The organism is Pseudomonas sp. SMV7 (assembly GCF_052041995.1).
Taxonomy (GTDB): domain Bacteria; phylum Pseudomonadota; class Gammaproteobacteria; order Pseudomonadales; family Pseudomonadaceae; genus Aquipseudomonas.
This window is the reverse complement of the sequence record NZ_JBKGGT010000011.1, coordinates 111,634-164,763: the sequence shown is the minus strand read 5'-3', so window position 1 is coordinate 164,763 and position 53,130 is coordinate 111,634. Positions and strand designations below refer to the sequence as shown.

The following is a 53,130-nucleotide window of genomic DNA, read 5'->3' as shown; positions in this document are numbered from 1 at the left end:
CCTCGGGTGGCACCTGGCCTTCCGGCCAGTCGGGGGCTTCCTGTTCAGGTTCAGGCTTGGGAACAGGCTCGCCGGGATTGTGCGGCACCTCGTCGACATACGGGTCGGGGTGGTTGGGGTCGATCATGGCGTGTCTCCTTGCAGGTTGGTTACCTGGCTTAGGTCGCCCTGGTTCGCCAGCTGTTCAACTGGATGTCGCCAATGGAACGTCGCGCCTCAGGGGTGTTCCATTGAGCAAGCCCGCACCGGGAAACGATCAGGGAGTGATAGGTAATGATTCATCTGGGTTGCGCAGGTTGGAGCCTTCCTCGCCAGTACGCCGATGCGTTTCCAGCGCCCGGCAGCCATCTGCAGCGCTACGCCACGGGGTTGAACGCGGTCGAGATCAACAGTTCGTTCTACCGGCCGCATCGGCCCGAAACCTATGCCCGCTGGGCAGCGTCGGTTACGGCGGATTTCCGCTTTGCCGTGAAGCTGCCGAAGCACATCACCCACGAGCTGCGCCTGCGCGGCGCCATGCCAGCGTTGGAAACGTTCCTTGCCCAGTGCGGCCAGTTGGGCGAGCACCTGGGCTGCCTGCTGGTGCAATTGCCCCCTTCGCTGGATTACGACCGAGAGACCGCCTGGCCATTCTTTGCCGACTTGCGTGCCCGCTATACCGGGCCGGTAGCGTTGGAGCCCAGGCATGTCAGCTGGCAGGCCGCACAGTCGATGCTGAACGACCTGCAGATCGCCCAGGTGGCAGCCAGCCCGTCGCGCTTCGACACCGATGCCCAGCCAGGCGGCTGGCCCGGCCTGGTCTACTGGCGCCTGCATGGCGAACCGCGTATCTATCACAGCGCCTACGCCGATGCCTGTCTTCGACGCCTGGCCGAGCAGTTGCAGCGCAGCCGCGCCGCTGGCGTGCCGAGCTGGTGCGTCTTCGACAACACGGCTTCCGGTGCTGCAGTGGGGGACGCCTTGCGGATGCAGCGCTACCTGCGCTGAATCGGGCAAAGCGGGCGTTCAGCCCGCTTCCATGGCGGTGTTCTTTTTCCAGCCACGCAGGTTCATCGCGCACAGGCAAACCTGCAGCATGATCAGGGCCCAGGCCTGGACTTGCCAGCCCCAGATCGCCCACAGCAGGTTGCTGGCAATGAAACAGCAGAAACCCAGCTTGCGCCGGCCCGGGCGGCGCGAGCCTATGCACCAGGCGGCCAGCACGGTCAGGGCCATGGCGGGCCATTGCAACAAGTCGATCCAGTATTCCATCCACACCCTTCCACGGCGCGCCTGCGCGCCCGGCGGGGCGCGCAGGCCGTTATCAGGCGGCGTTCTGCTCGCCCTTGAGCAGTTTCTTCTGGGCTTGCATGGCCTGGCCCATCTCTTCCAGCGCCTGGTTGCCCAACAGCTTGCGCGCGGTCGGGAACAGCTCGCTTTCCTCTTCTTCGATATGGTGCTCCAGCAGCTCTTTCATGACCTTGACCCGGCCGGCGAACTCGAGGGTGCCGGTGTCGGTCTGCAGCAGGTCCGGCAGCACCAGGGAGTCGACCGCACGGTGCTCTTCCTTGGCTTCGTAGTACATCTTCGCCTCTTCCTTGCCACCGGCCTGCTTGATCGCCGGGTAGAGGATTTCCTCTTCGAGGGCAGTATGGATGGTCACCTCCTGCTTGATGCGTTCGAGCAGCTCGCTGCGTTTTTTCACCGCACGCTCGGTGGTGGAGGACAGCTCCTCCAGCAGCTTCTTCACCAGCTCATGGTCCTGGACCAGCAGATCGATTGCGTTCATGAATCACCTCTTCGGGCTCGGAAAAAATCACGGTTGCCTTCGATGGAGTGAAACGCTGGGCGCAAGGTTCAAAGCGGTTGATCAACGCACCGTGGCGCAGCGGCACGGGGGGCGATGACCAGCGAGTCAGAATAAATGAATCTTTTTGTCATTCGCGGGCTCAATTAGCCTGAATCAACGGAGGAGAGCCCAATGGCAGGACAGCAGTTGTTTGTGATCGAGTACGAGCTTCATGGGGAATTTCGGACGTTCATCATCCGTCAGGAACGCATGGACAATGCCGAAGCCTGGCACTGGGCAAGTTGCGATGCCGGCGTGGGGATCATCCCCAGGTTTGGCCAGCACAAGATCAAGAAGGTCAGCCGGCCGATGGCCGAACGTTACGGGTTGGCCAATGTGCGTTGGCGGGCGTCGGGCCAGGGGCCTGAGTTCGTTGCACCGCCCATCGATGTGAAGAAGTTCTCGAACGGGTCTTCCGGCGGGGCGTGAAGGGCTTTGCTGGCCATTGCGTGGTAAATCAGGGCCGCAGCTGCGGCCCTTGATCGGAGAGGAAGGTTTGTGGAGATTCTGCCGTTACTCAATAGCTTGTTGCTGGCGCGTGGCCCGGGCGGCCAGGAAGATGAGGTCCGGGTCGTAGCCCGGCAAGCGCTGGCCGCCTGTTGCGAGGAGGTGCATGACGACGGCGCCGGCAACGTTATCGGTGTCATCCGCTCGGCGGTCCCCGCCGGCCCCGCAGCGGCGATACGGGTCATGGCCCACCTCGATGAAATCGCCATGATCGTCAAGAAAGTCAGGCCGGACGGCAACCTCGAGGTGCTGGCGCTTGGTGGCGCGCAGCCCATCAGCTTCGGCGTGTGCCCGGTCGACATCATGGCCGATCAGCAGGTGCTTCCCGGTGTCCTGTCCTACGGTTCGATGCACAACAGCGGGCAGTCGGGGAGCGGGCGCGACGTGTTGTCCGGCGCCGTGCAATGGAAGGATGTCTACGTGGTCACCCGCATGACCCCACAGGCTCTCGAGCAGGCCGGTGTGCGTCCGGGCACGCGGGTGGTGCTGAGCCAGCATTGGCGGCAGCCGTTCCAGGTCGAGGACTGTATTGCCGCGCATTTTCTCGATGACCGCGCACCGCTGGCGGCGGTGATTCATTGCGCGCACCTGCTGCAACAGCGGCGCAGCGAACTGCGCCAGGATGTCTGGTTCGTGCTGACCACCCATGAAGAAGAGTCCAATGCCGGCGCCATGTATGCCGCCTCCAGGCTGCCGGGCGACACGACGATTGCGGTGGAGGTCGGGCCGGTGCTGGAGGAATATGGCACCCGCCTGTCAGCCGACCCGATCATCAATACCGGCGACCAGAAAGGCTATTACAGCCGCAGCGTGGTGCAGGCCCTGATGGCCGCCACGCGCAGGGCAGGGTACACGCCGCAGCCGGCCCTGCTGGTGGATTTCGCCTCGGATGCGAGCGCAGTGCTCAGCACCGGGACCGATGCCCGCGCCGGGTGCATTGCCATCCCGACCGATAACACCCACGGTTTCGAGATGGTACTGCGCGAGGGCATCAGCGCCTGTGCTGCCAGCCTGCTGGAATATGTGCTGCAACCGGACGGCCCGGCCACTCCTGCGCAATGATCGAGATCTTGCCGTTGCGTTCGACGATGGCGAACTTGATCTGCTCGACGCGTTCGAGGCCCTGGCTGTCGCGGGCCGACTCGAGGATGTCGTCTTCGGTCAGCCGCGCCCGCCGCATGCGCTGATGGAGGAAACGCCCCTGTTCCACCACCAGGGTGGCATGGCCGTCGAGCAGGCGTGCCAGGCGCCGGGAATTGAGCTTGGCCAGTGACAGGCCGACATCCAGCACGATCAGCGTGGCGATCACCAGGATGGCGTTGAGAAAGGAGAAATCCTCGCCGAGCAAGGCCTGCTGGGTTGCCTCGCCGATGATCAGCAGGAGGACGAAGTCGAAGGTGGTCAGGTCGGCCAGCGAGCGCCTGCCGGCCACGCGAAACAGCAACATCAGGGCGATGTACATGGCGGCGGCGCGCAGGATCGAATCCATGTCGTCGAGCTCCTAGGGGTAGAGGAAGGTGGCGAAATGCACGGCGCTGCTCGGCCCGGCCCTGACCACACCTTCGAGCCTGCCGACATGTTCGCTGCGCAAGGTCAGGTACAGGGTGGCGACGCCGTCTGCGCTGGTGCCAAGCTGCAACTGCAGCGACTGGCCATGGGAGCGTGACACTTGCGGCTCGGGCTGCATGGTTTCGATGCTGGCTTCGCGCAGCAGGCTGCCACCGAGCACCACCACCACCGGCTCGCCTGGCTTGCCGCGTACCGTGATGCGCAGGTTGTCGGTGGTGCCGCTGCGGCTGAGCCGCTGATATTCAACCTGCACGCGACCATCGTCACTGGCCACCTGGGCGTCACTCAGCGGGCCGTTGCCGAACAGCCCGGCCAGGGCCAGCAGCACGATCACTACCAGCACGTACCAGCCCACCCGTTCGAAGCGCCACACGCGCTGCTGCATGCGCATGTCTTCCTCGACCGGGTGATGCCTTGAAACCAGCTCGTCGTCGCTCATTGACGTAGCCCTCAGGCGCGCTCGCCGCGCAACCAGCGCTGGTGGTAATGGGCCAGGTGCGACAAGCCATACAGTGCACCCTGGCGCATGACATCTGCCCGCTCGCCAAAAAAGCGCTGGGTACGCGTGAACACGGCCAGCGGTTCACCGGTGAATGCCCAGGCGAAACACAGGGTGCCAGGGGCGATGGCGTCCTGTGGCTCTGGCCCGGCGACACCGGTGCAGGCGATGGCCACCGTGGCATCGCTGTCTTTGAGGGCGCCCAGTGCCATCTCCCAGGCCACTGCTTCGCTGGTCAGGCCGTAGCGTTCGATGGTCTGTGGGTTGACGCCGAGCAGGCGCTTCTTGGCGCTGGGCGCGTAGACCACGTAGCCGCTTTCCAGCACCTCACCGGTGCCGGGCACCGCCGCCAGCAGCGCAACCATGGCGCCGGCGGTGCAGGATTCTGCAGTGGTCAGCACCAGCTTGTGGGTTTTCAGGTAATCGATGGCCTCGAGTACGGGGTCGGTCGCCATTGCAGGTCACTCATGCGTTGTTTTGTGGTGGACGTGTTTCCTGCACGGTTGGTTCAGTGCAGGTGAGCCGTCCATCAACGCGGGGTAAAGCCTGCTGAACTTTGCCCGGCCTGGTGGCTTCCTCTTAATAGGAGGGTGCCCAGCATGGCACCGCTGCCAGTCTAACCAGAGGAGAGGCGATCATGACCGAGCCTGTAACGTATTTCTGGATCGCCGTGGCGGCGATCATTCTGTTGGTCGACCTGTGGGCCATCGTCAGCGTGTTCCGTAGCGACAAGCGCGACGTAACCAAGGCCATGTGGGCACTGCTGTTACTGGCCCTGCCGGTTGTCGGCCTGGCCATCTGGGGTGTGCTCGGGCCACGCGGCATCAAGCGCGGCAGCGGGCCCTCTTCACCTGAACACAGCAAGGGCTAGCACGGCGGGGCGGTAGTACGGTCGCAGTGGGGAGGTGCTGCATGGCACCGGCTGTGCCGGTGTTCGCGGGTCAACCTGCCCCCACACGGGCCGTACCCGATCAATGATTCCTGTGCAGTCCATGTCACTCTCACCTACCAGGAGCCACTGTGCCACGCATCATCACTCCCGCTACCCCCGAGCACGAAATCGACGAACACAACGCCCGCATGTTCGGCTCGCCAAAGGAGCGGCTGGATTTCTACCGCCATGAGATCCAGTACGAAACCAGCATACTTGCCAATCGCACCGACGCCTACCTCGCAGCACAGTCCTTTCTGGTCATTGCCTTCGTATCGTCGATGGGCAACCTGAACCAGAGCTGGGGCGAGATGTTCACCCTGATCGTGCCGCCGTTTCTCGCCTTGCTCGGGGTGCTCAGTTCTCTCAACGCCTGGCCGGGCATCCGGGCCGCCTACAAGATCATCGAGCACTGGCAACTGAAACAGAGCCACCTGCTGCGCAGCGAGCCGTTGATGGGCCTGGCCTATGATGAGTCGCCACTGTTCAGCGAGGCCGAAACCTCGCAGGCGGGGCACCGCAAGTCATTGCTGTTTTCGCTGCGCACACCGTGGATATTCCTGGTGTTCTGGATCGTGCTGGGTGGGTACGCGGTGTTCATTCAGCTGGCTTGAGGCTGGGCGCAGGGGCCTTGGGCGAGAAGGCCCCGTACGGGCTTAGCGTCGGCTACGGCGCAGTGCGGCGAGTGCGCAGCCAGCCAACAGCAGCATGGCCGTAACAGCCAGCACGCCAGGTTTGTCGGGCCGCTTGGGGCGCCCGCCCGGCGGACTGCGCCGATCGTCCTCGGTTGCCCAGGCATCGCTTGGGGTCAACTGCAGACGCGTGCCGTCGACCAGGGTCAAGGTCAGGTCCTTGATATCGCCAGCCGCACGCCCCGGGAACACCGGTTCGCCGGTGGCATCGAGTGCGTCGTAGATGAACCGCTGCCCTTCGAGCCAGCCGACCGCGGTCAGCAGTTCGGGCCCCAGGTAGTACTTGCCGTCAACGAAGAACCCGGGAAACTGATGCGCCCGCTCCAGGCTTTCCACACTGTACCGCTCGCCCGGCCGCATGCCGGTTACCGGATCGATCATGGCTGGCTCCCGGCGAATGCGTGGTCAGGCCCCAAGGTGCCGGCAGCAGCGCCTGGCACGAGGATGACCTTGCGGCAGTCGTCCTGCTTCTGGTCGAACATCCGATAGCCCAGGGCCGCTTCTTCCAGGGCCAGGCGGTGGGTGACGATCAGCTCAGGCGACAGGCGCCCGGCCTCGATATGTTCGAGCAGTTCGGGTAGAAATTTCTGCACATGGGTCTGGCCCATCTTGAAGGTCAGGCCCTTGTCGAAGGCATCGCCAAACATGAAGGCGTGGATGAAACCGGCGTACACCCCTGGCACGCTGACCACACCGCCACGGCGTACGGCGGCGATGCTCTGGCGCAGCGCCTTGCCACTGCTGCCTTCGAGCTTCAGTGTGGTCAGCACCGTTTCGGTGGTGCTGCCCTTGGCTTCGAAGCCGACCGCATCGATCACTGCATCCACGCCGCGCATGCCTGGGGTCAGGCGGATGATGCTGTCGGCCGGGTCGTCATCCTGCTCGAAGTTGATCGGTACCACACCGTAGGCGTCGCGGGCGAATGCCAGGCGGTAGTCGTTGTCATCGACCATGAAGATCGTCTGGGCGCCGAGCATGCGTGCGCAGGCCGCGCTCAGCAGGCCGACCGGCCCGGCGCCATAAATCGCCACGGTCGAACCTTGGCCGACCTGGGCATTGGTCACGGCCTGCCACGCCGTCGGCAGGATGTCCGAGAGGAACAGCACCTTGTCGTCGGGCAGGGCGGTGGGCACCTTGAACGGGCCGACGTTGGCCTTGGGCACCCGCACGAAATCGGCCTGGCCACCGGGTACGCCGCCGTACAGGTGGCTGTAGCCGAACAGCGCCGCACCTGGCGGGATGCTCTTCTTGTTGAGGATTGCGCCACGCCCGGTGTTGGTGGTTTCGCAAGCGGCGAACTGCTCGAGCTGGCAGAAGAAGCAACTGCCACAGGCAATCACGAAGGGGATCACCACACGGTCGCCAACCTGCAGGTTGGTGACGCCGCGGCCGGTCTCCTCGACGATGCCCATGAACTCGTGACCGAAGATATCGCCGGGCTCGGTCTGCGGAATCTTGCCGTGGTACAGGTGCAGGTCGGAGCCGCAGATGGCGGTGGCGGTGACCCGCAGGATGATGTCGTCCTCGTCCTGGATGGCCGGGTCAGGGACATTGTCGACCCGGACGTCCTGGGCCCCGTGGTATGTCAATGCTCTCATGGGTTCAGCTCCTGCAATGGCGGGTGGTGTTGAGGCTGCTCTATGCAGGGGAAGCCAGGGGGGGAGGGAAAGTTCAGGTGGAAGCATTCAGTGGCTAACCCGGCGCCCCGGTGAACGCGTTCGAGTGAACCTTGTTCGGTCGTCAGGGCTCGACTGACAAACAGTGGAGGGCGGCCAACATGAATGCGCTTAGCGGGCAGATCAGCGTGGAGCAGCGCCGGCTCGAGGCGATCAACCGCTGGTTCTGCCTGTTCGACGATGTCGAACGACGGCGGGACTGCCCGAGCAGCCATCACGAGGAGCTGCTGCGTCAGGCCGAAGAGATGGACCGCCTCGGCCTGGTGTCCTGGGAGCAGTGCCGTGACCTGCGGCGGCTGGCGGACCGCGCCTTCCTCAAGGCTATTGCCGGCGCTGATTACCACGGCCAATGAAGCGCTTGCACCAATGCACGGAGCCCGCATTACCGCCGCGCGGTTCATTGGCCCGCTGGGCAAATGTCACAGATCATCACGAGTGAACTCATCGACACATGGCTACGTCCCTCGAAGGGAATGCCTGCAGTAATCCGGCATTTGTCCAACAATCCGCTTCGAGGACGTAATGATGGAAAAGACCGATCAAAGCTCGACCTCTCCGCCCGACCGCAACGCGGACCACGTACATGCCATTGGCGAAGAAGCCGGGGCCTTGCTGGGTGAGGCCAGGCAGAAAGGCAGCGAGCAGCTGGAGCACTACCGCGACAGTGCCGCCGACCAGCTCGACTCCCTGCAGGAAGGCGCACGGTCGGCCGCAGCGGCCCTGGAAGGCAATGACAGCCTTGGCCTGTCGCGGTACCTGACCCAGGCGGCGGAGTGCATGGGCGACATTGCCGAACAGGTGCGTCACGAAAGCGCCGAAAGCCTGTTGCAACGTGGTGCGCAGCTGGCGCGGAGCAACCCGGCCTTGTTCCTCGCCGGCAGCGTGGCCGTCGGCTTTGCCATTTCACGCTTCATGCGTGCCAGCGATACCCATGCGGGTACCTCTTCGGTAGCAGCGCATGGCTTCACCGAGCCGCAGCCGACGCAGCCAGTCATGCCCGACCGGGGCAGTGACGTATCCACCCGTGAACCCTATACCCCGGTCGACCCGATCGGGCCCGGTGCCGGCACGCCGGTCAGTGGCAGCCCGTTCGAACGTGACCCGCTCAAAGGAGGCGAATGATGAACAAGGATCCTTTACACACTACCCCTGGGTTGCATGCAGCGGCTGACGACCCTGTCGGCATCGGTGGCTTGCTGCGTCAGCTGATGCGTGAGGTGCCTGAGCTGTTCACCAAGGAACTGGCCTTGGCCAAGGCCGAGCTGCAGCACAACCTGGCCACCCTGAAGGCTGGCACTGCAGCCGTGGCGGCCGGGGCGATCGTGATCCTGGCGGGGTTCATCATGCTGTTGCTGGCCGCGGTCTACGCGCTGGCTCTGGTGGTCCAGCCATGGCTGGCGGCGCTGATCGTGGGTGCGGTCACGCTGGTGATCGGCTTCATCATGCTGCAGTCGGGCAAGAAGCAGTTCGAGCCTGGCCACCTGGCCCCTGACCGTACCTTGCATGCCATGCAACAGGACAAGGACACGCTGACGAGGAAACTGCCATGACCACTTCCTTCGAACACGAGGCGCACAAGGACCCGGAGCAACTCGAGCAGGAAATCAATGCCAAGCGCGAGCATATCAGCGACCTGGTCGATGCCCTGGAGCAGCGGCTGAGCCCGGGCCAGATGGTCGACCGGGTGCTGGCCTACGCCAAGGGCAGTGGCGGTGAGTTCTTCACCAACCTGGGCACCACCCTGAAGAACAACCCCGTGCCGGCCACCCTGACCGTGCTGGGCCTGGCGTGGCTCGGGCTCAACCAGAACCGGCCGTTCAACCCAGGGCCGGCGCACCAGGGGCCAGGGCTTGGCGAAAAGCTTGGCGAGGCGGTGGACACCGTGAAGGGGGCCTTCGCCTCGGCAGGCGAAACCATGCACGACGCCAGCCACAAAGTCCGCATGAAAGCCCACGACATGCGCGACCGCGCCAGTGAGCTGGGCAGCGGTGCGCGTGAATCGATGGGGGCATCTGCCGATACCCTGCGCGGTTCCGCACACAAGGTTGGCGACCAGGCAACGGCACTGAAAGGCCAGTTTGACCATCTGTTGCAGGAGCAGCCGCTGGTGTTGGCCGCGCTGGGCATTGCCTTGGGGGCTGCGTTGGGCGCGGCGCTACCCGGTACCCACAAGGAGGATCAGCTCATGGGCGCCAGCAGTGATCGGCTGGCGGACACGCTCAAGAGCAAAGGCAGCGAGGTGAAGGCCACGGTCACGCAGACCCTTGCCCAAGGTGCGGACACACCGCCGGTGCAGCCAGGGCGCAGCGCGGACGGCTCCGACCTGTCATCAGGCCTGGGCTTCAATTCCTGAACCTGCTGTGTTTCCAGCACCACCCCTTCGGCCTGCGCTGGAGGGGCAGCTGCCGGGGTCAGGCCGCAGGCCTGACGACCGGCGGTTTGATCTCCCCCAACTGCTCGCCAATGACCGCGAGCAACTGGTCAAGCGCCCAGGGCTTGGGCAGAAACACCGCACCCGTTGGTAACCGGGTGCTGGCCGCGTCGTGGTAACCACTCATGACGATGATCCGGGTCGCCGGTTGGCGGTCATGCATCTCCTGCGCAAGCGCCAGCCCGTTCAACGGGCCGGGTGTCCTGACGTCGGTGAGCAGCAACGAAAATGCCTGCTGCAACGACAGGCGCCGGCCTTCTTCGGCGGTACCCACCGGAAAGACCGAGGCGCCGAGGTCCTGCAGGGCGCAGGTCAGCAGTTCACGCAGGATCGGCTCGTCCTCCACCAGCAGGATGGTTGGGTGCACAGCGGATGACTCGTAGGTGTTCATGGCAATACTCAAACAGCGCGCACGGGTGGAAAGAAGGGACATCCGGGTCAGCTTGCGGCGATCAATGCAGGCGGTGGCAGTGCGCTATCATGCGACAGCGACTGATGGCCGAAGATTCATTTTTTACTGACAGGCTGTGTGCAGCCGACCGGGCAAAGCCACGCGTTGGCATTGCCCGGGGGTTACCCGGCCAGCTCAGGCACCGGGCTCCTGACCCAGGCGCTTGAGCAATGCCCTGGCCGCGGCTTCGGACGACGCAGGGTTCTGGCCGGTGATCAGGTGGCCATCCTCGACTACATGGCTGGCCCAGTCGGCAGCCTTGGAGTACTCCCCACCGTTGGCCTTGAGCATGTCTTCGACCAGGAACGGCACCACCTCGCTCAACCCGACCGCCTGTTCTTCGCTGTTGGCGAAGCCGGTCACCCGCTTGCCCTTGACCACCGGGTGCCCGTCGGGTGCCTTCACGTCCTTCAGCACACCGGGTGCATGGCACACCGCTGCAATCGGTTTGTTCGAGGCATAGAACGCTTCGAGCAAGGTCCGTGAGCTGGCGTCCTCGGCCAGGTCCCACAACGGCCCGTGCCCGCCGGGGTAGAACACCGCATCGAAATGGTAGGGGTCGATTTCCCCGAGCGGTACGCTGTCGGCCAGGGCCATCTGCCCTTCGGTGTCGTGGGCGAAGCGCCGGGTTGCCTCGGTCTGGGCGTCGGCCTCATCGCTTTTCGGGTCCAGAGGCGGCTGGCCACCCTTGGGCGAGGCGAGGGTGACATCGACACCGGCATCGATGAACACGTAGTAGGGCGCGGCGAATTCCTCCAGCCAGAAACCGGTTTTCTTGCCGGTGTTGCCCAACTGGTCATGCGAGGTCAGGACCATCAAAATGTTTTTCATGCAAGCATGTCCTCCGAACGTCAATGGGCAGTGCGCGGCTCGCCCTGCATTACTGTGGGAGGGTTGGCGCAGCAAAGCGTTCCATGACTTTCCCGGAACCGCAGCGCCCACGGCATTGCCGAATGTACCGTGAACGTCTGCCGGGGGTTGCAATGTCACGTCTTCCGATCATTGGGGTCACCGCCTGTTCCTACACGGTAGGCCCGCATGCGGTGCAGCTGAATGACGACAAGAACGCACGAGCAGTGGCCAGTGCGGCCAAAGGGTTGCCCGTGATCGTGCCGATGTTCCCGGAACTGCTCGACAGCGCCGAGATCATCGCTGGCCTGGACGGGTTGTTGTTCACCGGCTCGCCTTCGAACATCGAACCGCACCACTACGATGGGCCGCCAAGCCCACCCGGAACCCAGCACGACGCCGCACGTGACCACCTTGCGCTGCCCCTGTGGCGGGCAGCCGTCGCGGCGGGCTTGCCGGTGCTGGGCATCTGCCGGGGTTTTCAGGAAATGAACGTGGCCTTTGGCGGTAGCCTGGTGCAACAGCTTCATCAACCCGGTGCTGAACACGAGCCGCCCGCCAATGAGCCGGTCGAGGACCAGTACGCACCGGCCCATCGGCTGGCGGTCCGGCCCGGCGGCATGCTGCAACGGCTGGGGTTCCCTGAGCAGATCGAAGTGAATTCGGTGCACGGCCAAGGGATCGAGCGGGTTGGCCAAGGCCTGCGTATCGAAGCCGTGGCCGAGGACGGGCTGGTCGAGGCGCTTTCCGTGGAAGGCAGCCGGGCGTTTGCCCTGGGCGTGCAATGGCACCCGGAATGGCAGGTGCTGTTCTACCCGCAGTACCTGGCGATTTTCCAGGCATTCGGCGCAGCGTGCCGGGCGCGGGCGGCACAGCGGCCGAGGTGAAGCGGGTAAAACTGAACATTGCTGCGCGTGCACCCTCCAATGGCAGGTGACCTGGAGGATTCTCAATGCAGCCAGAAACCGAAGGACTTGAACAGCAGGGGCCGGGCAAGGTCCCGTTCATCAACGACCCACTCAAGCCTACCTCCCCACCGCTGAACGATGCCGATGCCACGGACGCAGCCGAGTCCGAGCAGGACATCGACGACGACGGCGAGGCGCTTTGAACAGGAGCAGCGCGATGGACACTTACCATGTGAGCCCGGCGGGCGACGGCTGGGAGCTCCGGAAGACCGGGGCCGACCGCGCTTCCCGGCGCAGTGCGAGCAAAGCCGAGATGCTCGGCCTGCTGCCGGATTACTTTGCCGGCAAGACCGCCTCGGTAAAGATCCACAAGGCCGACGGCAGCATCGAAGAAGAGCGTACCTATCCGCGCGCCGCCGACCCGAGGCGCACCAAGGGCTGACCTTGCGATGGTCGTGGCGCACGGGTGATCGGCATGCACGAGAAGGTGAGCACACCCCGGCAGACCGCAGCTTTTCTGGCTGTGGCCACGGTGATGGTGCTGGCCTCGGGGCTGGCGCCGCTGGACCGGGCAGACTGGCTGGTGGAAAACGTCCTACCGGTAGCGTTGTTACTGACCCTGGCGTTGACCGGTCGCCGCTGGCGGTTTTCGCTACCGGCCTACCTGGCCATCGTCATGCTGTTGGCGATTCATGAACTGGGGGCGCATTTCACTTACGCCAAGGTGCCTTACGATGCCTGGCTGGGCGCGCTTACCGGCCATTCGCTGAATACCGCGATGGGCTGGCAACGCAATCAGTTCGATCGCCTGGTTCATCTGAGTTATGGCCTGCTGTTCGTCTGGCCGATCAGGGAACTGCTGCAACGCCAGGCACGCCTGAACGGCGCCTGGCTGGCGCTGTGCGCGGTGGCGATGGTGCTGGCGACGTCGGCCCTGTATGAACTGTTCGAATGGGTAGGGGGCCAGTACCTGGGCGATGACCGCGCACAAGCATTCCTGGCCACCCAGAAAGACCCTTGGGACGCGCAAAAGGACATGGCCCTGGCGTTGGCGGGCGCTTGCGCGTGCCTGGTCATCCAGCAACTGGCCGCGCGCAATCGGCCTGGGCCGCCTGCCTAGGTTGGCAAAAGCGCAGCGGGTGTTTATTCGCGATTATTTCTCATTTACACTTGGCGCCTCTCTTCGCAGCCTAGCGCTCATGCAGGATGTATCGTGTCGTTCGAGCCCGCCAAACCGACGCTGCTATCTACCTTGGTACGTCACTATGACGAGCTGGTAGACCACATTCGCCGACGCTTCGGCGACCGAGGCATGGCACGCGACGTGGTGCACGACGTGTGCGTGCAGTTGCTCGAGCGCGGCGAAAAAGACCACGTGCGGGCGCCACTGGCGCTGCTGCGCAAGATCTCCAGCGACACCGCTGTCAGTCGCTACCGCAGCGAGCGGCGCCGCGGCGCCTGGGTGCAGGCGTTCGCCGAGCTGCCAGAGGCGGCTTGCCCGGCGCCGACGCCAGCCAGCCGGTATGATGCCGAGCGCGAATTGCAGCTGCTGGCCACTGCCATCGCAAGCCTTCCGCCTCGCTGCCAGGCCGTTTTCATCATGCACAAGGTTCACCAGATGCCCCAGGCCGAAGTCGCCGAACACCTTGGTATTTCCATCAAGACCGTAGAGAAGCACCTGCGCCTGGGCGTGGCGGCCTGCAGGGAGCGGCTTGGGCGGGACGAGGTGCCTGCATGAGCAACAGGCCCGAACCGGCGCCACTGGACGATGCCCTGGGGCGACATCGTGATCAGCTCAAGCAGCTGTTCCCGGTGCCGCCTTCCAGGCCCGCGCCTTCGAAACCGGCAAGGTCGGCAGGTATCGCGCTAGTGGTGGCGCTTGCCTTCGCGGCCCTGGCCTGGTGGAACCCCGTGTACAAGACCGAGCGGTTCGCCACCGCCATTGGCGAGCGACGCACTGTGCTGCTGGGCGACGGCAGCCAGCTGCTGCTCGACAGCGGCACCCGTGTCGATGTCCGCTGGCGGCTGCGCAGCCGCGAAGCCGGCCTGCACGCCGGGCAGGTCCTGTTCGATGTGTCCCCGGCGCTGTACCGCCCGTTCGTGGTATCGGCGGGGCCGGCGCAAGTCGAGGTGCTTGGCACGCTGTTCAATGTGCGCCGTCTGGATGACGACAAGGTGCGTGTGACCCTGGCGCGCGGGCGCGTGCAGGTCGCCGCTGCGGGGCATGCGCCTATCAGCCTCAGGCCAGGGCAGCAGGTCGATGCGATTGGCGGGCAACTGCAGCCGGTGGCCAAGGTCGACGCCGCCAGGGCGATGGCCTGGAAGGAGGACCGCATCGTGTTCGAGCAGACGCCGCTGGATGAAGCGGTTTCCCTGTTGCGCCACTATCGCAAGGCAGCCATTCGCCTGGACGACCCAAGCCTGGCCGCGCTCAAGCTCAGCGGGGTGTTCGACGCGCAGAATGTCGACCGGCTGCTGGAGCTGTTACCCAGCATCCTGCCCGTTGCCGTGCAACAGCAGGCGGATGGCAGCGTGCAGATCCGGCGCAAACCGCCGCGAAAATAATTCTCAGGCGCAGGTAGGGTTTCTCGATGCCCGTGGCGGCTACTGAAAAAAGCCCAGCCACAAAGGAATTCGAGAAGTGCATTTTCCGCTCCGCAGTCGTCAACTCCGCCTGTCACTGCTGGCCAGCAGCTTGCTTGTCGCCATCTCGGCCGAAGGCCGCGAAAGGGTCAACGTCGATCTGCCTGCTGCCCCGTTGGGTGAGGCCATCAACGCCCTGGCGCAGCAGTCTTCGGTACAGATCCTGTTTGCCAGCGACCTCGGCGCAGGTCGCCAGGCCCCTGCGCTGAAGGGCCGCTTCAGCGCCGAGGAAGCACTTCAGACACTCCTCGAGGGCAGCGGCTTGCAAGCCCAGGCGAGGGATGAACGCACCTTCGTCGTGGTTGCGCAGGGGGCACCCATAGCTGTGCCGGCAGCCCCGAGTGCGCCGGTGGAAATGGCGCAGATGGAGATCACGGCATCGCGTACCAGCAGCAGCCTGGTCTCGGCGACGCGGCAGTCTACCGTTATCGAGCACCAACAACTGCAGGCGCTGCGCCAGGGCTCGGAGAGCCTGGCCACGGTACTGGCCAAGGCGGTGCCGGGCATGTCCGACTCCAGCCGCACCGTCACCGAATACGGGCAAACCCTGCGCGGGCGCAGCCTGTTGGTCATGGTCGACGGAGTGCCGCTCAATACCAACCGCGACTCGTCGCGCAACCTGGCCAACATCGACCCGGCACTGATCGAACGGGTCGAAGTCATCCGTGGCAGCAGCGCCATCTATGGCAGCGGCGCCACTGGCGGGATCATCGCCATCACCACCCGGCCTGCCGGTGGCGACAACCGCGCCGAAACCAGCCTCAGCGCCACCTCGCCGCTGACCCGCCTGGGCAGTGATGGACTGGGCGGGCAATTCCAGCAGTACTTCGCAGGCTCGCAAGGCGCGCTGGACTATGCCTTCGATTTCGGTACCCGGCATATCGGTGCTTCGTACGACGCACACGGCGAGCGCATCGCCCCGGAGCCCAGCCAGGGCGACCTGTTCGATTCGAATATCTACAACGTTGGCGGCAAGCTGGGGCTGCACCTCGACGAGAACCAGCGTATCCAGCTGGCGGCCAGCCACTACGAGGCACGCCAGGATACCGATTACGCCACCGACCCCAGCGTCGCCAGGTACCCGGCCGGTTCGCTGCCGGCCAACGCGATCAAGGGCCTGGACCTGGACGAGCAGAACCATATCCGCAACACCCTGTTGAACCTGGAGTACGAACACCTCGACATGCTCGGCAGCAAGCTGTCTGCCCAGCTCTACTACCGCGACTACTTCACCCGCTTCACGCCCTTCGATGCCCGCGCCGTTGCCACGCGTGGCGGCAACGTCGACCAGATCATGCAGAACAGCGAAGTGTTCGGCAGCCGCCTGACCTTGCGCACACCGCTCGGCGTCAGCGGCAATACCGAACTGGTGTGGGGCGGCGACTACAACCAGGAGCGCAGCGACATGCCGATCGATGTGTTCGACCCGGCAGCCTACGATGCCAGTGGCGGCCTGGTCTTCGACAAGACCGGCCGGCTCACCTACATGCCACCGCTCAAGACCCGCAGCGCCGGTGCGTTCGCCCAGCTGCAGCATCGCTTCGACGAGCACTGGTCGGTGGACGGCGGCTTGCGCTACGAGTACTCCACTGCCGAATTCGATGATTTCGTGCCGTTGTCCGAATCCAGGGCGGCTTCGCCGGTGGCGGTGGAGGGCGGGAAGATCCATTACGATGCGCTGCTGTCGAACCTCGGCATCGTCTATTCACCGGTGCTTGGCCAGGAAATCTATGCCTCCTTCAGCCAGGGCTTCCAGCTGCCTGACGTGGGCATCCAGTTGCGCAATGCACGGCGTGGCTTCGACCTTGGCGCCTCGAACCTGGAGCCGGTCAAGACCAACAACTATGAACTCGGCTGGCGCGGTGAGCTGGGCGCCAACACGCTCGGTACCCTGGCACTGTTCTACACCACCTCCAAGCTGGGCGACGTGCAGAGCTTCAACAATGGCCTGATTCTCACCCGCACCCAGGAGCGCATCTACGGTGTCGAAGCCAGCGCCGACTGGCTGTCGGACGATGCCGTGTGGGGGGCCGGCGGCAGTGCCAGCTGGATGCGCGGGCGCGAGAAGCCGGACGGTAAAGGCTGGCAGGACATGACCGGCTACCGGGTGCCGCCGCTGAAACTGACCGCCTATGTGCAGTACAAGCCGACCCTGGACTGGAGCAACCGCCTGCAAGCCACGTTCTTCGACGGCAAGGACTACAGGCTCGATGGCCAGGACAGCTTTGGCCGACACCAGGTGAGCAGCTATACGACCGTCGACCTGATCAGCCAGTACCAGGTGTCCGCTGACGACGAGGTGAGCGTCGGCATCCAGAACCTGTTCAACCGGGACTACTACCCGCTCTACAGCCAGTTGTTGCGCAACAACAACAATACCAGCCACTTGCCAGCCCCAGGCGCGGTAGTGACCGCCAGCTATACGCACAACTGGTGACGCTACCCGTCGAGCACTGGCGGCGGGGGACCGATGGCAGTCGCGCTGTATAGTTTTTTGACTATAACTGTACAATAAATATATTTTGTATAGTATTTGAGTCGAAGCGATGGCGACGTCCACCACAGCGCGTTGGGCCTGGCTGGCCCTGTTGCTCCTGCTCGCCGGGCCGGCCCCCGCCGACTGGCGTTCGGCAATTCCCGCTGCGCAGTTGTCCGGCAGCGGTGAGTTCACCTGGTTCGGGCTGCGCCTGTACACGGCCCGGCTCTGGTCCGGCGGGCCTGTACAGGGTTGGCAGCAGCCGTTCGCGCTGGAACTGCGCTACCACGTCGAATTGTCCCGTGACACTTTGGTGCAGGCCAGCCTCAAGGAACTGCGCAGGCTTGGCGCCGCCCCGCAGCAACTGGATGCCTGGCGTGGTTGGCTGGAGGCGGCGTTTGTCGATGTTCGCCCAGGCCAGCGTATCACTGGCGTGTACCTGCCAGGCCTGGGCTGTCGCTTCTACGTGGATGACAGGTTGCGCCGCGAAATCGGCGACACCACCTTCGCCAAGGCATTTTTCGCCATCTGGCTGGGCGAGGGTGCCAGGGACCAGCAATTGCGCGCCCGCCTGCTGGGCCGTTGACCATGGGGGTGAACATGTACAAGGTGCTGCTGATGACCGCCTGCCTGCTGCTGGCCAGCTGCGGCAATGTCGACGTGGATCACTACGCCCGGGAATCGCCGGCACTCGACCTGGCGGCCTTCTTCTCGCGGCCGGTACAAGCCTGGGGCATGTTCCAGAAGCGTTCCGGCGAAGTGGTGAAACGTTTTCATGTGCGCATCGACAGCCGACGCGACGGTGAGCGGCTGATCCTCGACGAGCACTTCACCTACAGCGATGGCAGCCGACAACAGCGCACCTGGACCTTGGTGCCGGACGGCCGCGGCCAGTGGAAGGGCACGGCGGGCGATGTGATCGGCGAGGCTCGCGGGCAACTGGCGGGTAACGCGTTGCGCTGGCGCTACCGCCTGGACCTACCGGTTGACGGCAGGCACTGGGAAGTGGAACTGGACGACTGGATGTACCTGATGGATGAAGACACGCTGATCAACCGCTCCAGCATGAGCAAGCTGGGCGTGGAAATTGGCCAGGTTACCTTGTTCTTTCGCCGCATGCCGGAGGTCACACCATGAACCTGCACCGCCTTACCGAGCTGGCCGCCGCTGGCGCCGTCAACGAACTCGAACTGCTGTCGCTGGAGGGCGGTTTCTACGTGCTGCGCGCCCTGACTGGCGCTGGCCCGGTGACCTTGAGCGATGAGCACGGGCAGGCCACGCGCCTGCGCTCGACAACCGAGGTACGCCAGCTGCTGGCTGGCTGGCCGGCAGTGCCCTGCATGCTGGTGCAGCAAGTGGTGCATGACGAAATGTGTGGCCAGCGCGACGGCCCCATCGCGCCGCTGCGGGTGCCCGTGTCGCTGGGTACGCAATGGTAGCGCGCCCGCCACGCCTGGGCCTGGTGCTGGGCGACCAGCTATCGTTCGACCTGGCCAGCCTGGCAGCGCTGGACCCGGCCCGCGACACGCTGCTGATGGCCGAGGTGCGCGACGAGGCTACCTACGTGCCGCACCATCCGCAGAAGATCGTACTGATCTTCAGTGCCATGCGCCACTTTGCCCAGGCCCTGCGCGAGCAGGGCTGGCGGGTGCAGTACGTCGAGCTGGAGGCACCCGGCAATAGCGGCTCTATCGTCGGCGAACTGCGCCGCTGGCAGCAGGCGCTGGGCTGCGCCGAGATCCACCTGACCGAATGTGGCGAGTGGCGGCTGGAACAGGCCTTGCGCGAGGCCGGGCTGCCGCTGGTATGGCACCCGGACACGCGCTTCCTGTGCTCGCGTGCGGCCTTCGCCCGCTGGGCGCAGGGGCGCAGGCAGCTGCGCATGGAGCATTTCTACCGCGGCATGCGCAAACGCTGCGGGCTGTTGCTGGCAGCCGATGGCGGCCCTGCCGGTGGTGCCTGGAACTTCGACAGCGACAACCGCAAGGCGCTACCGCGCGGGCTGCGTGGGCCCTTTGCGCTGCAGTTTGCCGTGGATGACATCACGGCGACTGTGATCAGCCTGGTAAGCCGGCGCTTCACTGACCACTACGGTGTGCTTGAAGGCTTTTCCTACCCCGTCACCCATGCCGAGGCCGAACAGCTGTGGCAACACTTCCTGGACTTTGGCCTGGCAGCGTTCGGTGACTATCAGGACGCCATGGCCGAAGACGAACCGTACCTGTTTCATGCGCGTATCAGCGCCGCCCTGAACATCGGCCTGCTGGACGTGCGCCGCCTGTGCCAGGACGTGGAGCAGGCCTGGCGCGACGGCCGGGTGCCGCTCAATGCCGCCGAGGGGTTCATCCGCCAGCTGATCGGCTGGCGCGAGTACGTCCACGGTATCTACTGGCTGCGCATGCCTGAATATGCCGCGCTCAACTACCTGGGCAACCAGCGCGCGCTGCCCGAGTTCTACTGGACCGGACGCACGCGCATGCGCTGCATGGCGCAAGCCATCGGCCAGACCCTGCGCCTGGGATACGCCCACCATATCCAGCGGCTGATGGTGACCGGCAACTTCGCCTTGCTCGCCGGGGTACTGCCCGCAGCCATCTGCGAATGGTACCTGGCGGTGTACCTGGATGCGTTCGACTGGGTGGAACTGCCCAATACCCTGGGCATGGTCATGCACGCCGACGGGGGTTTTCTCGGCTCCAAACCGTACTGCGCCAGTGGCCGTTATATCCAGCGCATGTCCGATCATTGCAAGGCCTGCGCCTACGACGTCAAGCAGGTGACGGAAGCGCAGGCATGCCCGTTCAACGCGCTGTACTGGCACTTCCTGATCCGCCATCGCCGGCAATTGGCCGGCAACCCGCGGCTGCAGTTGGTGTACCGCAGCCTCGACGGTATGCCGGCGGCGCGCCGGGAAGCGGTGTGGGCGCGTGGCGAGCAGTTGCTGGCGCAGCTCGATGCAGGGGCGACGCTGTGAAGAAGCAGCACCTGCCAAGCAAGCTCTGCGTGGTGTGCAACCGGCCCTTCAGCTGGCGCAAGCGCTGGGCGCGTTGCTGGGAGCAGGTGCGCTACTGTTCGGAGCGCTGCCGGCGTTCAGCGCCACGTGGCAAGGCGCAATAGCAAGGGCAGGGCCAGTGCCCAGACTGCCGCCAGCAGCGTAGCGGTGGCCAGCGTACCCAGCGGTAGTTCGACCTGGGCCAGCCTGGCCCCGGCCACATAAGCCAGCGGGCCACCTGCCGCGCCGAACAGGGCAGCGCGCCAGGCGTGCCGGCCCAGCCATGCCAGGCTGTGGCGCAGGCCACAGCACAGCACGGTCCACAGCAATGCCAGCCACACAGGCAGCGGCCAGCTGTCGAAGCGAAACACCCCCAACATACCCAGCAGGCTGTCGAGCACGCAGCCGGCGAGGGTGCAGCGCAACACCGCGTGCAACTCGCCCTGGCGGTCCGGGCAGCAGCCGAAGTGCCAGGCCAGGCCGATGGGGACCAGCCAAAGCAACCAGGGCTGATGGGCCCCGTACACACATAGCCACCAGCCTGCCTGCAGCCACAGGGCGTTGGCCAGCAGCCCGCGGCGGGTCATGCTCAACGCTCGGGCAGCGGGGCACGCAGGGCTTTCGGCGCGGCCAGCAACAGTTGCGCCACGCCAATCGCACGCTCCTCGAAACCGCCCTGGCAATAACACAGGTAGAACGCCCAGAGGCGCTGGAACGCGTCGTCATAGCCCAGCGCACTCAGGGCGTTGCGGGACTGGCGCAGGTTGTCGTGCCAGTGCCGTAGCGTGCGTGCATAGTCCAGGCCGAAATCCTGCAGGTGCACCAGGTTCAGCGGCGTGTGCCGGGTGGCGTTGTGCAGCAACACGGTCAACGAGGGCAAGGCACCGCCGGGGAAAATGTAGCGCTGGATGAAGTCCACCGAGCGGCGGGCCTGGTGGTAGCGTTGATCGCGGATGGTGATGGCCTGCAGCAGCATCAGGCCGTCCGGCTTGAGCAGCCGGGCACATTGGCTGAAGTAGTCGGGCAGGTAGCGGTGGCCGACGGCCTCGATCATTTCGATCGACACCAGTTTGTCGAACGTGCCGCGCAGGTCGCGGTAGTCTTCGCGCAGCACGGTCACGCGCTGCGCCAGGCCCAGCGCCTCCACGCGCTGGCAGGTATGTGCATACTGGGCTTCCGACAGCGTCGTGGTGGTCACCCGGCAGCCATGCCGGGTGGCGGCATGAATGGCCAGGCTGCCCCAGCCACAACCGATCTCGAGCAGGTGGTCGCCGGGGTGCAGGCGGAGCTTCTGGCAGATGTGCTCCAGCTTGTTCAGCTGGGCCTGTTCGAGGCTTTGCCCGTCGTGCTCGAACATCGCTGCCGAGTACATCATGGTCGGGTCGAGCAGCTGTTCGAACAGAGCGTTGCCCAGGTCGTAATGCGCCAGGATATTGCGCCTGGCCCCGCGTCGGCTGTTGCGGTTCAACCAATGCAGCAGCCGCAGCGCCGGCCGCCCCAAGCGGGCCAGCCCGCTTTCCATGGCGTCGAGGACCTCGAGGTTGGCCACGAACAGGCGCGTCACGGCGGCCAGCTCAGGGCTGCGCCAGTAGCCGTGGATGTAAGCCTCGCCGGCACCGATCGAGCCATTGCAAGCGATCAGGCGCCAGGCTTTGTCGTCGACAATTTCCAGTTCGGCCTGCAGGGGGCTGTCGGCGTTGCCGAAACACCACTGCTGGCCACCGTGGCTCACCCGCAGGTAGCCGTGGCGCAGCTTGCCGAGCTGAGCGAGCACCAGGCCGCCCAGCCACGGGACCTGTCCGGCGGACTTGCTAACGCTCACGCTGGGATTGTGCATGCTCAGTATCCTCACAAGGTTGGCCGACCGCCAGGTTGCCCTGGCTGGCAGCGTGGTCATGGACAGGGGGCCGCTTGAACAGCAGGCGCAATGCCTGCCAGTAGATGGCCGACAAGGTACGCAGGCTCATCCACGGGAATGCCAGGATGTGCCGGTGCAACGCCCGGCGATCGAGTGGCTGCCGTTGCAGCGCCAGGTCGGCCTCGAACACCTTGTGCCCGGCGTGCCAGTTCTCCATGTGCAGGCGTACCCGTTCGGCATCCAGGTGGAAGCGCAGGCGGTAGTCCATGGCCAGCGGCATGAACGGTGACACATGGAAGGCCTTGGCCAGCCGGTAGGGCCGGTCGAGGCCAGCCTGCACCGGCAGTACGTAATGGAAGCGTTCGCGCCAGGGCGTGTTGCGCACTTCCAGCAGGATGGCCACCAGGTGTGCCTCGGCATCGTGGCAGAAGTAGAAACTCACCGGGTTGAACGACAGCCCCCAGCAGCGCAGCTGGGTCAGCAGGCGCACCGGGCCGGTCGGTGCCTGCCCGGTGGCCTGGCCGACCAGGTAGCGGGCGGCATCGGCCAGGCTCAGCCCCTGGCGGGTCAGGCCTGGCAGGTAATCGGTCTCGCGCCAGCACAGCGGGGCCAGGCGCCAGCGCCCGAGCCAGGGCGAGAGGGCCGGCAGCCTGGCGCTGTCGTCGAGGTCGAGGTCGAACATGCCGATGCGGTAGCGAAACGCATGCGCGCGTGGCAGCAGCCGGCGATGGCTGACCCAGCCTTGGCAAAGCCTGCTGTTCACAGTGTTTCTCCGAACCGTTCGGCGACGTTCAAGGCGCTTGCCACGCCATCCTCGTGGAAGCCGTTGCCCCAGTAGGCGCCACAGTAGTAACTGTGCCGATGGCCCTGCAGCTCGGCGTGGCGGGCTTGTGCCGCGGACGCCGCCAGGCTGTATTGCGGGTGGGCATACTGAAAGCGGGCAAGGATCTGCATGGGGTCTATCAGCGCGGTCTGGTTCAGGCTGACGCAGAAGGTTTGCGGCGCCTGCAGGCCTTGCAGGATGTTCATGTTGTAGGTCAGCGCCGCCGGTGCCTGGGCGGGCCCGCCCAGGCGATAGTTCCAGCTGGCCCAGGCGGCCTTGACCGGTGGCAGCAGGCGAGTGTCGGTATGCAGCACCACATCGTTGCTGGCATAGCGGATAGCCGACAGCGCCTTGCGCTCGAGGATGCTCGGCGCTTCCAGCAAGGCCAGCGCCTGGTCGCTGTGGCAGGCGAACACGACACTGTCGAAGCGTTCGGTACCGGCGGCACTGTGCAGGGTGACCCCGCCGTCGTCGCGTACCACCCGGTAGACCTTGCACGCCAGGCGTAGCCGGTCGGCGAAGGGCTTGCACAGCGGTTCCAGGTAACTGCGCGAGCCGCCCTGGATGACCCGCCACTGCGGGCGCTGGTTGACCGACAGCAAACCGTGGTTGCGGCAGAAGCGCACGAAAAACGCCAGCGGAAAAGCGAGCATGTCGGCGCGCGACATCGACCAGATCGCCGAGCCCATGGGGATGATGTAGTGGTCGATGAAGCGTTGGCCGTAGCCCCCGGCACGCAGGTACTCACCGAGGGTGGTGCAGGCCTGCTGGCGCTGGCTGTCGAGGTCGGCCAGTGCTTCGCGGTTGAAGCGCAGGATATCCCTCAGCATGCCCCAGAAGCCCACCGACAGCAGGTTGCGCCGTTGCGCGAACAAGGTGTTCAGGTTGTGCCCGTTGTAGGCCAGGCCGCTCGCCGGGTCGTGCACCGAGAAGCTCATTTCGGTTGGCTGCGAGGCGACCCCGAGCCGGTCGAGCAGGCGGATGAACTGCGGGTAGGTCCAGTCATTGAAGACGATGAAACCGGTGTCGATGGCATAGGTTCTGCCGCCACAGCTGACATCGACCGTGTGGGTATGCCCGCCGATCCAGCTGTCGGCCTCGAACACCGTGACCTGATGCCGGCGCGACAGCAGGTAGGCGCAGGTCAGGCCGGAAATGCCGCTGCCGATGATCGCGATACGCATGGGCTTCACCCTTCCTGCCTGCGTGCCAGGCGCAGCCCGATGGCCAGGCGCAGGCGCGCCGGCAGCCCGCCGAGCAGCCGCAGCACCAGGATGAAACCGCGCGGGAAGCTGATTTCCAGTGGCCGCTGCGGCAGGCGGCTGACGATGTAGCGTGCGGCACGGGCGGCCGTCCACAATTGCGGCATCGGAAAATCGTTGCGCCGGGTCAGCGGCGTATCGACGAACCCCGGGCTGACCAGGGTGACATCGATGCCCTCACTGCGCAGGTCGATACGCAGGGACTCCACCAGGTAGCGCAAGGCCGCCTTGGACGCACCGTAGGCGCCGGCCCGGGGCAGGGCCAGCCAGGTGACCGAGCTGCCCACCACCACCAGGTGGGGGCGACGGCCGGCGCGTAGCAGGGGCAGGGCGGCCGCCAGGCAGTGGCTGGTACCCAGCAGGTTGGTGCGCAGCACCCGCTCGACCAGCGCCGGGTCGAAGTGCCCCGGCTCCAGGTATTCGCAGGTGCCGGCATTGAGGATGGCGATGTCGAGGCCGCCCCAGGCCTGCCTGATGCGGGCGGCGATCTGCTCGACCTGGTGCGGGTCGTCGAGATCGCCGACGGCCAGCAGTACCTGGTCGGGGAAGCGTTGCGCCAAGGGCGACAGGCGCTCGGCCTGGCGTCCGCCCACGGCCACCTGGTGGCCCTGTTCGAGCAGTTGCTCGGCAAGCGCGGCGCCGATGCCGCTGCTTGCGCCGGTCAACCAGCAGCGGCTCACGCCAGCCGCCCCTTGAGCCAGCGAACCGCGCCGCCGAGGACCGGAACGTGTTCATACAACAGCGCGCCGGCGTCGAAGTAATCCTGGTGGCTGAACACCCGTTCGCGCCATTGCAGGAAACTGCAACCTTGCAGGCTGACCGGCTCGCCGCCTTTCAGCCGCGGGTGGCAGAAGCGCAAGTGCCAGCGCAGGTAGCCCTGGCCTGGGCGCACCTCGTCGTAGCCGGCGAAGCTGTAGCTGATATCGCCGACGTTGGCGTACAACTGGCTGAAATAGCTGTGCAACGCTTCGAGCCCCTCGATATGGTGCAGGGGATCGCGAAAAGTGACCGAATCGTCATATAACTCGCCGAGAATGTACAGGTTGTCGCGCTGAAGGCAGGCAAACCGCTCGGCGAACTGCTGAAGGTAGGCGGACATGTGCAGCTCCAGTTAAATCTGTACAAGTCACATAACTTGTACAGGTATGACTGAAGCCTATGGCGAAAATTGTACAAGTGCAACGGTCTTGTACAATTATTTCTTCAGGATTTCTGTACGGCGAGCTGCCGACGCAACTCCGCGACTTCCGCCTCCAGCTCGCGTACCCGCTGTTCGGCATGCACCTGCGCCGTGACATCACGCTGGATGCCGATGTAATACGTGAGTTCGTCGGCGTCGTTGTGCACCGGTGTGATGGACAGCTCGTTCCAGAACAGGCTGCCGTCCTTGCGATAATTGCGCAGCACCTGGCAGCAAGGGCGGCCCTCACGGATCGCTTCGCGGATGCGTTCCAGCGCCACCTGATCGTGGTCATCGCCTTGGAGAAAGCGGCAATCCTGATACAGGATGTCATCGCTGCGATAACCGGTCAGGCGTTCGAACGCGGGGTTGGCATAGATGAGAATGCTGTCGGTGCCTTCCTGTTCGGCGACGACGATGCCGTCGTTGGAGTTGTCGACCATCAGTTGCAGGAGCTTTGCGTTGATCATTCAAGCCCACCCGGGAGTCTGTCTGTCGTATGCGCAGCCTGGCCGACCAGGCCAGGCGACGCGTTTTGCCCATGATGGCCCATACCGGCTCGCCGCAGAAGGGGTGGATGGGGCTAGAATGAGCGCACCTAGCGGACGAATCCCGGTATGACTGAAACGACCCCCACCGATTTGCTGCCCATGCGTGACGTGGTCAGCCTCACCGGCATCAACCCGGTTACCCTGCGTGCCTGGGAGCGCCGCCATGGCCTGATCCAGCCGCATCGCACCGAAGGCGGGCATCGTCTGTACACGGCCAGCGACGTACAGCGTATCCGCGACATCCTGCGTTGGACCGCCAATGGCCTGCCGATCAGCAAGGTCGGCCCGTTGCTGAACCGGCAGCCTGTCGAGCAACGGCAGGGCGACGCACAGTTTGCCGATTGGCGGGCATCGCTGGCCCGGGCGACTGCAACCTACGATGTGCAGGCGCTGGAGGCGTTGCACGGGCAGCTGTTCACCCTGTTGCCGAAAGCGGTGGTGTTCTGGCAAGTGTTGCTGCCGGTGTGGCAGGAACTGCGCGGCAGCGACGCGCTGGGAGCGCGCAGCCAATGGCTGTTTCTCGATTATTTCCTGCGCGCGCGGCTACTGCTGCGCCTGCAGCTGAACCAGGCCGACGCCCCGCGGGTGCTGCTGGTGGCTGGCGATGAACAGCCTGAGCTGGCATTGCTGGGCACTGCGCTGCTGCTCAGTGGCGAGCAGCAACGCATCGAGGTCCTGGGTGGGCCGCTGCCATTGGAGGAGCTGGCGCTGGTGTGTGCGGCGGTGCAACCTGCGGCGCTCGTGATGGCGATGCAAGGGCCGGTGAATGCCGCGCTGGCCAAGCGCCTGCGCTGGCTGCAGATGGAGATCGCCTGCCCGCTGGCCCTGGCCGGCGAGGGGCCGGTGCTGTCGCAGGCGCTACTCGACGGCGCGCCCGTGTGCCTGCTCGATACCCAGGGCGGTGACGTGGCAGCGGTGCTCAACGCCTTGCTCAGAGGCGCTCTGGATGTGTAAGCGCTAGCGCGGCTGCAGCCTGGCTGCCATGACGCCGCCGATCACACCTGCAACGCCAGCAGCGCCGCCACCAGGGCCGGGGGCATCACCAGCAGCCCCAGGCGCAGGAACTGCCAGGCACTGACATGCTCGCCTTCGCGACGGATCGCGACCAGCCACAGCAGCGTCGCCAGCGAGCCGGTAATCGACAGGTTCGGCCCCAGGTCGACACCGATCAGCAGCGCAGCCGTGGTCTGTTGCGGCAGTTGCACCAGCGACCCCATGGAACCCGCCATCAACCCGGTGGGCAGGTTGTTCATCAGGTTGCTGGCAATGGCGACAGCCACGCCCGCCAGCCAGCTGGCCTGGCCCGGCGCAGCCTCTGCCAGCGTGGCCAGCGCCTGGGCCAGGCGCACGACCAGGCCGGTCTGGGCGACCGCTTCGACCAGCACGAACAAGCCCGCCACCAACGGCAGCACGCCCCATGCGACATGGCGTAGCACCGGCAGCGGGCTGCGCCGCTGGCGCAGGTGGATCAACGCCGTGATCGCCACGCCGGCGCCGAACGTCGGCAGGCCCAGCGCCATGTCCAGTGCCGAGGCGCCCAGCAGCAAGGCGGCCGTCAGCGCGATGCCCAGCGCGCACAGACGGGCGCCAGCCGACAGCGGCTGGGTGTGCACGCTCAAGGCCAGCGGCTGATTGATCTTCCGGCGCTGGGCCAGGCGCAGCGTCAGGTAGGTCAGGGCGATGGCTGCCAGCGATGGCAGGGTGAACTGCCGGAGCCAGTCTGGCAGCGGTGGCATGTGGCTGCCGAACACCACCAGGTTGGCCGGGTTGGAAATCGGCAGCACGAAGCTGGCCGCGTTGGCGATGAACGCGCAGATGAACAGGTACGGCAAAGGCTCGGCTTTGGCCGCCTTGCACGCCGCATAGACTGCCGGCGTGAGCACCACCGCCGTGGCATCGTTGGAGAGGAACACGGTGACCAGCGTACCGACCAGGAACACCAGGTCGAACAGCCGTTGCCCGGAGCCCTGGGCGTGCTGCACGGCGTAGCGCGCCAGCCAGTCGAACAGCCCCTCCTGGCGGGCCAGCTCGGCCAGCACCATCATGCCGACCAGGAACAGGTAGACGTCGCTGCCCTCGGCCACTGCGGCCAGGGCGCTGTGCGCTGTGATCAGGCCCAGGCCGACCAGCAGCAAGGCGCCGCCCATGGCCCAGACGTATTCCGGGATGCGCCACGGGCGCAAAATGACGCCAGCGGTGGCCAGGGCGGCTATCGCCCAGATGATCGATGCGTGTTCGCTGACGGGCATGGGCTGTTCAGTTTCCGGCAAGGGTAGTCAGGGAGGGTGATGGCGAAGCGTCGGGCTGGGTCTCGGGCAGCGCGACCAGCACGAGCACGAAGGCGGCGAGGGCAATCGCGGCCAGGGTCAGGAATGCCGCATCATAGCCAGCGGCCTGCAGCACCAGCCCGGCGATGCCCGGGCTGAGCGCGGCACCCAGGCCGAATACCGCCGCCAGCGCACCGAGGCTGACATTGAAGCGCCCGGTGCCGTCGGTCAAGTCCTTGACCACGATCGGGAACAGCGCGCCGAAGATACCCGCGCCGACACCGTCGAGCAGTTGCACGCCGACCAGCCAGAACGGGTTGTCGGACACCACGTACAAGGCCCCGCGCAGCGGCAGGATGAGAAAACCGGCCAGCAGGAACGGCTTGCGCCCCCAGTGCTCGGCCTTGGCCCCCACCAGCAGCGCCATGGGGACCATCACCAGCTGCGCCGCGACGATGCAGGCGGAGGTCAGCGGGGTGGCCAGGCGCAGGTCGACCTGCGACAGCTTCTGGCTCACCAGCGGCAGCATCGCCGCATTGGCCAGGTGGAACAACGCGCAGCACACCGCGAAGACCAGCAGGGTGCGGTTGTGCAGCAGCAGCTTGAACCCGGCAGGGTGGTCATCACCGCCTGGGCCATGGGCCAGGCCGCGCGCCAGCTGGTGGTCGATCGCTGCGGCGGGCACGCGCGCGACGGCGACAATGCTGGCCACGGTCATGACCGCCATCAGGTAGAACACCACCACCGGGCCGAACAGGTAGGCCAGGCCGCCGGCCAGCAGCGCCGAGCAGGCATTGCCGGCGTGGTTGAAGGTTTCGTTGCGCCCGACCCGCCGGGTGAACGCCCGGGGGCCGGTGATACCCAGCGAAATCGCGGCAATCGCCGGGGCGAACACCGAGCCTGCCAGGGCACTGATCGTCTGGGTCAAGGCCACCCAGCCGAACGACGATAGCAGCGGCAGCAACAGGCAACTGCCGGTCACCAGCACGGCAGCAAGCACCAGCACCGCGCGCTTGGCCGGGGTACGGTCGATCAAGGCCCCGGCCGGCGTCTGCGCCAGCAGCGCGACGATACCGGCCAGGCTCATCAGCAGGCCGATGTTGGCCGGCTGCCACTGGTGCACGGCGAGCAGGTAGATGGCCAGGTAGGGGCCGAGGCCATCGCGTACGTCGGCGAGGAAAAAGTTCAGCCAGTCGAGGGCACGGTGATGGGAAGCGAGGGGCCTTGAATTTGCCAAGGAGGTGGTCTCGTGAAAGCCATGGGGGAGCGCTAGCGGTAGCTGCGTGTGCCGGATTCAGCCGAACGGCAGCGGCGCTTCGCGATGGGGTAGCGAAGCGGGTGAGCGATGGATGGCCGAGGGCAGTGGAACAACGAGGAGAATGTCACGTTTCACGATAGAACTTGATGAAAATCCGATTTTCCGCGCTGGCGATCCTGCTGAAGGCCATGGCACATCGCCAATCCTGGCGTGGGCCAATCATACCGTGGGGGGCTTTGAAATGCAGTAGCTGCGCCGAGGTGCAAGATCGGACTCGTCAGCATCTTTGCGCGACGCGGGCTGGCGGCCGATGTGCGCATGCCATTGGTCACAGGGGGCCAGGCATTTCATGTCGAGGCGCCTTTTCTGCCTGCTGTTGCTACTGCGGTGATCGACGAAGCCTTGCGCGGCACGGATGCGCTCAAGGCCACTGTCGACCCTGTCCTCAGGTACAACTCGTCGCCCAGGTGTGGCTTACTTGACGCTGATGGCGCTGGCTGCCTCGGCTTGCTCGCGCTGGCGCTTGCGGCCGATGACCAGCACCGCGATACCGGCCACGGTGCACAGCGCGGCCAACGGCATCAGGGCCAGTGAGTAGCTGCCGGTGGCATCGTGGATGGCGCCGTAGGCATTGACCATCAGGCCTCCGCCGATCAGGTTGGCCATGGCGCCCACGGCTGCCAGCCCCGCCGCAGCGGTCGACGAGGACAACCAGCCCGAGACCAGTGCCCAGAACGGCCCCTTCATCGAGTAGGCGCCCACCAGGACCATGGTCAGCATCACCACGGTCGCCGGCAGGGACGAGGTGAACAGCGTCATCAGCAGGCCCGCCGCGATCAGCAGCATGGTCATCGCGGTATGCCAGCGGCGCTCGCCGGTGCGGTCGGAGCTGCGCCCCCAGATGATCATCAGCACCGAGGCAATGCCATAAGGGATGGCATTGACCAGGCCGATTTCCATGGCGCTGAGGCCGAAGGTTTTCAGCAGCTGCGGGGCCCACACACTCATGGTGCTGCCCGCGGCGGAGGCGCCCGAGTAGATCAGCGCCAGCAGCCAGATGTCTTTGTGGCGCAGCAGCTTCCACAACGAGATATGGCCGATGGCAGTCTTTTTCGCGGCTTCTGCAGCCAGGCGGCCGGTGAGCCAGCCACGCTGCTCGTCATTGAGCCACGAGGCCTGTTCGGGGCGGTCGGTCAGCACGAACAGGCAGGCAATGCCCAGCAGTACGGCGGGGATGCCCTCGAGAATGAACAGCCAGTGCCAGCCACGCATGCCCAGCCAGCCATCCAGGCTCAACAGCAGGCCCGACAGCGGCGAACCGATGAAATTGGCGGCAGGGATCGCCACCATGAACAGCGCTACCATGCGCGCACGGTAGGCCGAGGGCAGCCAGTAGGTGAGGTACAGCAACACGCCCGGGAAGAACCCGGCCTCGGCAGCACCGAGCAGGAAACGCATCACGTACAGCGAGTTGGCGCCCTGGACGAACGCCGTGCCAGCCGAGATCAGGCCCCAGGTGATCATGATGCGGGCGATCCAGATGCGTGCGCCGTAGCGTTGCATGGCCAGGTTGCTGGGCACTTCGACCAGGAAGTAGGCAAAGAAGAACAGGCTGCTGGCGAAGCCGAACACCTTGGCCGTGAGCTGCAGGTCTTCGTTCATCTGCAGGGAAGCCATGCCGATGTTGCCCCGATCGATGATTGCGATCAGGTAGCAGACGATCAGGAAGGGCAGCAGGCGCCAGGCGACACGCCGCATGGTGCTGCGTTCGAGTTCATCCGGGCGGGATGGTGCTGAAGTCATGGTGCTCTCCGATTGTTTTTTTTCTGGAGTGATGCGTGGTGAGCGCGCCCCTTCCTGCGAAGCAGCGCGCGGGGCTCGCGATCAGCTGGCGAACAGGTGACGGTTGACCACGCAGCGCGGATCCAGCGCCTTGCCCGCCCAGACATCGAGAACCTGTTGCAGCGCTACCTGGCCTACGCGGTCACGGGCTTCGGCGGTGTTGGCGCCGACATGCGGCGTGGCGACAAGGGTCGGCAGACCCCACAGCGGGCTGTCGGCGGGCGGCGGCTCGGGGCTGAAGGTGTCCAGGCCGGCACCGGCGATTCGCCTTTCGCTGAGCGCCGCGACCAGTGCCTGGGTGTCGATCAGCTCGCCCCGGGCGGTGTTGATCAGGATCGCGCCTGGGCGCATGCGCGCGAACTGCGCAGCGCCGATCAGGTTGCGGTTGGTCTCGGTCAGTGGGCAATGCAGGCTGATGATATCGCTTTCCGCCAGCAGGCGATCGAAGTCTTCTTCACGTTCGACGTGCGGGCGCGTCGGCAACTGCTTGAGATAGGGGTCGTACACCTTGACCTGCATGCGCAACGGCGCCACCAGGTCCATCAGGATACCGCCGATCGAGCCCAGGCCAACCAGGCCCAGGGTCTTGCCCGCCAGCTCGATGCCGTTGGCCGAAGCCTTGTCCCAATGCCCGTCACGCATGCGCGCATCCAGCAAGGCCGTTTGCCGAGCCACGCTGAACATCAGGGCGAAGGCCAGCTCGGCCACTGACTGGGCATTTGCGCCCACGGCGATCGATACCGGGATGCCGTGGTCCGCGGCGGCCTGGATATCGATGGTGTTGTAGCCCACGCCGTGCTTGGCGATCACTTTCAGCTTGGGCGATGCCTCGATCATGGCGCGCGTCAGGTTGCCCTGGCGCACCACGATGGCGTCGGGCTGTTCCTTGCGGATGATGGCTTCCAGCTCTTCGGCCGGCAGGTAAGGCGTGGTGGGGACGACTCTGACGCCCTGTTCGGCGGCAAGGTGCATGGCCTCGGCGGCAAGCTCGGGGCCGGTCAGCAGGAGGGTTCGGGACATCATGGATACCTTGTTCTTGTCGGATGCGTTTCAGGGCAGTCTGCCGCTCATCTGCGGCACCGGTCTAAACCCTATCATAATGAAACGACGTTGCAACAAAATAAAATAAGTCCCGCTTGGAGCGCATTCTTGGCGTGTAAATAGGGATTGCATCGCCTTAAATGAAATGACATTCTAAAAATAGATTCGGCTACAACCGATGACATCGAATAACACCAAGAGAGGTATGTCACATGAGCATTGGCTTCCAAGTGCTTGAGCGCGCACGTAAAGTCGGGGATGAGTGGGTTGCACGTTACCGTGAGGTTCCGGTGGCCAATGTCAGTGACTCGATGAACCGCATGACTGCGGGTGGTGCCCGTCTGCGCCCCATGCACCGCGAAGGCGGGCTGTGCGGCCCGGCCCTGACGGTCAAGGCGCGCCCAGGTGACAACCTCATGCTGCACTACGCGATCGACATCGCGCAGCCGGGCGATGTGATCGTGGTCGACGCCGGCGGCGACCTGACCAACGCCCTGATTGGCGAAATGATGGTGGCCTACGCGGTCAAGCGCGGCGTGGCCGGTATCGTCATCAACGGCGCGATTCGCGATGCAGCCAACATCGGCTCGGGCGACTTCCCGCTGTTCGCTGCCGGTGTTTCGCACCGTGGCCCATACAAGGACGGCCCGGGCGAGATCAACGTGCCGATCGCCATCGATGGTATGGTGATCGAGCCAGGTGACCTGGTGATGGGTGATGACGATGGCCTGTTGTGCGTGCCTTACGAGCACGTCGCCGAGGTCTATGCGCGCGCGACGGCCAAGCACGCTGCCGAAACCGCGCAGATGGAAAAAATTGCCCAAGGCACCAATGACCGCTCCTGGGTCCTGGAGTCCTTGAAGAACAAAGGCTGCCTGCTGCCAGCCTGATCCAGCACCAGCTGCGCACCTTGCGATGGGGTGCGCAGCGGCTGATGGATCGGTGTCGGCCGTAGGCCTATTGAGAGTTCACAGACTTGTCCGATTCGTCATCACCCCATCGCAGGCGCTGGCCAACCGCCGTGCGCGCACTTGCCCACCGCAATTTCCAGATCTATTTCGCTGGCCAGGGTGTCTCCACGCTAGGCAAATGGGTACAGCAGGTTGCACTGGCCTGGCTGGCCTACCACTTGACCGGCTCCGCCGTGCTGCTGGGGCTGATCACCTTTCTTTCGTTGGCGCCGCAACTGTTCATCGGTCCATTGGCAGGCGCCTGGATCGACCGGCACGACAAGCGCCGCTTGCTGATCCACGTGCAGCTGCTGCTGATCGTGCAGTCGCTGGTGCTGGCGGTGGCGACCTGGCAGGACTGGGTCGATGGCCCGTTCATCGCCGTGATGGCGTTGCTGCTTGGCTTGCTCAATGCCTTGGAGACGCCTCTGCGCCAAGCGCTGATCGGCAGTTTCGTCGATGACCCGGCAGACCTGCCGAATGCGCTGGCGCTCAATGCCATGTTGATCAATGCCGCCAGGTTCGTCGGCCCGCCGTTGGCCGGTGGGCTGATCGCCCTGGCCGGCGAGGCAGCCTGTTTCGCCCTGACTGCAGTGGCCTTCCTGGCTTTGCTCGGTGGCCTGCTCAAGGTGCCTGGCAGCGCTGGGCCAAAGGCCAGTGGCTCAACCGCCCAGGTGTTCCGCGAGGGCCTGGCGTACATGTGGCAGACGCGCAATGTGCGCCAGTTGCTGGTCAACGTGATCATGGTCAACCTGCTGGCATCCTGTTATGCAGCACTGCTGCCGATCCTCGCCAAGTCGGTGTTCGCCGGCGACGCGCGCCTGCTTGGCTGGTTGTGGGGGGCGGCGGGCGCGGGCGCGTTCGTGGCAACCCTGGTGCTGGCAGTGGGCGGTGCATTACCACGGCTGCGCCAGTTCACCGATGCCGGTGCACTGCTGTGCGCGGCTGCCCTGGTCGGCCTGTGGGGGGCGGGGGCACTGCCACTGGCGCTCGTGGCGCTGGGGGTTCTCGGTTTCGGCATCACGCTCAGCAATGTGAGCACCAACATGCAGCTGCAAAGCGCTGCACCCAGCCATTTGCGTGGCCGGGTGATTGCCTTCTATATCGCCATGCGCTTCGGTTTCGAGGCACTGGGCGGTATGGCGGCTGGCCTGATCGCGGCCCGCTGGGGGGCGCCGGCGACCTTGGGGATCGCCGGCGTGATCCTGGTGATCGGGCTGCTGGGTCAACACGGCATGCGCCGCTGCGGCTGATCTGTCAGGCAGTCTGGCCTTGATGGCCAGGCGCCTGCTGTTTGGCTGGGTCGCCAAGCCACAGCATCAGGCAGGTGCCGATTAGCAGGATCGACGCAACGGCAAAGAACGGCATGCTGAAACTCTGCGTAGCATCCTTGATCAGGCCGATCAGGAACGGGCCGGTGAACCCGCCCAGGTTGCCGATCGAGACGATCATCGCCAGGCCACCTGCGGCGGCGCGCCCTGTCAGGAAGGTTGACGGGATCGCCCAGAAGGTGGCCTGGAATGACAGAATGCTCGCCACCGCCACGCACAGGCTGGCGATCTTCAGCATTGGCTGGTCTGTCAGGGCAGCCGCCACCAGCGCCATTGCAGCCAATGCCAGCGCGCTGACCACATAGGGCAGGCGCTGGCGGCTGCGGTTGGCCAGGCGTGCCCACAGCGTCATGGCAAGCGCGCCCAGCAGGTACGGCATGGCTACCACGAACCCGACCACGCCACTGTCGATGCCCAGGCCCTTGATGATCTGCGGCAGCCACATGCCAATGCCGATCGAGCCGACGATGCAGCAGAAGTTGATGGCGGCCAGAGTGAACACCTTGGGGTTGGTCAATGCGGCGCGCAGGGTATTGCCGTGGGAGGCACCAATGGCTTGTTGTTCCGCGGCCAGGCGCTGGGTCAGCCAGGCTTTCTCTCGCGGATCGAGCCATTTTGCCTTCGCCGGGGAGTCGACCAGGATGAACAGGCAGGCGATGCCCAGCAGCACGGCCGGCATCGATTCGGTGACCAGTAACAGCTGCCAGTTCTTCAGGCCCCACACACCATGCTGCTCCATGAGCCAGCCGGACAGGGGCGAGCCGACGATGTTGGCCACCGGAATGCCCAGCAGGAAGGCGGCGGTGGCTTTCGCCCGCCATTTACCGGGGAACCAGTAGGTGAAGTACAGGTACACCCCGGGGGTGAAACCTGCTTCGGCAAGCCCTAGCAGGAAGCGCGCAATGCTGAAGCTGATCGGCCCGGTGGCGAATGCCGTGGCCATGGAAATCAGCCCCCAGGTGATCATGATCCGCGCAATCCACACGCGGGCGCCGAAGCGTTGCATCAGCAGGTTGCTGGGGATCTCGAAGAGGAAATAGCCAAAGAAGAACAGGCCGGCCGCCCAGCCGAACATCGTGGCGGTCAGCCCCAGGTCCTGGTTCATGCTGATGGCTGCAAAGCCGACATTGGTGCGGTCCAGGTAGCTGATCACATAGCAGATGAAGATGAACGGTACCAGGCGCCAGAGAACGCGGCGCATCAGCCGTTCGCCCTCGGCATCGCTGAGCGGCGCCTGGGCGGTGAGGGGGTCATGGGTCATGTCGTCACTCTGTTGTAATTGTTGTGTGCCCTGACAGGGCTGTTTCAGCTGTGGGAATACAGTTGCAGCCCGGGTGTGGTGGTGCGTACCTGCAGGATGCTGGCGGTTTCGGATTCAGTGATGAACAAGGTCTGGCCGTCTTCGCCACCGAACGCCAGGTTGGTGTTGCTGATGCCCGCGCAGGAGACGATACGCTGCAGCGGTTCGGCGACCTTCGACAGTTTCCAGACCGAGCCGAAACCGGTATGGGCGATGTACAGGTTGCTCTGCGCGTCGAGGGCCAGGCCGTCTGGCCCGCCAAGGCCGCCATGCAATTGAGCGAACACGCCGACCTTGCCGACGAGTGCGCCATTGCCCAACGGGATGCGCCAGACCTGTTGCGCGCGGGTCACTGCCACCAGCAGGTGGTTGAGATGCGGGTCGTAGACGATGCCGTTGGGGCTGGGAATGGTGGCCAGCAGGCAGGTGAGGTTGCCGCCGGTGTCGAGCTTGTATACGCGGCCGCTGGGATCCTGCAGTCCGGTCTGGCCCTGGTCGGTGAAGTACAGGTCACCATTGGGCGCGAAGACCAGGTCGTTGACGCCTTTGAAACCTTCCGAGCCGGCCGAATCGAGCAGCGCTTCGATGGCGCCGGTGTGCGGGTCGAGCAGCATCAGCCCGCGCTTGTAGTCAGTGATGAAGATACGCCCGTCCTGGTGAATCTTCAGGCCGTTGGGCCAGCCATCGTACTGGCACACCAGCTCCCATTCGCCTTGAGGCGAGATGCGGAAGATCCGCCCATTGGGGATGTCGGTTACATACAGGCGCCCTTGGCGATCGAACGACGGGCCTTCGAGGAACGAATCGATTGCCCGGCCTTGGCGATTGGCGTTGGCCCAGGCAGTGGGTCGCGGGTCACGGAAGTGATCAGGCAGGCGCGTGAAGACCGTGGTTTCAACGGTCGGCGGGGCAGCGAAATAACTCATGGACGCTCCAGGCGGCAATGGGACGCGTAGGCGTCCGTTATGGTTGTTATTGCAATGCCGTTTCAAAATAAATCATGACGTAAAGAAACGCGACCGATTTTTTGCAGATTGCTCGCCTGGATGCGGCTTGTCTTCGCTTTGATTGTTGTAAAAAGGAAACGGCATTCTATAAGAACCCAAGTGCAACCTGAGCGCCGCTTTTTTGCCAGGCGATGCACATGCGCCGTTGGCGAGGGCCGAAGGTTGGCGGATAATGCGGGTTTTCCGTCCCTGCGCACGCTGGAGGGCATCAATCCTATGAGGTTTTGCAAATGGTGAAAGCGCGGCCGCGTCCAGCGGTGAATGGTGTGGCATCGGCGGATCGTGTCCTGACCGTGCTGACCGCGTTCCAGATAGGCGATACTGCGCTGAGCCTTGTCGAACTGGTTGAACGCACCGGGCTGATCAAGAGCACGATCATGCGCTTGATGGTATCCCTGGAAAATTACGGCTTCATCACCCGCATGGCCGATGGGCGCTATCAGCTGGCCAGCGAAGTCATGCGCTTGAATGCCGTGTATCAAGAGGCGCTCGACCTGGAAAAGCATGTGATGCCACGGCTGCATCATTTGGCCGAACAGTCCGGTGAGACCGCTTCGTTCTACGTGCGCCATGGCGCGTACCGGATGTGTCAGTACCGGGTCAACTCTTCCCATCGGCTGCGCATGAACCTGCAACCCGGCGACATGCGGCCAATGGACGAAGCGGCGAGTGCTCAGGCGCTGCGGGCGCCTTACCAGGTCGGCATCGCGTTGCAGAAACCTTACTATTCCAAAGGCGCCACCGACCCGCACGCTGCTTCGCTGGCATTGCCTATCTACGGGGCACAGCAGGAACTGATGGGCGCCCTGGTCATTTCAGGGCCCGTGAGCCGTCTGACCGAAGAGTATGCGGAAAGCCTGAGGGACATGTTCTTCGAAGCGGCGCGCGACCTGATGCGAAGCCTGGGTTTCAAGGCTTCATCGGCGGATCAGCAAGCGGCTCGGTAACCTGTTGCGTACAATCGCTGGCCCGATATTCAGCAGGCATGGCGAGAGGGCGTTTCAATGCAGCGGGTGATGGTCATTGGTCAGCCAGGGTCCGGGAAAAGTACCCTGGCACGCAGGCTTGGCGAGCGCACGGGCTTGCCGGTCGTGCATATCGACACGATTCATTGGCAGCCCGGCTGGGTCGAACGCAGCCGGGAGGAGAAGACGCGTCTTTGCCATGAGGTCGAGGCCGGTGAGCGCTGGATCTTCGAAGGCGGGCATTCGACCACATGGCACAACCGCCTGGCGCGTGCCGACATGTTGATCTGGATTGATCGCCCGGCGCCGCTTCGATTCTGGCGCGTGCTCCTCAGGACGGTGCTGAACCGTGGTCGAACCCGACCGGACTTGCCGGACAACTGCCCGGAACTGCTGGCCAACCTGCCAGCGTTTTTCAGGTTCATGTGGCGCACGAGAATCTCGTCTCGGAAGGCCATGAAGCGATTGGTGGCGATGGCCCCGTCGGGTTGTCGCGTGGTCTGCCTGCGGAGCAATCGGGATACCGAGATTTTTCTGACAAGTATGGGCACACAGCCTGACCAGGCAGCTTCAAGATCGTAGCGCCGTGCTGCGCCGCTTTCGCGACATCAGGCCGCTCCCTCCATGGCCCGGCTCCATGCGCGACAGCGCAGCTATCAGTCCTTGCGCTGCGCTCGATGAAACGCGACCTCGTGCCTAGTTTGCGGGCAACAGGATCACGAAGTTCTTTTTCATGTCCTCCAGCACCGTCCATTTGCCCTTGGCGCCCGGTTCGATGATGAACGTGTCGCCAGCAGCCAGGGTAATGGGGGCGCTACCCTCGAGTTCGATGACGCAGCGTCCACTCAGGACATGGCAGAACTCCCAGACCTTGTAGTCGATGCGCCACGCTCCGCTGCTGGCTTCCCATTCGCCGGAAATGCGGCCTTGCTGCTCATCGTGATAGTACTTCGACGTCAGTGTGTGCGGGGTGCCTTCCACGACCTCTTCAAAGAAGGGGAGGTCGCGTACCGGTTGGATATCCAGTTCGCGGAACACGGTCAGTTTCTGGGTCATGGTTATTTCTCGAGCACGTTGTGGATGGGGCGATACATCAAATAGGCTTCACCGGTTACGCCCAGCATCGGGTGCGGAACGATCTGGCAGGTTTTCACGATCTGAAAGCCGTGACGTTCGTAGAAGCGGCGGGCACCGTGGTTTTCTGCATAGTCGATCAGGCATAGCCCACCCAGGCCAGAGTCCTCGGCGCGCTGCTGGGCGAGGCGCAGAAACTCGGCGCCCAGCCCCTGGCTGCGCCAGGCCTCATCCAGGGCCAGGCTGGATATGTACAGGGTGTCGGGTATTTCCATGTCGGAATAAGGTGCGAGGACCGGGTCTGTCTCGACAGGCCTGTCAGGGGTCTCGCGCAAGGCATAGCTATGCATCATGCCGATGACGCGCCCTTCGAAAGTCGCCATCAGGCAGTTCTTGTAGGAAAAGTCGCCCTGTTCCCTGGCATAGCGAGACGCACCGACACTCAGCAAAGCTTCTCCAGGTGCGGCAAGCTTGCTCCATATGTAATCGGCCATGCCCTCCGATGTCAGTTGAAAGAAGCGCGCGATATCGTGCGCGTCCGAGGCTTGGGCGGGCCTGAAGTCGATAGGCATGTACAGTGTTTCCATGGGATCGGGTGATGGGTGTTCAAGGATTACGCCTTTGACAGGGTGGCAGGGTAGGCGGCTTGAACGGTCGCCATCATGCTGTAGGCGAACACCGTCAACACGGTGTGCGACGCTGCTCGATGAGCATTCGTGCCGCCAGTGTCAGCAGACTATGCGGCAAGCGGTGTAACGCTGGGCTCAAGCACCGGCCAACTCCTGCAACAAACGCTGTTTGAGATCGTGCAGGCGTGCGCTGTCTCGTCGGCGTGGATGGGGCAGGGCGATGCTGATGTCTTCCTTTATCCTGCCAGGCTGCGCGTCCATCACGATCACCCGGTCGCCCAGGTACAGAGCCTCTTCGATGTCATGGGTCACCATGATCACGGTGCAGCGCTCCTGCACCCAGATGCGTTGCAGCTCCTCTTGCAAACGCACCCGGGTCAAGGCATCCAGTGCACCGAGCGGTTCGTCCAGCAACAACACCTTGGGTTTGTTCACCAGTGCCCGGGCAATCGCCGCGCGCTGGGCCATGCCGCCGGACAGCTGGTGCGGGTAGGCCTGCTCGTAACCGCCCAGGCCCACCCGTTCGATGTGCTCGGCCACCAGCCGATGCTTTTCAGCTGCCGGTAACCTGTGGTTCTTCAAGGCCAGGGCTATGTTCTGCTGCAGGGTCATCCACGGGAACAGGCGGTGGTCCTGGAACACGATGCCGCGCTCCAGGCCCGGCCCGTGAACCGCCTGCTGGTCCAGCAGGATCTGCCCCTGGTAATCCTGATCAAGGCCGACGATCAGTCGTAGCAGGGTCGACTTGCCGCAGCCGCTGGCGCCGAGGATGCTGACGAACTCGCCGGGGCGGATGTCCAGGTCGATGCCTTCGAGTACCGGCACCGTCTTGCCCTTGAGCGGGTAGGCCTTGCTCAGGCCGCGGATGTGGAGGGCGCCAGGGCTGGCGCTGGTGGGTAAGGCATGGGCGATAGCGTTCATGATAGGACCTTTCAACGGGTGGGCTGCCAGCGCAGCAGGCGGCGGGCAAGCAGGGAGCACAGCCAGGACATCAGGTAGCCGCACAGGCCGATACACAGCACGCAGACCACGATGATCTCCATGCGCGCCGCAGCCTCGGCGTTCATCATCAGGCTGCCCAGGCCAGCCCCGGCGGAGAGAAACAACTCGCTGCCTACCGAGGTCACCCAGGCGATGGCCAGCGCTTGCAAGACGCCGGCGGCAATGCCTGGCAAGGCTGCCGGCAGCAGGATCAGCCACAGTTGCTGCCAACGGCCGAGCATCAATACCCGCGCCGCTTCACGGTGCGGGCCGGCGACCTGGCGCAGGCTTTCAAAGGTGTTCAGCACCATCGGGTACAATGCCGCCAGGCTGACGATCAGCAGCTTGGCGCCTTCACCGTTACCCAGCCACAGGGCAATCAACGGGATCCAGCCCAGCATCGGCACCTGGCGCAGGGCATGGAACAGCGGCGCGATCAGGCGGTTGGCCGGCACGCACAGGGCCATCAGTGCCCCCAGGCCGACACCGCCGATGATACCGATGGCGAGGCCGCTGCAGGTGCGCAACAGGCTTGCCCACAGGTTGACCAGCAACTCGCCGCTTACCAGCAGTTCGGCCAGTGCGCTACCGACCTGTGCCAGCGGTACGAAGGCATAGGCGCCAGTCGCACCCTGGCGCGAGGCGTATTCCCAGGCACCGAGCAGCAACAGCGGTAACACCAGGGCACGCACATTCTGCAGTTTCATCGCATTTTCCTCAGCGGCTCTGCCAGGCAGACAGGCGCCGTTCGACACGGCGCAGGGTGAAATCCAGGCAGAAACCGATCAGCCCGGTCAGCACCACGCCAACCATCACGACATCGATGCGCAGCATCTGCCGGCCCATCTCGATCATCTGCCCCAGGCCGCTGTCGGCCGCCAGCAGTTCGCAGGCCACCAGCACCACCCAGGCGCGGGTGAGGGCCACGCGGATCCCGGTGACAATGGCCGGGACTGCGGCGGGTAGGGCCACCCGGCCTACCAGCGTGGGCCAGCGCAGGCGGTACACCGCTGCCACTTCGAAATGGCTGCGCGGGATGGCGCGGATGCCTTCGCAGGTGGCCAGCGCCACCGGGAAGAACGCGGTCTTGGCGACGATGACCACCTTGAAGGTTTCGTCGACGCCGAACAGCAGCACGAACATCGGGATCAGCGCGATGCTCGGCACCTGGCGCAGGGTATGGAACAGCGGGGCGCAGTAAGCCTCCACGGTTTTCGACAGGGCCAGCGCCGCGCCGAAGGCCAGGCCGGCCAGTGCGCCACCGGTAAAGCCCAGGGCCAGCCGCGACAGGCTGCCGGCCAGGTGCTCCTGCAGCTCGCCGCTGGCCAGCAGGTCGGTGAGGCTGCGCCACACTTCCAGCGGCGGGACCAGCAGGTTGGCCGGAAACAGTCCGGCATTGGCCACCACGGCCCACAGCGTGAGCAGGGCCAGGGGTGAGATGAACCAGGTAAGGGACGAGAGCACGCGCATGGCTGGCCTTGGGGAAGCAGAGGGTAACGGCTTGTCGCAAGAGCTGTGCCAGGCAGCGCAGGCCCGTGACTACAGGGCTGCACGGAGGGGGATGGTGCTGGGGAAGCAGCGCGGTGTTGCTGCAGCAGCAGTCGGTCAGCAGCAGCGGTGTTGGCGGCTGCGCGGGTTTGCCCGGGAAGCCGCCCACTCGGTTGCAGATCAGAAATCGTAACTCACGCTGGTGTAGTAGAACGCCCCCTGCGCCCCCTCCGGGCTGGTAATGGAGTATCTCGGCACGCCATACAGCTGCGCGCCCTTGAGCTTGTCCGGGTGGCTGTCGAACAGGTTGATCGCGCCCGCCGACAAGGTCAGGCCCAGGTCGAAGCGGTACGACACGTCCAGGTCGGTTACCCACTGCGGGCTGAAGGTCTGGTCCAGGGTGGGGTTGGCGGCGTTGCGGTTCTGCCATTCGCCATAGCGGCGCTGGGCCACGGTGACGCTCCAGCCGTCATACAGCCAGTTGGCGCTGAGGGTCAGCTTGTCCTTGGGCGTGCCGTCTTCGATCAGGCCCTGGGTGTTGCGGCCGATGATCTGGTTGCCGGGAATCTTGCCCACGTCGTCCAGGCCGGTAATGCGGGTGTTGTTGCGTGCATAGCCGCCATTGAAGTCCACACGGCCCCAGCGGCCCACCTCCAGCTGGTAATGGCCGGCCAGTTCGAAGCCGTCGGTGCGGGTGTCGGCGATGTTGGTGTAGAACGCCGCGCTCTGGATATTGGCGTAGGGCGTGCCGGCGAAGATCGGGCCGACCACCGCCGCGGGCAACTGGTCGGACAGGGTGATGCGGTTGTCGATGTCGATGCGGTAGGCGTCGAGTGTGAGCGAGGCGTTAGGCAGTGGCTGCCAGACCAGGCCCACGGAGAAGTTGGTCGACTCTTCCGGTTTCAGCGCCTTGCCGCCCAGCAAGGCTGCTTCCGGGCTGTCGGCGCGCAGGGTGCGCTGCTGCACCTCGACCCAGTTGCCACTGCCCGGCGGCTGCTCCACCACCTGCACGCTGAACGACGACAACCCGCTCTGCACCAGTGAGGGCGCGCGGTAGCCGGTGCTGGCGCTGGCCCGCGCGGCAATTTGCGGGGTGAAGTCGTAACGCAGCGACAGCTTGCCGTTGGTGGTGTCGCCAAAGTCCGAGTAATGCTCGCTGCGCACCGCCACGCCGGCCTGGAATTTCTCGGTCAGCTGGGCTTCGACATCGAAGTAGGCACCGATCACGCGGCGGTCCAGCGACACCGCATCGACCTGGGTGATCCCCGAGTAGTAACCCGGAATACGTCGGCCGGTAATGGGGTCGATCGTGTTGAACAGCGGCCCGTTGGACCAGCCGGCAGCGTCGCCCTCGCTGAGGTCGTAGTTTTCCTGGCGCCAGGCCAGCCCGGCGGACACGGTCAATGGCTTGAACAGCCAGGCGCTGGCGAAGTCGCGGGTCCAGTCCAGGGTCAGGTTGGTCTGGTCTGCTTCGCGGCGGCCGGTGTAGATGGTCGACGGGCTGCTGGTGCCCCAGCTGGGGTTGATGGCGTTGCGGTCGGTGGAGTCGACGCGGTTGTTACCGTAGTTCAGTGCCAGGTCGAAGTTGCCCAGGGCGTCGTGTTCAAAGCGCAGGCCACCGGTGACGGCGTAGTCTTCCAGGCCATAGCGGGTGACCGGCAGGCGGCCGTCCGGGTAGCGCGCCAGGGCTACGCTGCCATAGTTGCTGCGCAGGGTGGTGGGTGGGTCGAAGAAGTTCTCGGCGTCGGTGTTCTTGTGGGCGTAGGTCGCGAAACCATAGGCGCTCAGGCCCTCGCTCAAGCCCATTTCGGCGTTGGCGGTGAAGTTGTACTGGTCCGAGACATTGCCCGAGCCCCAGCGCCAGTTGCGGTAGCGGTTGTTCTGCTCGCGCGGTGTGTCGATGCTGGTGGAGCCGGGGTAGAAGAGGCGGTTGTCGTCGCGGGTATCGCTGGCGGGGTCCTGGCTGCCGGCATCGAAAGCCAGGGTCAGGAAGCCGTCGTTGGGCAGGGCAAAGCCCTTCCAGCCGCTGAGCTTGCGCTGCAGGCCGTCACCTTTCTTGTAGCCTCCGAAGCGGTAGCCGGCGTTGCCGCCTTCGTCGCGCTCCTTGAGCACGATGTTGATCACCCCGGCGATGGCGTCCGAGCCGTACTGGGCGGCGGCGCCATCGCGCAGGATCTCCACCCGTTCGATGGCCGACAGCGGGATCAGGCTGAGGTCCACTGCGGCCGCGCCCCTGGCGTTGACCAGGCCCTGGCGGGTGACGTTGGCGCTGGTATGGCGGCGTTTGCCGTTGACCAGCACCAGTACCTGGTCCGAAGCCAGGCCGCGCAGCGAGGCGCCCTGGGCGATGGAGCCGGCAAACGCACCTTGCGGCGACTGCGGGAAGCTGAATGAGGGCGACAGCGCGGTGAGCGCGGCAGACAGGTCGCTGGCACCGGTTTGCTGGAGTTCTTCGCTGCTCAGTACATCGACCGGGGCGGCGCTTTGCAAGGCGGTGACGTCGCTGCGATGGGTGCCGACCACGACAACGGTGTCGAGGCGGTCGTCGGGTTCGGCGGCGAATGCGGGCACGGCAAGGCCGGCGATGGCCAGGGCGATGGCACTGGCCAAGGCGGTGGGGTGGGGCATGGCGTAGTCCTTTTGTGCAGCGTGATGCTTTGGGGCTGCTGCACAGCAGCCCCAATGGCTTGAGAATCAGAACCGGCTGGTAACGCTGAGCCCGACGGTGCGCGGGTCGCCGTAGGTGATCACGTACTGCCCGGCGGTGCCGTTGGGCCGGCCGTGCACCTGGTAGCGGCGGTCGGTGAGGTTGTTGACGAAGCCCGTCACGCTCAGCTTGTCGTCATGGCTGAACCAGCTCAGGCGGGCGTTGGCCAAGGTGTAGTGGGGTTGGCTGAGGGTGGCGTCGACGCTGCTCTGACGGTCGGCCAGGAAGTACTCTTTGTCGCGGAAGCTCACGTCGCCGCCAGCCACCAGCCTGCCGCCCACTTCCAGCGGGATGGTGTAGTCCGCACCCAGCGACACCACGTTGCGCGGCGAACGCACGAAGCTGTTGCCGCTGTAGTCGCCGGTCACTGCGCCGGTGGTGGGGTTGGTGTTCTTGAAGTCGGTGTACTCGGTGTCCAGGAACGATACCGCCGCGCGCAGGTGCAGGCGGTCGGTCGGCTGGCCCTCGATCTCCAGTTCCGCGCCCTTGACCTTGCCTTTGGCGCCGTTGGTCAGTGCGGTGGTGAGCACGCCGTTGTTCACCGTCAGCAGGTTCACCTGGATGTCGGAGTAGTCGTAGTAGAAGATGTTGGCGTTGACCGTCAGGCGGCGGTCGAACCATTCCGACTTCAGCCCCAGCTCGTAGGCGTCCAGCTCTTCCGGGTCGACCGTGGTCAACTGCGCGAGGCTGGTCGACAGCCCGGTGTTGAAGCCGCCCGAGCGGAAGCCATGGGCGTAGCGGAAGAACACCCGCAGGTTGTCGTTGATGCGGTATTCAGGTGTCAGGTCGTAAGTCCAGGCTTCCCAGGTCTTGTCTTCCTGGCGGTTGCCGTTGGTGCCTGCTCCGGCCAACGGGATCAGCGGGCCATTGGCCGTGGCACGGGTCAGCTGCACCAGGTCCAGGTCGATGTCCTTTTTCTCCTGGGTCCAGCGCAGGCCGCCGGTGACGCTGAAGTCACCGGTGAAGTCGTAGGTCAGGTTGCCGAACAGGGCGTAGCTGTCGGTGCGGTGATCGTAGCCCAGGTCGCGGAACGCGGTGGTGCCCACCTGGTTCGAGCCGGTACCGTTGGGGGTCGGCCCGGGGGTGACGATACGCTGCGCAGAGCTGTCCAGGTCTTCATGGAAGTAGTGGGTGCCTACCAGCCAGTGCAATGGGCGGTCTTCCGGCGAGGCCAGGCGCAGCTCCTGCGACCACTGGCGGTAGCTGTTGTCGGTGATGGCCGCGCCGTTGACCTCGTAGGGGGTGTAGTCGGCATCGGTGGTCGAGCGGTTGCGGATGTAGTCGTAGGCGCTGATCGAGGTCAAGGTGTAGTCGCCCAGGTACCAGTTGAAGGTCAGCGAGGCTCCGTCGTGGTCCAGGCGATAGTCTTCATTGACGTTCAACGAGATATCGCGCCCGTGCGGGCGTTCGTAGCCGACGTTGTAGTAGCGGCCTACCGGTAGCGAGCCGTTGCTGCCGTCGCCCTTGAACTGGCGGCTGTGCAGCTTGAGCAGGGCGTCCAGGTCGGGGTTGAGCTGAGCCAGGAACTGCAGGCGGATGGCCTTCTTGTTCACGTCGCCGTAACTGTTGCCATCGAAGTCGTTGTTCTGGAAACCGTCGCGCTCCTCGGAGTACAGCGCTACCCGCCCAGCCAGTTTTTCATCCACCAGCGCACCCCCGACGGCGCCGGTGACAATCCGCTCGTTCTTGGTACCGAAGCCGACCGTGCCGTAGCCGTCGGTGTCGAAGGTCGGCTTTTTCGAGATCACGTTGACCGCGCCGGCCGTGGTGTTCTTGCCATACAAGGTGCCTTGCGGCCCACGCAGGATTTCGATGCGTTCCAGGTCGAACAGCGGCCCACCACCGGCGATGGGTGCGTTGAGGTACACGTCATCGGCGTAGATGCCCACCGGGTAGACCGTCGCCGCGCCGGTGTCGCCGGTACCCAGGCCGCGGATGTACCAGCGCGGGCGGCCGTCGCCGTCGGGGTTCTTGGCCGCGGCGTTGGGCACGAAGGTGGTGATGTCGCCCATCGAGCGCACACCGTCGGCGGTGATGCTGGTGCCCTTGATGGCCGACACGGCGACCGGGACTTCCTGCAAGGTCTGTTCGCGGTGCTGGGCGGTCACGGTAACGGTTTCCAGGGCCGCTTCGTTCTTTTGCTCGTCGTTGGCGGCGAAGGCCTGGTTGCCGGTGCCGGCCAGCAGCAGCGCAAGGCTGATCTGGCGGGCGAGTGGATGACGTTGGTGCATGGTGGATCTCCCCGTATGTAAAGCGTTGTTGGGGAGGGCTAGAGCAGGGACTGTGCCATGTTGTTAACTGATTGATATATAAGGTTTTTAATGCTGTGCTGGGTAGGTTTTGCAGGTTGGGCAGCAGTGGGGTGCTGGGCGGGTGCTGCTGGGGCAGCAATGGGGTGGCAGAAATTGCCTGGGGCTGCTGCACAGCAGCCCCAGGCTCTCAAACAGCCAAGCGCGAAGTCGAGCCGATCACACTCTCCAGCACGCGAAAATCAATCCATTCCCGCACATCGAAGCGCCGTGGGATGAACCCCCACCTGAACAGGAATTCGGTAAAGTCCTGCAGTGCCTCGATCGAGCGGCTGTCCAGCGTCGTCCGCAACCGCCGGTGCGCGTCGTCGCCATAGGCCGCCGCCACCCAGTACTCGCTGGTGTTCAGCTCACGCGCGAGGAAGCGCCGAGTTTCTTCGGGGTTGGCCCAGGCCCATTGCTCGGTGCGCAGCACCGTGTCGACCAGCGTGCGGCTGGCCTCGAAGTGGTTCTCCAGCAAGTGCCGGTCGACGGTCAGCGTGCGCGGCGTGCCGTTGTTGCTGCGGATCAGCGGGTCGGGGTGGCTGCCGGTGTCCACCACCACGCGCAGGCCGAACTCATGGGCCAGGTGGACCGCATGGGCGCCCTTGAGGAAGATGGCGTCGATGTCGCCACGCAGCAGGCCGATCAGCTCGTTGTTGCGGCGGCTGAAGCGGCTGGTGTCCAGGCTCACTTCGGCGCCATACAAGTGCTGCTTGGCATCGTCGCTGTAGGTGCCGCCGTAGGGGTAGTCGACCAGCTCCACATCGGCCACCGCCAGGCCTTCGAGCTTCAGGGCGTTTTCCAGCCCGCGCAGGGCTTGGGCACGGGTGAAGTCGATCTGCACATTGGCCCACTTGGGCAAGCCGAAGCGGCGGTTCTTCAAGTCGCGGATGCTGCGCACACCGCTTTCTTCGGTGGTGAGGATCAACTGCACCTCATCGCTCCACGACAGCCCCAGCACGCGGGTCTCGACGCCGCTGGCGTAGGCCCATATCGCCGGGATGTTGCCGCCGTGGCGCACCGAGTTCTGCAGGTGGTGGTCGTAGTGGGCCTCGCGCACCTCGCGTTCGCTGGACTCGCGCAGCGACTGGATATTGGTGCCGAATGGCGCAAAGGCCTCGGCCAGGCGCCCCGACTGCACGGCAATGCCGAGACCGGTGGGCACCGGGCTGTGGGTGTACCAGAGGGTTTCCAGGGGCTTGGTCATGGGGCAACGGGTTTCCTGTCCATGGGGGTAGGGGCCAGTAGCTGGTCCAGGGGTTGGCGAGCGATCCAATCGCGCACCGCGAAGCGCGCCGGGATGAAGCGCCAGCGTTCGAGGAACTCGACAAAATCCTGCAAGGCCACGATGGCCTGTTCGTCCAGGCGGGTGCGCAGGCGCAAGTGGGCGTCATTGCCGTAGGCCACTTGCACCCAGTACTCGCTGCTGTTGGTTTCTCGCGCCAGGTAGCGGCGGGTTTCATCCGGGTGCTGGTGCGCCCAGCGCTCGGCGCGCAGCACCGAACCGAGCAGGGTGCGTACCACCTGCGGGTGCTGCGTCAGCAGGTGGCTGTCCACCGCCAGGGTGCGTGGCGTCCCGTTGTTGCTGCGGATCAGTGGGTCGGGGTGGCTGCCGGTGTCGATCACCGTGCGCAGGGCAAAGGCGTGGGCCAGTTGTACGGCGCTGGCGCCCTTGAGGAAGATGGCGTCCACTTCGCCGCGCAGCAGGCCAGCCAGCTCCAGGTTGCGACCTTCGCTCTCGGTGCTGGACACCGGTGTGCCAGCCACGTTGCGCACCGGACGGTCGCTGAAGGTGCCGTCGTATCGGTAGTTGACCAGCGCCACGTCGTCCACTTGCAGCCCTTCGAGCTTCAAGGCGTTTTCCAGCCCGCGCAGGGCCTGGGCGCGGGTGAAGTCGATCTGCGCGGCAGCCCAGTCAGGCAGGCCGAAGCGCCGGCCCTTGAGGTCTTTCACGCCGTGGATGCCGCTGTCTGGCCGGGTCAGGATCAACTGCGCCTCATCGGCCCACGACAGGCCGATCACGCGGGTTTCGCGGCCCTGGGCGCGGGCCCAGATGGCCGGGATGCTGCCGCCATGGCGCACCGAGTTGAGCAGGCTGTGGTCGAAGTGCGATTCGCGTACCGCCTGCTGGTCGGCCTCGCGCAGCGATTGCACCTGGGTGCCCAGGCTGGCCAGGTCGTCCTGCAACCAGCCTTGCTGCACGGCAATGCCCAGGCCGGTAGGCACCGGACAGCGGGTGTACCACAGGGTATCGAGGGGTTGGCTCATGTTCGGGCCTCCGTTCGGGATCAGGCGCTGGCCTGCAAAGGGGGAGTACTCGCCTGTTGCACCAGCGGCAGCACCTCCTGGCCGATGCGCAGGGCCTCTTCCAGGTGCGGGTTGGCGGCGAGGATGAAGGTGCTGAAACCGGCATCGCGGTATTCGGCCAGGCGCTCGGCGATGTGCTGGTGGCTGCCCACCAGGCCCACGGTAGGGCCGGGCTTGGCCTTGGCGAAGCCGGCCCACAGGTTGCGCGCCAGGATCAGTTCGTCGAAGCCCTGCAAGCCTTGGTGATAGGCCGCCTGTCGTGCGCCGCCGACAGAGTCCGAACCGGTCACGAAGCCCTTGGCGCTGGCGCTGGCTTTGCCTTCCAGGCGCTCGAACTGCTGGCGCAGCTCGCGCCAGGCCTGCTCTTCGGTTTCGCGGGCGAACAGGTCGACGCGCAGACCGAAGCGCACCGTGCGGCCTTGCTTGTCGGCCAGCTCGCGCACCCGCTCGATATGCGGCTTGAGCTTGTCGAGCGGCTCGGCCCAGTTCAGGTAGACGTCGGCATGGCGCGCGGCCACCGCCAGCGCGGCATCGGAAAATCCGGAGAAGTACACGCCCGGTTTGCGTTCGTGCTGCAGGCCTGGCGGCAGGCTGCCGTTTTCCAGGCGGTAGATGTCACCGTCGTAGGAGAACCGGTCCTGCGCCCACAGGCCCTGGATCACGTCGAGGAATTCGCCGGTGCGCTTGTAGCGCAGGTCATGTTCCAGGAAATCGCCATTGGCGCGTTGGCTGGCCGGGTTACCGCCGGTGATGATGTTCCAGTCCAGCCGGCCACCGCTGAGATTCTGCAGGATTGCCGCCTGCTGGGCGGCATAGGCGGGCAGGGTCCAGGTGGCCTGGAAAGCGATCAGGAAGCGGATGCGCCGGGTTTCGCGGGCGAGCGCGGCGGCGGCTATCCACGGCTCCGGGCCGGTGGGCAGCAGCGCGCCCTCGAAGCCGGCCAGCTCGGCAGCCTTGGCCACCTGGGCGATGTAGTCGATGTAGGTGAAACCGTCGGCCTGGCCATCGGGCAGGCGGCCGGGGGCGATGTTGCCGGCGCGGTGTACAGGGTTGCCACGGTTATGGCGATCGGTGGACAGCTGCGGGCCATCGGTACCCAAGGGCAGGCGCCAGAAGAACTCGGTGGTCATGGGGACTCCTGAAGGGGCAGGGTGTGCGAGTGGGGAGGGTGGTGCAACGGCTGTGCCATGGGCGCTGCAGGGCTTGTCGGGCGGGGGCTGGCGGGGTGGCTACGAGATGCGCTGCTGCTGTGGCAGCAGCCGGGCAGCAGTGAATGCTGAGACAGCAGCATGGGCAGTTTCGGCCTCTTCGCGGCGGTTCGACGCCTCGATAGACCCGTCCTCACCGGTACAGCGCCGGGATTACCGGCAGCGCCGAACCTGTGGGAGCGGGTTTGCCCGCGAACAGGCCGACACGTCAGGCCTCGATTTCCCCCATGGCAACTTCACCGGCACTGCGCAGATACGCGTCATGAAGCGCTGCATAGGCGCCCCTGCGCCTGATCAGCTCGGCATGCGCGCCTTGCTCAACCACCCGCCCATGCTTCACCACTGCAATCCGGTCAGCATCACGAATGGTCGCCAAGCGGTGGGCAATGATGATCGCCGTGCGCCCGTGGCACAGCCGGCGCAGGGCGCGCTGGATGCGCCGTTCGGTGTGCACGTCCACTGCCGAGGTGGCTTCGTCCAGCACCAGCACCGCCGGGTCGGCGAGGTAGGCCCGCACCAGGCACACCAACTGGCGCTGGCCATGGCTCAGGTGCGCGCCCAGCGGGCCGACTTCAGTGTGGTAGCGCTGCGGCAGGCGGTCCAGCACTTCGTCGGCGCCCAGTTCGCGGGCCGCGGCAATCAGCTGCGCATCACTGGCAGCTGGCGAGGCCAGGCGCAGGTTGTCGAGGATGCTGCCGCTGAACAGCACGTTGTCCTGCAGCACCACGCCCACGTTGCGCCGCACGTCCTGCTGGGCCAGGGCACGCAGGTCGATGCCATCCAGCTTCACGGCGCCGTCCTGCACATCGTAGAAGCGCGTCAGCAGCTGTACCAAGGTGCTTTTGCCGTGCCCCGAGGGGCCGACGATGGCGATCACTTCACCCGCACGAATATGCAGGTCGAGCCGGTCAATCACTGGCCGTGGGCTGTTTGGCAGATAGGCAAACCCGACCTTTTCGAAATCCACCTGGCCGTGTGCCCTGGCCAGCGCTTGTGGCGCAGGTGGGTCGAGTACCTGCGGGCGGGTGTCGAGCAACAGGAAGATGCGCTGGGCCGAGGCACTGCCGGTGGCATAACGCTCGAACAGGTCCGACAATTCCTGCAGCGGGCCGAGGAACAGAAACACGTAGAACAGGCTTTCTGCCACCTGGCCAACGCTGACCTTGCCCTCGGCCAGGCCGTGGGCGCCGACCAGCAACAGCACGGCCATGCCGGCGGTGCTGAGCAACGCGGTGAACGGGGCGAACCAGCCAGCGCGCAGGCTGCCGCGGATCAGCGCCTGGTTGAAGTCTTCCAGCAGGCGTCGGTAGCGAACCTGGTTGCTCTGCGCTTGCCCGCACTGCTGGATCAGCCGCACCCCGCTCACGCTTTCCACCAGGTGTGCGGTAAAGCGGCTGCGTTGCTCGGCCACCTTGGCCCAGTTGCGCTGCGACACCCGCTTGAAGCGCCAGGTGGCCAAGGCCAGCAACGGTACGGTGGCGGCCAGGCTGTAGAAGAAGCTGGGCTCTATGCGCCACAGCATCACCGCAGCCAGCCCGCAGCGCAGCAGGGCGCCGAGGAGCTCTGGTGGGCCTTGCACCAGCAGTGGTTCCAGTGCATCGACATCACGGTCAACGCGGGACATGATGCGCCCGGCCCGGGTCTGGTCGAAGTAGTTCACCGACAACGCCTGCACATGGGCGAACACCTTGACCCGCAGGTCGTTGAGCACGCCGATCGCCGCGCACCCGGCAATGAACTGCGATAGCCCGGCCAGCAGAAAGCGCCCCAGCCAGCTCGCCGCCAGGCCGAGGCCCAGCCACAGCAGCAGACGTTCATCGAGCAGCCAATGGTCGGCGCTGTGTACCAGGCCCTTGTCCAGCAGTTCGCGCACGAACCATGGGCGCAGGAACACGGTGAACACCAGCAGCAGCTCGATGCCGATCACCGCCAGGATCTGCCCCCGAACGGGCTGCAACAGGGGCAGCAGGCGGTGGAACATACCCCGGTCCAGTGCCTGGCGGGCCAGGCGCTGCTCGATGTCGATATCGTTGGCGGGCGTATGTTGCACATCAGTCATGCTCGACCCCCAGCAAATCGCGGTAATGGGCATTGTTCGCGCTCAGTTCGGCATGGCTGCCGCTGGCGCTGATACGGCCGTTTTCCAGCATCAGCACGCGGTCGGCCTGCAGCAGGGTGGAGAGGCGGCTGGTGATCAGGAGCAAGGTCGGGCGCGGGCCGTGTGCACCGTGCCGGTGGCGGATGTTGTGCAGCACCTGGCGTTCGCCCAGGGCATCCAGGGCGCTGGTGGCGTCGTCCAGGCAGAGGATGTCGGGTGCGCCAAGCAGTGCCCGCGCCAGGCACAGACGCTGCCGCTGG

General features: G+C 65.0%; 60 protein-coding genes and 1 pseudogene (2 of these 61 cut by a window edge). 26 read left to right on the top strand and 35 right to left on the bottom strand.

The genetic code is table 11. The features are described from left to right. On the bottom strand, positions 1-127 hold the 5' portion of the coding sequence (locus ACLEJP_RS15560) for a hypothetical protein (protein ID WP_440807777.1). The gene continues 17 nt to the left of window position 1, outside the view; only the first 127 of its 144 coding nucleotides appear in the window; it begins with the start codon at positions 125-127; its stop codon lies off the left edge, out of view. Between the two features lie 146 nt (positions 128-273). Between ACLEJP_RS15560 and ACLEJP_RS15555 the strand changes: the two genes are divergently transcribed. Next, complete coding sequence (locus ACLEJP_RS15555) at positions 274-987, top strand: DUF72 domain-containing protein (protein ID WP_440807774.1); 714 nt, start codon at positions 274-276, stop codon at positions 985-987. A gap of 18 nt (positions 988-1,005) precedes the next feature. On the opposite strand, the gene ACLEJP_RS15550 is transcribed toward ACLEJP_RS15555, so the two are convergent. Further along, on the bottom strand, positions 1,006-1,251 hold the full coding sequence (locus ACLEJP_RS15550) for a hypothetical protein (RefSeq protein ID WP_186674434.1): 246 nt from the start codon (positions 1,249-1,251) through the stop codon (positions 1,006-1,008). Positions 1,252-1,303: 52 nt separating this feature from the next. Beyond that, positions 1,304-1,768 (bottom strand): hemerythrin domain-containing protein, encoded by a 465-nt coding sequence (locus ACLEJP_RS15545; protein WP_289131276.1) that lies wholly within the window; start codon positions 1,766-1,768, stop codon positions 1,304-1,306. A 192-nt stretch (positions 1,769-1,960) separates the two neighbouring features. Here ACLEJP_RS15545 and ACLEJP_RS15540 point away from each other — a divergent pair, with 192 nt between their 5' ends. Together ACLEJP_RS15540 and ACLEJP_RS15535 are read left to right on the top strand one after the other, a co-directional pair. Continuing rightward, positions 1,961-2,257: a DUF6555 family protein gene (locus ACLEJP_RS15540; RefSeq protein WP_440807768.1), complete on the top strand. Its 297-nt coding sequence runs from the start codon at positions 1,961-1,963 to the stop codon at positions 2,255-2,257. A gap of 69 nt (positions 2,258-2,326) precedes the next feature. Further along, positions 2,327-3,397: a M28 family peptidase gene (locus ACLEJP_RS15535; RefSeq protein ID WP_440807765.1), complete on the top strand. Its 1,071-nt coding sequence runs from the start codon at positions 2,327-2,329 to the stop codon at positions 3,395-3,397. On the opposite strand, the gene ACLEJP_RS15530 is transcribed toward ACLEJP_RS15535, so the two are convergent. Genes ACLEJP_RS15530 through ACLEJP_RS15520 form a run of 3 tightly spaced genes read right to left on the bottom strand, consistent with a single transcriptional unit; the run spans position 3,327 to position 4,858 of the window. Further along, the gene (locus ACLEJP_RS15530) at positions 3,327-3,824 is read right to left on the bottom strand and encodes a DUF421 domain-containing protein (protein ID WP_440807762.1); all 498 of its coding nucleotides are present in this window, start codon (positions 3,822-3,824) and stop codon (positions 3,327-3,329) included. The genes ACLEJP_RS15535 and ACLEJP_RS15530 overlap by 71 nt on opposite strands. A gap of 12 nt (positions 3,825-3,836) precedes the next feature. Beyond that, complete coding sequence (locus tag ACLEJP_RS15525; protein ID WP_440807760.1) at positions 3,837-4,343, bottom strand: hypothetical protein; 507 nt, start codon at positions 4,341-4,343, stop codon at positions 3,837-3,839. Between the two features lie 11 nt (positions 4,344-4,354). Next, a complete protein-coding gene (locus ACLEJP_RS15520; protein ID WP_170029578.1) occupies positions 4,355-4,858 on the bottom strand; it encodes a CinA family protein in 504 nt (167 codons plus the stop codon). Positions 4,859-5,040: 182 nt separating this feature from the next. Between ACLEJP_RS15520 and ACLEJP_RS15515 the strand changes: the two genes are divergently transcribed. Next, the gene (locus ACLEJP_RS15515; protein WP_225778135.1) at positions 5,041-5,274 is read left to right on the top strand and encodes a PLDc N-terminal domain-containing protein; all 234 of its coding nucleotides are present in this window, start codon (positions 5,041-5,043) and stop codon (positions 5,272-5,274) included. Between the two features lie 149 nt (positions 5,275-5,423). Then, positions 5,424-5,948, top strand: coding sequence for a hypothetical protein (locus tag ACLEJP_RS15510; protein ID WP_225778134.1), 525 nt, complete (start codon positions 5,424-5,426; stop codon positions 5,946-5,948). 174 nt (positions 5,949-6,122) lie between these two features. Here the strand turns inward: ACLEJP_RS15510 and ACLEJP_RS15505 are convergent. Then, positions 6,123-6,407, bottom strand: a pseudogene (locus ACLEJP_RS15505) (short chain dehydrogenase); the annotation flags it as partial. Then, positions 6,404-7,624, bottom strand: coding sequence for a zinc-dependent alcohol dehydrogenase (locus ACLEJP_RS15500; RefSeq protein WP_440807758.1), 1,221 nt, complete (start codon positions 7,622-7,624; stop codon positions 6,404-6,406). The gene ACLEJP_RS15500 and the pseudogene ACLEJP_RS15505, both read right to left, overlap by 4 nt. Positions 7,625-7,803: 179 nt before the next feature. Between ACLEJP_RS15500 and ACLEJP_RS15495 the strand changes: the two genes are divergently transcribed. The 4 genes from ACLEJP_RS15495 (at position 7,804) to ACLEJP_RS15480 (ending at position 10,055) form a co-directional block, all read left to right on the top strand. Further along, on the top strand, positions 7,804-8,055 hold the full coding sequence (locus ACLEJP_RS15495) for a hypothetical protein (protein ID WP_289131285.1): 252 nt from the start codon (positions 7,804-7,806) through the stop codon (positions 8,053-8,055). A 172-nt stretch (positions 8,056-8,227) separates the two neighbouring features. After that, positions 8,228-8,824, top strand: a complete 597-nt coding sequence (locus ACLEJP_RS15490) for a hypothetical protein (RefSeq protein ID WP_440807755.1) — start codon at positions 8,228-8,230, stop codon at positions 8,822-8,824. Further along, on the top strand, positions 8,824-9,252 hold the full coding sequence (locus tag ACLEJP_RS15485; protein ID WP_440807752.1) for a phage holin family protein: 429 nt from the start codon (positions 8,824-8,826) through the stop codon (positions 9,250-9,252). The genes ACLEJP_RS15490 and ACLEJP_RS15485 overlap by 1 nt, the downstream gene beginning before the upstream one ends. Beyond that, the gene (locus ACLEJP_RS15480; RefSeq protein WP_440807751.1) at positions 9,249-10,055 is read left to right on the top strand and encodes a DUF3618 domain-containing protein; all 807 of its coding nucleotides are present in this window, start codon (positions 9,249-9,251) and stop codon (positions 10,053-10,055) included. Before ACLEJP_RS15485 ends, ACLEJP_RS15480 begins: the two co-directional genes overlap by 4 nt. A gap of 58 nt (positions 10,056-10,113) precedes the next feature. On the opposite strand, the gene ACLEJP_RS15475 is transcribed toward ACLEJP_RS15480, so the two are convergent. Both ACLEJP_RS15475 and ACLEJP_RS15470 read right to left on the bottom strand, forming a co-directional pair. Beyond that, positions 10,114-10,524 (bottom strand): response regulator, encoded by a 411-nt coding sequence (locus tag ACLEJP_RS15475; RefSeq protein ID WP_440807748.1) that lies wholly within the window; start codon positions 10,522-10,524, stop codon positions 10,114-10,116. 195 nt (positions 10,525-10,719) lie between these two features. Further along, positions 10,720-11,415 carry a type 1 glutamine amidotransferase domain-containing protein gene (locus ACLEJP_RS15470; RefSeq protein WP_440807747.1) on the bottom strand — a complete coding sequence of 232 codons (696 nt, stop codon included), beginning with the start codon at positions 11,413-11,415 and terminating at the stop codon, positions 10,720-10,722. Positions 11,416-11,567: 152 nt separating this feature from the next. Between ACLEJP_RS15470 and ACLEJP_RS15465 the strand changes: the two genes are divergently transcribed. The 12 genes from ACLEJP_RS15465 (at position 11,568) to ACLEJP_RS15410 (ending at position 20,577) form a co-directional block, all read left to right on the top strand. Further along, entirely contained in the window at positions 11,568-12,320 is a 753-nt protein-coding gene (locus ACLEJP_RS15465) for a gamma-glutamyl-gamma-aminobutyrate hydrolase family protein (protein ID WP_440807745.1), read from the top strand. 65 nt (positions 12,321-12,385) lie between these two features. Then, positions 12,386-12,544 (top strand): hypothetical protein, encoded by a 159-nt coding sequence (locus ACLEJP_RS15460; protein WP_225778124.1) that lies wholly within the window; start codon positions 12,386-12,388, stop codon positions 12,542-12,544. Positions 12,545-12,558: 14 nt separating this feature from the next. After that, entirely contained in the window at positions 12,559-12,783 is a 225-nt protein-coding gene (locus ACLEJP_RS15455; RefSeq protein WP_440807743.1) for a DUF2188 domain-containing protein, read from the top strand. Between the two features lie 33 nt (positions 12,784-12,816). After that, the gene (locus tag ACLEJP_RS15450) at positions 12,817-13,461 is read left to right on the top strand and encodes a DUF2238 domain-containing protein (protein ID WP_440807741.1); all 645 of its coding nucleotides are present in this window, start codon (positions 12,817-12,819) and stop codon (positions 13,459-13,461) included. Positions 13,462-13,554: 93 nt separating this feature from the next. Then, positions 13,555-14,079, top strand: a complete 525-nt coding sequence (locus ACLEJP_RS15445) for an RNA polymerase sigma factor (protein WP_440807738.1) — start codon at positions 13,555-13,557, stop codon at positions 14,077-14,079. Next, positions 14,076-14,906 carry a FecR family protein gene (locus ACLEJP_RS15440; RefSeq protein ID WP_440807736.1) on the top strand — a complete coding sequence of 277 codons (831 nt, stop codon included), beginning with the start codon at positions 14,076-14,078 and terminating at the stop codon, positions 14,904-14,906. The genes ACLEJP_RS15445 and ACLEJP_RS15440 overlap by 4 nt, the downstream gene beginning before the upstream one ends. 76 nt (positions 14,907-14,982) lie before the next feature. Beyond that, positions 14,983-17,421 carry a TonB-dependent siderophore receptor gene (locus ACLEJP_RS15435; protein WP_440807734.1) on the top strand — a complete coding sequence of 813 codons (2,439 nt, stop codon included), beginning with the start codon at positions 14,983-14,985 and terminating at the stop codon, positions 17,419-17,421. A 109-nt stretch (positions 17,422-17,530) separates the two neighbouring features. Beyond that, entirely contained in the window at positions 17,531-18,046 is a 516-nt protein-coding gene (locus ACLEJP_RS15430) for a chalcone isomerase family protein (protein WP_440807732.1), read from the top strand. 14 nt (positions 18,047-18,060) lie between these two features. After that, positions 18,061-18,597 (top strand): DUF3833 domain-containing protein, encoded by a 537-nt coding sequence (locus ACLEJP_RS15425; protein WP_440807730.1) that lies wholly within the window; start codon positions 18,061-18,063, stop codon positions 18,595-18,597. Further along, complete coding sequence (locus ACLEJP_RS15420) at positions 18,594-18,899, top strand: DUF6482 family protein (protein ID WP_225778116.1); 306 nt, start codon at positions 18,594-18,596, stop codon at positions 18,897-18,899. The genes ACLEJP_RS15425 and ACLEJP_RS15420 overlap by 4 nt, the downstream gene beginning before the upstream one ends. Continuing rightward, positions 18,893-20,434: a cryptochrome/photolyase family protein gene (locus ACLEJP_RS15415; protein ID WP_440807728.1), complete on the top strand. Its 1,542-nt coding sequence runs from the start codon at positions 18,893-18,895 to the stop codon at positions 20,432-20,434. The genes ACLEJP_RS15420 and ACLEJP_RS15415 overlap by 7 nt, the downstream gene beginning before the upstream one ends. Then, positions 20,431-20,577: a DUF2256 domain-containing protein gene (locus ACLEJP_RS15410; protein ID WP_440807727.1), complete on the top strand. Its 147-nt coding sequence runs from the start codon at positions 20,431-20,433 to the stop codon at positions 20,575-20,577. Before ACLEJP_RS15415 ends, ACLEJP_RS15410 begins: the two co-directional genes overlap by 4 nt. Here ACLEJP_RS15410 and ACLEJP_RS15405 read toward each other — a convergent pair. The 7 genes from ACLEJP_RS15405 to ACLEJP_RS15375 all read right to left on the bottom strand — a co-directional run bounded on the left by ACLEJP_RS15405 (position 20,551) and on the right by ACLEJP_RS15375 (position 26,045). Beyond that, a complete protein-coding gene (locus ACLEJP_RS15405) occupies positions 20,551-21,039 on the bottom strand; it encodes a DUF2878 domain-containing protein (protein ID WP_440807724.1) in 489 nt (162 codons plus the stop codon). The genes ACLEJP_RS15410 and ACLEJP_RS15405 overlap by 27 nt on opposite strands. Positions 21,040-21,041: 2 nt before the next feature. After that, the gene (locus tag ACLEJP_RS15400; protein WP_440807723.1) at positions 21,042-22,289 is read right to left on the bottom strand and encodes a class I SAM-dependent methyltransferase; all 1,248 of its coding nucleotides are present in this window, start codon (positions 22,287-22,289) and stop codon (positions 21,042-21,044) included. Continuing rightward, a complete protein-coding gene (locus ACLEJP_RS15395) occupies positions 22,264-23,073 on the bottom strand; it encodes a DUF1365 domain-containing protein (RefSeq protein WP_440807721.1) in 810 nt (269 codons plus the stop codon). The genes ACLEJP_RS15400 and ACLEJP_RS15395 overlap by 26 nt, the downstream gene beginning before the upstream one ends. Beyond that, positions 23,070-24,317 carry an NAD(P)/FAD-dependent oxidoreductase gene (locus ACLEJP_RS15390; RefSeq protein ID WP_440807719.1) on the bottom strand — a complete coding sequence of 416 codons (1,248 nt, stop codon included), beginning with the start codon at positions 24,315-24,317 and terminating at the stop codon, positions 23,070-23,072. The genes ACLEJP_RS15395 and ACLEJP_RS15390 overlap by 4 nt, the downstream gene beginning before the upstream one ends. Positions 24,318-24,322: 5 nt before the next feature. Then, positions 24,323-25,075, bottom strand: a complete 753-nt coding sequence (locus ACLEJP_RS15385; RefSeq protein WP_440807717.1) for an SDR family NAD(P)-dependent oxidoreductase — start codon at positions 25,073-25,075, stop codon at positions 24,323-24,325. After that, a complete protein-coding gene (locus ACLEJP_RS15380) occupies positions 25,072-25,494 on the bottom strand; it encodes a nuclear transport factor 2 family protein (protein WP_440807713.1) in 423 nt (140 codons plus the stop codon). The genes ACLEJP_RS15385 and ACLEJP_RS15380 overlap by 4 nt, the downstream gene beginning before the upstream one ends. 104 nt (positions 25,495-25,598) lie before the next feature. Then, a complete protein-coding gene (locus ACLEJP_RS15375) occupies positions 25,599-26,045 on the bottom strand; it encodes a PAS domain S-box protein (RefSeq protein ID WP_289131307.1) in 447 nt (148 codons plus the stop codon). 147 nt (positions 26,046-26,192) lie between these two features. On the opposite strand from ACLEJP_RS15375, the gene ACLEJP_RS15370 reads away from it, so the two are divergent. After that, entirely contained in the window at positions 26,193-27,080 is an 888-nt protein-coding gene (locus tag ACLEJP_RS15370; RefSeq protein ID WP_440807710.1) for a MerR family transcriptional regulator, read from the top strand. Positions 27,081-27,121: 41 nt separating this feature from the next. Here ACLEJP_RS15370 and ACLEJP_RS15365 read toward each other — a convergent pair whose 3' ends face one another. The 4 genes from ACLEJP_RS15365 to ACLEJP_RS15350 all read right to left on the bottom strand — a co-directional run bounded on the left by ACLEJP_RS15365 (position 27,122) and on the right by ACLEJP_RS15350 (position 32,513). Further along, a complete protein-coding gene (locus ACLEJP_RS15365) occupies positions 27,122-28,375 on the bottom strand; it encodes an arsenic transporter (protein ID WP_440807709.1) in 1,254 nt (417 codons plus the stop codon). 7 nt (positions 28,376-28,382) lie between these two features. After that, complete coding sequence (locus tag ACLEJP_RS15360) at positions 28,383-29,630, bottom strand: MFS transporter (RefSeq protein ID WP_440807707.1); 1,248 nt, start codon at positions 29,628-29,630, stop codon at positions 28,383-28,385. A gap of 495 nt (positions 29,631-30,125) precedes the next feature. Continuing rightward, positions 30,126-31,454 (bottom strand): MFS transporter, encoded by a 1,329-nt coding sequence (locus tag ACLEJP_RS15355; protein ID WP_440807704.1) that lies wholly within the window; start codon positions 31,452-31,454, stop codon positions 30,126-30,128. 81 nt (positions 31,455-31,535) lie between these two features. Then, the gene (locus ACLEJP_RS15350) at positions 31,536-32,513 is read right to left on the bottom strand and encodes a hydroxyacid dehydrogenase (RefSeq protein ID WP_440807701.1); all 978 of its coding nucleotides are present in this window, start codon (positions 32,511-32,513) and stop codon (positions 31,536-31,538) included. A 233-nt stretch (positions 32,514-32,746) separates the two neighbouring features. Here ACLEJP_RS15350 and ACLEJP_RS15345 point away from each other — a divergent pair, with 233 nt between their 5' ends. Together ACLEJP_RS15345 and ACLEJP_RS15340 are read left to right on the top strand one after the other, a co-directional pair. After that, positions 32,747-33,424, top strand: coding sequence for an RraA family protein (locus ACLEJP_RS15345; protein WP_289131313.1), 678 nt, complete (start codon positions 32,747-32,749; stop codon positions 33,422-33,424). Between the two features lie 131 nt (positions 33,425-33,555). After that, on the top strand, positions 33,556-34,737 hold the full coding sequence (locus ACLEJP_RS15340) for an MFS transporter (protein WP_440807698.1): 1,182 nt from the start codon (positions 33,556-33,558) through the stop codon (positions 34,735-34,737). Between the two features lie 4 nt (positions 34,738-34,741). Here the strand turns inward: ACLEJP_RS15340 and ACLEJP_RS15335 are convergent, their stop codons facing one another. Continuing rightward, entirely contained in the window at positions 34,742-36,076 is a 1,335-nt protein-coding gene (locus ACLEJP_RS15335) for an MFS transporter (protein WP_440807696.1), read from the bottom strand. Between the two features lie 44 nt (positions 36,077-36,120). Next, positions 36,121-37,041 (bottom strand): SMP-30/gluconolactonase/LRE family protein, encoded by a 921-nt coding sequence (locus ACLEJP_RS15330; protein WP_440807694.1) that lies wholly within the window; start codon positions 37,039-37,041, stop codon positions 36,121-36,123. Between the two features lie 311 nt (positions 37,042-37,352). On the opposite strand from ACLEJP_RS15330, the gene ACLEJP_RS15325 reads away from it, so the two are divergent. Together ACLEJP_RS15325 and ACLEJP_RS15320 are read left to right on the top strand one after the other, a co-directional pair. Further along, entirely contained in the window at positions 37,353-38,069 is a 717-nt protein-coding gene (locus ACLEJP_RS15325; protein WP_440807691.1) for an IclR family transcriptional regulator, read from the top strand. A 57-nt stretch (positions 38,070-38,126) separates the two neighbouring features. After that, positions 38,127-38,669 carry an AAA family ATPase gene (locus ACLEJP_RS15320; RefSeq protein ID WP_440807690.1) on the top strand — a complete coding sequence of 181 codons (543 nt, stop codon included), beginning with the start codon at positions 38,127-38,129 and terminating at the stop codon, positions 38,667-38,669. A 114-nt stretch (positions 38,670-38,783) separates the two neighbouring features. Here the strand turns inward: ACLEJP_RS15320 and ACLEJP_RS15315 are convergent, their stop codons facing one another. The 12 genes from ACLEJP_RS15315 to ACLEJP_RS15260 form a co-directional block, all read right to left on the bottom strand. Next, positions 38,784-39,143: a cupin domain-containing protein gene (locus tag ACLEJP_RS15315; RefSeq protein WP_289131319.1), complete on the bottom strand. Its 360-nt coding sequence runs from the start codon at positions 39,141-39,143 to the stop codon at positions 38,784-38,786. A 2-nt stretch (positions 39,144-39,145) separates the two neighbouring features. After that, positions 39,146-39,733 carry an N-acetyltransferase family protein gene (locus tag ACLEJP_RS15310; protein ID WP_440807688.1) on the bottom strand — a complete coding sequence of 196 codons (588 nt, stop codon included), beginning with the start codon at positions 39,731-39,733 and terminating at the stop codon, positions 39,146-39,148. 192 nt (positions 39,734-39,925) lie between these two features. Beyond that, positions 39,926-40,711 carry an ABC transporter ATP-binding protein gene (locus ACLEJP_RS15305; protein WP_440807686.1) on the bottom strand — a complete coding sequence of 262 codons (786 nt, stop codon included), beginning with the start codon at positions 40,709-40,711 and terminating at the stop codon, positions 39,926-39,928. Positions 40,712-40,722: 11 nt separating this feature from the next. Next, positions 40,723-41,478 (bottom strand): ABC transporter permease, encoded by a 756-nt coding sequence (locus ACLEJP_RS15300; RefSeq protein WP_440807684.1) that lies wholly within the window; start codon positions 41,476-41,478, stop codon positions 40,723-40,725. A 10-nt stretch (positions 41,479-41,488) separates the two neighbouring features. Further along, a complete protein-coding gene (locus tag ACLEJP_RS15295; RefSeq protein ID WP_440807682.1) occupies positions 41,489-42,241 on the bottom strand; it encodes an ABC transporter permease in 753 nt (250 codons plus the stop codon). Positions 42,242-42,439: 198 nt separating this feature from the next. Then, on the bottom strand, positions 42,440-44,887 hold the full coding sequence (locus ACLEJP_RS15290) for a TonB-dependent receptor plug domain-containing protein (RefSeq protein ID WP_440807680.1): 2,448 nt from the start codon (positions 44,885-44,887) through the stop codon (positions 42,440-42,442). A 66-nt stretch (positions 44,888-44,953) separates the two neighbouring features. Continuing rightward, positions 44,954-47,197: a TonB-dependent receptor gene (locus ACLEJP_RS15285; protein WP_440807677.1), complete on the bottom strand. Its 2,244-nt coding sequence runs from the start codon at positions 47,195-47,197 to the stop codon at positions 44,954-44,956. 208 nt (positions 47,198-47,405) lie between these two features. Then, positions 47,406-48,464 carry an ABC transporter substrate-binding protein gene (locus ACLEJP_RS15280; RefSeq protein ID WP_440807675.1) on the bottom strand — a complete coding sequence of 353 codons (1,059 nt, stop codon included), beginning with the start codon at positions 48,462-48,464 and terminating at the stop codon, positions 47,406-47,408. Further along, entirely contained in the window at positions 48,461-49,525 is a 1,065-nt protein-coding gene (locus ACLEJP_RS15275) for an ABC transporter substrate-binding protein (RefSeq protein WP_440807674.1), read from the bottom strand. The genes ACLEJP_RS15280 and ACLEJP_RS15275 overlap by 4 nt, the downstream gene beginning before the upstream one ends. Before the next feature lie 20 nt (positions 49,526-49,545). After that, a complete protein-coding gene (locus tag ACLEJP_RS15270) occupies positions 49,546-50,694 on the bottom strand; it encodes an LLM class flavin-dependent oxidoreductase (RefSeq protein WP_289131328.1) in 1,149 nt (382 codons plus the stop codon). Positions 50,695-50,980: 286 nt separating this feature from the next. Then, complete coding sequence (locus tag ACLEJP_RS15265) at positions 50,981-52,831, bottom strand: ABC transporter ATP-binding protein (RefSeq protein WP_440807671.1); 1,851 nt, start codon at positions 52,829-52,831, stop codon at positions 50,981-50,983. Further along, positions 52,824-53,130, bottom strand: the final stretch of a protein-coding gene (locus ACLEJP_RS15260; protein WP_440807670.1) for an ABC transporter ATP-binding protein. The gene runs 1,469 nt beyond the window's last position; the window shows 307 of its 1,776 coding nt (coding positions 1,470-1,776); its start codon lies off the right edge, out of view; it ends in the stop codon at positions 52,824-52,826. The genes ACLEJP_RS15265 and ACLEJP_RS15260 overlap by 8 nt, the downstream gene beginning before the upstream one ends.

What these genes read in the sequence shown, in the direction of transcription:
- ACLEJP_RS15490 (WP_440807755.1), top strand. Translation starts at nt 8,228, where the DNA reads ATGGAAAAGACCGATCAAAGCTCGACCTCTCCGCCCGACCGCAACGCG.
- ACLEJP_RS15310 (WP_440807688.1), bottom strand. Translation starts at nt 39,733, where the DNA reads ATGCCTATCGACTTCAGGCCCGCCCAAGCCTCGGACGCGCACGATATC.
- ACLEJP_RS15450 (WP_440807741.1), top strand. Translation starts at nt 12,817, where the DNA reads ATGCACGAGAAGGTGAGCACACCCCGGCAGACCGCAGCTTTTCTGGCT.
- ACLEJP_RS15545 (WP_289131276.1), bottom strand. Translation starts at nt 1,768, where the DNA reads ATGAACGCAATCGATCTGCTGGTCCAGGACCATGAGCTGGTGAAGAAG.
- ACLEJP_RS15540 (WP_440807768.1), top strand. Translation starts at nt 1,961, where the DNA reads ATGGCAGGACAGCAGTTGTTTGTGATCGAGTACGAGCTTCATGGGGAA.
- ACLEJP_RS15550 (WP_186674434.1), bottom strand. Translation starts at nt 1,251, where the DNA reads ATGGAATACTGGATCGACTTGTTGCAATGGCCCGCCATGGCCCTGACC.
- ACLEJP_RS15270 (WP_289131328.1), bottom strand. Translation starts at nt 50,694, where the DNA reads ATGACCACCGAGTTCTTCTGGCGCCTGCCCTTGGGTACCGATGGCCCG.
- ACLEJP_RS15480 (WP_440807751.1), top strand. Translation starts at nt 9,249, where the DNA reads ATGACCACTTCCTTCGAACACGAGGCGCACAAGGACCCGGAGCAACTC.
- ACLEJP_RS15325 (WP_440807691.1), top strand. Translation starts at nt 37,353, where the DNA reads ATGGTGAAAGCGCGGCCGCGTCCAGCGGTGAATGGTGTGGCATCGGCG.
- ACLEJP_RS15365 (WP_440807709.1), bottom strand. Translation starts at nt 28,375, where the DNA reads ATGCCCGTCAGCGAACACGCATCGATCATCTGGGCGATAGCCGCCCTG.
- ACLEJP_RS15280 (WP_440807675.1), bottom strand. Translation starts at nt 48,464, where the DNA reads ATGACCAAGCCCCTGGAAACCCTCTGGTACACCCACAGCCCGGTGCCC.
- ACLEJP_RS15515 (WP_225778135.1), top strand. Translation starts at nt 5,041, where the DNA reads ATGACCGAGCCTGTAACGTATTTCTGGATCGCCGTGGCGGCGATCATT.
- ACLEJP_RS15440 (WP_440807736.1), top strand. Translation starts at nt 14,076, where the DNA reads ATGAGCAACAGGCCCGAACCGGCGCCACTGGACGATGCCCTGGGGCGA.
- ACLEJP_RS15415 (WP_440807728.1), top strand. Translation starts at nt 18,893, where the DNA reads ATGGTAGCGCGCCCGCCACGCCTGGGCCTGGTGCTGGGCGACCAGCTA.
- ACLEJP_RS15530 (WP_440807762.1), bottom strand. Translation starts at nt 3,824, where the DNA reads ATGGATTCGATCCTGCGCGCCGCCGCCATGTACATCGCCCTGATGTTG.
- ACLEJP_RS15300 (WP_440807684.1), bottom strand. Translation starts at nt 41,478, where the DNA reads ATGAAACTGCAGAATGTGCGTGCCCTGGTGTTACCGCTGTTGCTGCTC.
- ACLEJP_RS15285 (WP_440807677.1), bottom strand. Translation starts at nt 47,197, where the DNA reads ATGCACCAACGTCATCCACTCGCCCGCCAGATCAGCCTTGCGCTGCTG.
- ACLEJP_RS15305 (WP_440807686.1), bottom strand. Translation starts at nt 40,711, where the DNA reads ATGAACGCTATCGCCCATGCCTTACCCACCAGCGCCAGCCCTGGCGCC.
- ACLEJP_RS15520 (WP_170029578.1), bottom strand. Translation starts at nt 4,858, where the DNA reads ATGGCGACCGACCCCGTACTCGAGGCCATCGATTACCTGAAAACCCAC.
- ACLEJP_RS15465 (WP_440807745.1), top strand. Translation starts at nt 11,568, where the DNA reads ATGTCACGTCTTCCGATCATTGGGGTCACCGCCTGTTCCTACACGGTA.
- ACLEJP_RS15275 (WP_440807674.1), bottom strand. Translation starts at nt 49,525, where the DNA reads ATGAGCCAACCCCTCGATACCCTGTGGTACACCCGCTGTCCGGTGCCT.
- ACLEJP_RS15460 (WP_225778124.1), top strand. Translation starts at nt 12,386, where the DNA reads ATGCAGCCAGAAACCGAAGGACTTGAACAGCAGGGGCCGGGCAAGGTC.
- ACLEJP_RS15290 (WP_440807680.1), bottom strand. Translation starts at nt 44,887, where the DNA reads ATGCCCCACCCCACCGCCTTGGCCAGTGCCATCGCCCTGGCCATCGCC.
- ACLEJP_RS15495 (WP_289131285.1), top strand. Translation starts at nt 7,804, where the DNA reads ATGAATGCGCTTAGCGGGCAGATCAGCGTGGAGCAGCGCCGGCTCGAG.
- ACLEJP_RS15420 (WP_225778116.1), top strand. Translation starts at nt 18,594, where the DNA reads ATGAACCTGCACCGCCTTACCGAGCTGGCCGCCGCTGGCGCCGTCAAC.
- ACLEJP_RS15335 (WP_440807696.1), bottom strand. Translation starts at nt 36,076, where the DNA reads ATGACCCATGACCCCCTCACCGCCCAGGCGCCGCTCAGCGATGCCGAG.
- ACLEJP_RS15525 (WP_440807760.1), bottom strand. Translation starts at nt 4,343, where the DNA reads ATGAGCGACGACGAGCTGGTTTCAAGGCATCACCCGGTCGAGGAAGAC.
- ACLEJP_RS15265 (WP_440807671.1), bottom strand. Translation starts at nt 52,831, where the DNA reads ATGACTGATGTGCAACATACGCCCGCCAACGATATCGACATCGAGCAG.
- ACLEJP_RS15425 (WP_440807730.1), top strand. Translation starts at nt 18,061, where the DNA reads ATGTACAAGGTGCTGCTGATGACCGCCTGCCTGCTGCTGGCCAGCTGC.
- ACLEJP_RS15390 (WP_440807719.1), bottom strand. Translation starts at nt 24,317, where the DNA reads ATGCGTATCGCGATCATCGGCAGCGGCATTTCCGGCCTGACCTGCGCC.
- ACLEJP_RS15430 (WP_440807732.1), top strand. Translation starts at nt 17,531, where the DNA reads ATGGCGACGTCCACCACAGCGCGTTGGGCCTGGCTGGCCCTGTTGCTC.
- ACLEJP_RS15320 (WP_440807690.1), top strand. Translation starts at nt 38,127, where the DNA reads ATGCAGCGGGTGATGGTCATTGGTCAGCCAGGGTCCGGGAAAAGTACC.
- ACLEJP_RS15405 (WP_440807724.1), bottom strand. Translation starts at nt 21,039, where the DNA reads ATGACCCGCCGCGGGCTGCTGGCCAACGCCCTGTGGCTGCAGGCAGGC.
- ACLEJP_RS15555 (WP_440807774.1), top strand. Translation starts at nt 274, where the DNA reads ATGATTCATCTGGGTTGCGCAGGTTGGAGCCTTCCTCGCCAGTACGCC.
- ACLEJP_RS15370 (WP_440807710.1), top strand. Translation starts at nt 26,193, where the DNA reads ATGACTGAAACGACCCCCACCGATTTGCTGCCCATGCGTGACGTGGTC.
- ACLEJP_RS15500 (WP_440807758.1), bottom strand. Translation starts at nt 7,624, where the DNA reads ATGAGAGCATTGACATACCACGGGGCCCAGGACGTCCGGGTCGACAAT.
- ACLEJP_RS15400 (WP_440807723.1), bottom strand. Translation starts at nt 22,289, where the DNA reads ATGCACAATCCCAGCGTGAGCGTTAGCAAGTCCGCCGGACAGGTCCCG.
- ACLEJP_RS15470 (WP_440807747.1), bottom strand. Translation starts at nt 11,415, where the DNA reads ATGAAAAACATTTTGATGGTCCTGACCTCGCATGACCAGTTGGGCAAC.
- ACLEJP_RS15485 (WP_440807752.1), top strand. Translation starts at nt 8,824, where the DNA reads ATGAACAAGGATCCTTTACACACTACCCCTGGGTTGCATGCAGCGGCT.
- ACLEJP_RS15475 (WP_440807748.1), bottom strand. Translation starts at nt 10,524, where the DNA reads ATGAACACCTACGAGTCATCCGCTGTGCACCCAACCATCCTGCTGGTG.
- ACLEJP_RS15350 (WP_440807701.1), bottom strand. Translation starts at nt 32,513, where the DNA reads ATGTCCCGAACCCTCCTGCTGACCGGCCCCGAGCTTGCCGCCGAGGCC.
- ACLEJP_RS15295 (WP_440807682.1), bottom strand. Translation starts at nt 42,241, where the DNA reads ATGCGCGTGCTCTCGTCCCTTACCTGGTTCATCTCACCCCTGGCCCTG.
- ACLEJP_RS15345 (WP_289131313.1), top strand. Translation starts at nt 32,747, where the DNA reads ATGAGCATTGGCTTCCAAGTGCTTGAGCGCGCACGTAAAGTCGGGGAT.
- ACLEJP_RS15355 (WP_440807704.1), bottom strand. Translation starts at nt 31,454, where the DNA reads ATGACTTCAGCACCATCCCGCCCGGATGAACTCGAACGCAGCACCATG.
- ACLEJP_RS15330 (WP_440807694.1), bottom strand. Translation starts at nt 37,041, where the DNA reads ATGAGTTATTTCGCTGCCCCGCCGACCGTTGAAACCACGGTCTTCACG.
- ACLEJP_RS15375 (WP_289131307.1), bottom strand. Translation starts at nt 26,045, where the DNA reads ATGATCAACGCAAAGCTCCTGCAACTGATGGTCGACAACTCCAACGAC.
- ACLEJP_RS15315 (WP_289131319.1), bottom strand. Translation starts at nt 39,143, where the DNA reads ATGACCCAGAAACTGACCGTGTTCCGCGAACTGGATATCCAACCGGTA.
- ACLEJP_RS15380 (WP_440807713.1), bottom strand. Translation starts at nt 25,494, where the DNA reads ATGTCCGCCTACCTTCAGCAGTTCGCCGAGCGGTTTGCCTGCCTTCAG.
- ACLEJP_RS15455 (WP_440807743.1), top strand. Translation starts at nt 12,559, where the DNA reads ATGGACACTTACCATGTGAGCCCGGCGGGCGACGGCTGGGAGCTCCGG.